Source organism: Labrenzia sp. THAF82, from assembly GCF_009363435.1.
Lineage (GTDB): Bacteria > Pseudomonadota > Alphaproteobacteria > Rhizobiales > Stappiaceae > Roseibium > Roseibium porphyridii.
Genome location: NZ_CP045354.1, coordinates 1,601,545 through 1,659,215, shown reverse-complemented (window position 1 = coordinate 1,659,215; position 57,671 = coordinate 1,601,545). Strand labels below are relative to the sequence as shown.

Below are 57,671 nucleotides of genomic sequence, written 5' to 3'. Positions count from 1 at the left end.
AAGCCACCTTTTTGAAGAACCTTGACTATGCGGTGACACGCACCAGCCGAACCATCCTGATCGAACCGTTAAACCGGCATGACGCACCGGGATACTTCTTGACGAACACCACGCAGGCAAGGGACATCATCACCAAGCTCGCCGCCCCGAACCTGAAACTCATGTTCGACTGCTATCATGTCGCACGCAACGAAGGCGACGTACTTTTCCGGTTGCAGGACCTCTTGCCTATTGTCGGTCATATTCAGATTGCATCGGTCCCTGATCGCCGAGCACCAGATCACGGCGAGCTGCACTATCCGACCGTATTTTCCAAGATTGCTGACCTCGGCTGGAAGAAACCAATCGGTGCTGAATACAAACCGGTGAGTGCCACAGAAGAGGGCCTCGACTGGATGAATAGCCATCTTTGTTAGGCACCGAAGCCGCTTTGGTCCACTTTCTCATTCGCAGCAGTGAAAGCGGAAGTCCGGTATTGGCCGATACTCGCACCAGGACCGTTCTGTCCCACGTATCCTCTTTGTCACCGTTTGCGTGACAGCTTCAAAAGATCAAGTGCTCGTCGAGGGAAACTCGACCCGTCCGACCATGGGAAGCTTCAAGGAGAAATCCTTGACGTCTATTCCGTAAGTCAGGCCAAAGAGATTTAACTCAATCCCCTCCTCCCAGGCGACCAAAAGCCCAAAAAGGCCCAGGACGGACAGTTGATATCCTGTGCCGCTTGGAGCTTTGTCCCAAAGTCCGCTCTGCAGGAAATCCTTGCCGACAGCCGTCGGAGGTAAATCCAGTCTCAGCTCCGGAACCACTCTGCCCAAATGAGCAATGAACGTGTTTGAGTTTGGACCGGGCCAGACGGTATAGCGGTCATCAAATTGGTAGCTGCGTATGGTCTTCAAAAGCCGAGGGATCGCAGCCTCGGCCTCTCCACCATGAAGTTCCGCGATCAGGCGCGGCGCTGATCCGAACCAGCGACTGTCCGGGGCACGGCTCGAAGAGGATACGGCTTTCCCGCCATAACGCACTCTCCAACCTGTCACCTCATAGGTGGTGAAGTGCGCCGCGTCCCGGTCCTTGATGGAGATCCAGCTATGAACGCCGAAATAACCGCGCCAGCTGAAAGCCCTGGCGGAATAAACCTGAATGATGGCTTGCCGTTCTGAAAGCGGATCGGGCGCAACGCCAAGCGGCGCCCTGCTCGCACTGCTCCAATGTGCGGAAGTTGTTTGCACACCCGAAAAAACAACAAAGAGGGCTAGACCAAGATTAAAAAGCAGAAAGCCTGAAATCCAGATGAAGATCCGACGCATCGATTGTCCAACAAATCCTGTTTGACCGGTCGAGAGGAAGATCTAGTCCCTTTGAGGCCGTTGTCCATAGAACCGGTCGAGCGAAGCTCTCATTCAATCTTGGCGGTTCGATTTTGTAAAATCACGAAGCCTAAAGGATGCGTCAGGTGAGCGCTCGAATATCAAGCTTTGGCATCAGCCGCATGGAATTTGGCTTTGTGAAGTTGCCCGAGTGTTTCTTCGACAGTCTTGCGCCTTGGGCTCATCAAAACGAACAGCGGACCGAACCTCGGTCACCGCCTGACAAAAGCAGTCGCCTCGATTTCTATGACAGCCTCGTCTTCAATGAGGTCTTTGACGACGAGCATCGACATGGCCGGAAAGTGCTTGCCGAACACACGACGGTAAACCTCGCCAACCTCTCTTTGTTTTGCCAGATATTCAGTCTTGTCCTTGATGAACCATGTCAGACGCCCAATGTCGGAAATCTCGCCGCCTGCTGCCTCGACGATGTCAGCAATGTTGGTGAGCGCCTGTTCCATCTGGGGCAAAAATCCACCGGGAGCAAAGCGCTTGTCCTTGTCCCAGCCAATCTGTCCGCCGATATGAAGCGTTCCGTCCGGCATCAGCATCCCGTTCGCATAACCGAGCGCTTTCGCCCAGCCTTCCGGATGAATGACTTCGGGTTTCATTGGCAGCTCTCCATGATGCATTGCTTGTGCTCGCCTTCAGGTGCATGCCCTCTGGCAACGCGTCCAGCTTGAAGCGCGCTCTTGTCACATCCGCGCGGCCAGCTGGATTTCGCACAGGTCCGCATGTATCCCTTTGCTTCAGTCATCAGGTTACACGTGATTTCGTCTGGTATTTCGGATCCCGCCAGAGCTCTCCGGCAATCACCTTTTCAAGAATTTTCGCGGCAGCAATGACATCTTCTTCGTCGAGATAGAGCGGCGTGAAGCCGAACCGCATGATGTCAGGAGCTCGAAAGTCACCGATCACGCCCTTGTCGATCAAGGCCTGCATCGCCGCATACCCATGCTCAAACGCAAAGGACACCTGACTGCCGCGCAATGCACCCTCGCGCGGAGACGCGAGTTTGAGCACCGGACAACGCCGCTCCACTTCGGCAATGAAGCATTCCGAGAGGTCCAGCGACGCCTTGCGGATATCGCTCATGTCGACGTCATTCCACGCGTCGAGTGCTGCATCGAGGATCGATAGCTGAACCACCGGCGGCGTTCCCACACGCAGCCGCTCCGTGGACATGGCCGGACGGTAGCCCGGTTCCATCGCAAACGGTGCTTCATGTCCCATCCAGCCTGCCAGAGCTGGTTCAACGCTTTCGATCAGATCCGGTCGAGCATAAATAAACGCCGGAGCACCCGGCCCGCCGTTGAGATATTTATAGGTGCATCCAACGGCAAACTCCGCCTTGGAACCGGAAAGATCCAGTGGCACCGCACCTGCACTATGCGCCAGATCCCAGATCATTACGGCACCTGCCGCATGAGCCCTTTCCGTGACCTCTTTCATGTCATGAAGACGACCTGAGCGGTAATCGACATGTGTCAGCATCACAGCAGCGACGTCTTCAGAAATATGATCCATCACGTCTTCCGGAGCCGGGGTGCGCAATTCATAGCCCTTGTCGACAGTGCTCATCAGACCCTGGGCCATATAGAGATCCGTTGGAAAGTTGCCCCGGTCCGAAAGGATTACACGCCGCTCAGGACGCATTTTGAAAGCGGCAGCCAACCCCTGGTAGACCTTGATCGACAAAGTGTCGCCGGTCGCGACAGAGCCTTCCGGAGCCCCAATCAAACGGGCAATCCGATCGCCAACGCGTTTGGGCAACGCAATCCAGTCGGCCGTATTCCAGGCCCGGATCAACTCCCTGCCCCACTCTTTCTCGATTACTTCACCCGCGCGTGTCGAGGCCCCTTTCGGCAAGGGACCGAGAGAGTTGCCGTCCAGATAAATGACATCGGCTGGAATATCGAAGAGCTCTTTCTTTGGCAGGCTCATAGCTCACCTCTCAAATGCCAAAGTTCGGGAAAGAGTTCCACTTCAAGCATCCGCCTCAAATAGGCAACCCCGGACGTGCCGCCCGTGCCACGCTTAAAGCCGATGACGCGCTCAACGGTCGTGACATGGTTGAAGCGCCAACGGCGGAAATAATCTTCCATATCGACCAGTTTTTCGCCCAGTTCATAGAGCGTCCAGTAGGTTTCAATGTTCTCGTAAACCTGCTTCCATCGTGCCTGAATTTCGGGATGTGCCTCATGCGGCTTTTCCAGCTGTGGAGCTGGAGCATTGTCCTCATGACCATCCAGTGTTCGGAAAAGCAAGCGAACAACCTCATCATAAAAACTCGGACGGGCAAGTTCTGCAGACAGCTCCTTGTGGATGTCCGGCAAATGCGCATGGGGCTTCAACATGTTCGGATTTCGGTTGCCGAGCACATATTCGATCATGCGGTACTGGTAGGACTGGAAACCCGATGACGGACCCAGTGCTTCGCGAAACAGCGTGTAATCAGCCGGTGTCATGGTGCGCAACACATCCCACTGATTGTTGAGCTGTTCGAATATCCGGCTGACCCGGGCCAGCATCTTGAACATCTTCGCCGTGTTGCCTGTTCTCAAGGCTTCGCGGGCAGCTGCCAATTCATGGATGATCAGCTTCATCCAGAGTTCTGACGTCTGATGCTGAACGATGAACAGCATCTCGTCATGGGCGTTGCTGAGGCAATGCTGCTGCGACAGGAGCGTGTCGATATGCAGATAGTCGCCATAGGACATGGCGTCGGAAAATCCCATCCTGGCGCCGTCTTTTTCCGGATCATAGGCTTTGCTGCTCATGACGCTGTCCTGAGCCGGAACCGCTGGATCTTGCCGCTTTCGGTTTTCGGCAGCGCATCGGCAAAAACAATACTGCGTGGGTATTTGAATGGAGCAATCGTTGCCTTCACGTGGTCCTGCAACGCTTTGATCATGAGATCGGACGCTTCGTGATCAGCTCCAAGGACGACATGTGCCTCTACAATGGCACCCCGGTCTTCGTCCGCGACGCCGATCACGGCACACTCGGCAACGGCTTCATGTGACAGCAAGGCCGCCTCGACCTCAGGTCCGGCAATGTTGTAACCACTGCTCAGGATGATGTCGTCATTGCGCGCGGCGAAATGAAAATACCCGTCCGCATCGCGGGTAAAGGCGTCGCCGGTAATGTTCCAGCCGTTCTGGACATATTCCGTTTGCCGCTCCCCTTTGAGGTACCGGCAACCAGTCGGCCCACGCACGGCAAGCCGCCCGACATCGCCTGCCGGCACCTCGTTACCATCGGGACCGACCACCTTGGCTTCATAGCCCGAGACAGGCCTGCCCGTGCAGGCCGGCCTGTGATCTTCAAACCGGTTGGTGATGAAGATATGCAAAAGTTCTGTCGAGCCAATTCCGTCCAGCATCGGCTTGCCCGTTTTTGCCTTCCATTCCTCATAGACCGGTGCCGGCAAGGTTTCACCGGCAGAAACGGCAGCACGCAACGAAGTCAGGTCCGCCCCTTCATCCATGGCACGCAGCATGGCGCGATAGGCGGTCGGCGCCGTAAAACAGACGGTCGCACGGTATTTTTCGATGATGTCGATCATGTTCGGCGGGGTTGCCGCTTCCAGAAGCGTTGCAGCAGCACCGAACCGCAAGGGGAAGATCGCCAACCCTCCCAGGCCGAACGTGAATGCAAGCGGCGGCGAACCGACAAAAACATCCTGCGGGCCGACATCCAACACTTCCCTAGCGTAGGCGTCCGCAATGATCAGCAGGTCCCGATGGAAATGCATCGTGCCCTTGGGCTCACCCGTTGATCCGGACGTAAATCCAATAAGCGCCACATCGTCCCGGCTGGTGGCGACAGCTTCAAACTGAACCGGTTTTTCCAGGGCCAGTCTGTCGAGCTCGGCATCGTGGTTGGAGGTGCCATCGAAACCGACCACCGTTTTCAAATGTTTGCTGTCCTTCGCGCAGGCTGTCATCTCATCCATCAGCCTTGTGTCGCAAAGCGCATGAGTGATCTCAGCCTTGTTGACATACTTTGTCAGCTCACCAGCCCGCAGCATCGGCATGGTGTTGACGACAACCGCACCGGCTTTGGTCGCCGCCAGCCAGCAGGCCACCATTGCCGGATTGTTGGCCGAACGGATCAGAACCCGGTTGCCGGGCTTGAGCTTCAGATCCTCGACAAGGGCATGCGCCAGGCGATTGGTCCAGTCGGAAAGCTCTTTATAGGTGCGCCGCCGGCCATTGCCGATCAGCGCCGTGTGATCACCAAAGCCCTTTTCGACCATCCTGTCAGTTAGTTCCACAGCCGCGTTGAGATGTTCTGGATAGTCAAAACCATCCAGAAGAAAGTCCGGCCAGGTGTTCATCTCAGGCAAATTGTCCCGCGAGAACGTGTCGATATGAGCAGAATGTTGGAGCATGATCACATTCCTTGTTGTTCGGCGAGGGTCTGTCTGGCGATAACCACCCGCTGGACGTCCGATGCGCCTTCGTAAATGCGCAGGGCCCGGATTTCGCGGTAGAGCCTTTCAACGGATTCGCCTGAGCGAACCCCGTCTCCGCCATGAAGCTGCACAGCCTTGTCGATGACCTGTTGCGCCTGATCGGTCGCAAAAAGCTTGGCCATCGCAGCTTCGCGGGACACGCGCGGGGCACCTGCATCCTTCGTCCACGCGGCACGGTAGGTCAAAAGCGCAGCGGCATCGATATCAAGCGCCATGTCGGCGATATGACCCTGCACCATCTGCAATTCCGCAAGCGGAGAGCCCTGAACATGCCGGCTGGAAACACGCTTGAGTGCCTCATCCAGCGCGCGGCGGGCAAAGCCCAGCGCGGCCGCGGCAACTGTTGACCGAAAAACATCCAGAACCGACATGGCGATCTTGAAACCCTGGCCGGGTTCGCCGATCAGCGCTGATGCAGGAAGTCGGCAATTTGAAAAACGCAGCCTGGCAAGCGGGTGCGGAGCCAGAACATCCAGCCGCTCCACTATCTCGAAGCCGGGCAGTCCGGCGGGGACGATGAAGGCGGAAAGTCCCCTCGCACCAGGAGCTTCACCAGTGCGGGCAAAAAGCGTGTAGACATCTGCAATTCCACCATTGGAAATCCAGGTCTTTTCACCCTCGAGGATAAAATGTTCTCCGTCCCGGGTCGCCGTCATGGTGGAATTCGCAACATCCGAACCCGATTGAGGTTCGGTGAGAGCAAACGCGGAGATCGCCTCGCCTGCACGCGTTTTTGAAAGCCATTCCGATTTCTGGTCAAGGGTACCGAACAGCGAAATCGCGCCGGTGCCGAGGCCCTGCATGGCAAAGGCAAAATCCGCCAGTCCGTCATGACGGGCCAGTGTCTCACGGATGAGACAGAGGCTTCTGACGTCTAGCTTGCCCGCATCCGATGAACTCAGCTTCAGGAAACCGGCATGTCCGAGATCACTGACGAGACGACGGCATGCCGCATCTGTATCGCCATGATCAACCTTTGAAAGATGCGCGCCGGCCCAGCCCTCGAGCTCCGCTGAAAGCGCGCGATGACGATCTTCAAAAAACGGCCAGTTCAGAAAGCTCTTGTCCGCCATCAGTCACCCTCAAACACCGGTTTTTCCTTGGCAACGAAGGCATGGTAAGCCCGGTGGAAGTCCTGTCCCTGCATGCAGATGGCCTGTGCCTGTGCTTCGGCTTCAATGGCCTGCTCAATCGACATGGACCATTCCTGGGCCAGCATCGTCTTTGTCATCATATTGGCAAAGCCAGGACCGGCAGCAATGCGCCGCGCAATGTCTCTTGCTGTCGCAAGCAGGTCGTCCCGCTCGACAACGCGGTTGAAGAAGCCCCAGGCATGCCCTTCCTCAGCACTCATCGACCGCCCGAGATATAGCAGCTCCGCAGCTCGCCCCTGCCCGATGATCCGGGGCAGGATTGCGCAGGCACCCATATCGCAGCCCGCAAGCCCGACACGGTTGAACAGGAAGGCCGTCTTTGCCTCAGGTGTCGCAATCCTGAGGTCCGACGCCATGGAAATGATTGCGCCAGCCCCGGCGCAGACCCCGTCGATTGCGGCGATGACGGGCTTGCCGCAATTGACCATTGCCTTGACCAGATCCCCCGTCATGCGGGTGAAGGCCAGCAGCTCTTTCATGTTCATTTTGGTCAGCGGGCCAATGATGTCGTGAACGTCACCGCCAGAGGAAAAATTACCTCCGTTCGGCCCGAAAACGACTGCCTTGACATCATCATTGTAGTGAAGCTCCCGAAACCAGTCGCGCAGCTCCGCATAGCTGTCGAATGTCAGCGGGTTCTTCCGGTCCGGACGATTGAGCGAGACTTCTGCGATCCCGTCCGCAACCGTGCAATTAAAGTGCTGAACGTCGCTGCGCATGGTCACTTCCCCTCCTCAAGCGCTTCGCTTAACCGGTCGAGGCGGCCGATCATGCCGTCAACGTCCTCAGCGTCGAGGCCACTCAGAATTTCGTCGATCCAGGCCTCATGCACTTCCGCATGCTGTGTGAAGACATCCTGTCCTTTCGGTGTGAGCCGAACAAGGTTGGCGCGCCGGTCTCCGGGCACTGCGACACGCAGGGCCAGACCTTCCTCTGACAGCTTGTCCACGATGCCGGTAATGTTGCCATTGGAGACCCGCAGCATTTGCGAGATCTCGCTCATCTTCAGCCCGTCCGGTGAGCGCGCCAGCGCGGACATCACATCAAAGCGCGGCAGCGTCCAGTTGAACTCATTGCGCAAGCGCCGCCTGATCTCATCCTCAATCAGGCTGGAGGCCTTGAGCAGTTTCAGCCAGAGCCGCAGGCGTGCCTTTGAAACAGATTGCTCTGCTCCATTAAGAGCCGGTTCGTTCATACTTCTCCTCCCGACAAGGAAATGGCCTGTCCGTTCACCGACCGCGCAGCATCAGAACACAGCCACAGCGCAGTTCCGGCAACTTCATCAGTTTCGATGAACCGTTGTTGCGGATTGCCGGCGATAAGAGATGCGCGCGCATCTTCCGCGCTCAGACCCGTCTTTCGAACGATTGTTTCAATCGACCGTTCAAGGAGCGGCGTTTCCACGAAGCTCGGGCAGATCGCGTTGACGGTCACGCCCGTCTGGCCAAACTCAATCGCCAGTGAGCGGGTCAAGCCAATGACACCGTGCTTGGCCGCACTATAGACCGCCACATAGGGATACCCCTTCAGCCCGGCGGTGGAGGCAACGGCAATCATGCGCCCCCAACCGGACGCCTTCATATCGCCAAGCGCGGCCTGCCAAAGATTGGCGACACCAATCAGGTTCACTGCCAGCATTGACTGCATCTGGTCTTGAGACAGTTTTGCGAAAGGCACGCTTTCAACAGCGCCTGCATTGGCAACAGCAACGGAAATCGGGCCGTTTTGCTGCCGGGCTGCGTCCAGTGCCTTCGCAACAGCCTCCGCATCGGTGACATCGCACAGTTGGTAGGAAAGACCCTGCGCCTTCAAAGGTTCCTCACGTCGCCCCAATATCGTAACGCGCGCGCCTTGCCGGTTGAATGCCTGCGCCGTTTCGGCACCAACACCGGAGCCGCCGCCGGTCACGACCACATGTTTGCCTTCCAGTGTCATACCCGGATTGCCTCTGCTTCACGGTCCGCAAGCCGCCAGGCCTGATCGCGCCCGGCAAGATAAGGTGGCTGCCAGACGGCCTGCCGGTCACCGATCTTCGCGCCTTCATGCAAGGTCCAATAGGGATCGGCCAGATGCGGTCTGCCGATGGCGATCAAATCAGCACGTCCCGCCATCAGGATCGAGTTTGCATGATCGGCCTCATAAATGTTGCCGACCGCCATCGTGGTAATGCCCGCCTCATTGCGGATTCGGTCGGAAAACGGCGTCTGGAACATGCGCCCGTAAACCGGCTTTGCCTCCGTGCTGGTCTGACCTGCGGAGACGTCGATCAGATCTGCGCCTGCTTGCTGAAAAGCGCGTGCAATCTCGACGGCTTCTTCCGGTGTTACCCCGTCCTCGCCGGCCCAGTCACTTGCGGAAATGCGCACGGACATCGGCTTGTGTTCAGGCCAGACGCGGCGCATTGCGTGGAAGACCTCAAGCGGATAACGCAGCCGGTTTTCCAGGCTGCCGCCATAGTCATCCGTCCGAATGTTGGAGAGCGGCGATATGAACGAAGACAGCAGATAGCCATGGGCGGCATGCAGCTCAATCATGTCGAACCCTGCCCGCTCCGCCATCTCGGCTGCGGCAACAAATTCTGACTTGATCGCCTCCATATCGGCTTCGGTCGCTTCGCGCGGCACAGCATTTTCTTCAGACCAGGCGAGCGCCGATGCCGATACAAGATCCCAGTTGCCGGACGCCAAGGGCTTGTCCATGCCCTCCCAGCCGATATTGGTGGAGCCCTTGCGGCCTGAATGACCGATCTGGCAACAGATCCTGGCCTCGGTCTCGCCATGCACGAAATCCACCAGACGCTTCCAGGCAGCCTCGTGTTCCGGCGCATAAAGACCTGGACAGCCCGGCGTAATCCGGCCCGTTTCTGAAACACAGGTCATTTCGGTGTAGACGAGACCGGCGCCGCCTTTCGCGCGCTCGCCATAATGGATCAGGTGCCAGTCTGTCGGGCTGCCGTCGACGGCCTTATACTGCGCCATGGGCGACACAACGATCCGGTTCTTCAGCTCCATCTGGCGCAGACGGAACGGCGCAAACATCGGTGCGCGCACCGGCGCATTGTCCGGAACACCGGATGCATGCTGAAACCACTTCTCAGCCGAACGCAACCAGTCCGGATCACGCAGGCGCAGGTTCTCGTGCGAGATACGCTGCGAGCGCGTCAAAAGCGAATAATTGAACTGCACCGGGTCAAGATCGAGATAGCGCTCGACATCCTCAAACCATTCAAGCGAATTGCGCGCTGCGGACTGAAGCCGCAGCACTTCCAGCCGCCGCTCTTCCTGATAGCGTTCGAAGGCTTTTTCAAGGGTCGGTTCGCTGTGAATGAGATCGGCCAGCGCAATGGCGCTGTCAAAGGCAAGCCGTGACCCGGACCCGATGGAAAAATGCGCCGTTGCGGACGCATCACCCAATAGAACGACATTGCCGTGGTGCCACTTTTCGCAAAGCACCCTCGGGAAGTTGATCCAGACCGCCGACCCGCGCAGATGGTCGGCATTCGACATCAGCTTATGCCCGCCAAGATGCGCCTCGAAGGTCTTCCGGCAAGTTTCGACGATCTCTTCTTTCGACATCCCGTCAAAGCCGAAATTGGCGTAGGTTTCCTCGGTACACTCGACAATGAAAGTCGCCGTCTCATCATCGAACTGGTAGGCATGCGCCCAGATCCAGCCGTGCTCGGTCTTCTCGAAGATAAAGGTAAAGGCGTCGTCGAATTTTTGGTGCGTGCCAAGCCAGACGAACTTGCACTTTCTGGTATCGATTTCCGGCTTGAAATGCTCCGCATAGGCGCTGCGCACACTGGAATTGATGCCGTCGCAGCCGACGACCAGATCATAGTCGCGGCGATAGCTTTCAATATCGTCAAACGGCGTCTCAAAGAGCAGTTTGACACCCAGTTCACGCGCCCGCTCCTGAAGCAGAAGCAGCATCTGCATGCGGCCGATCCCGGCAAAACCGTGACCGCCGGAGACTGTGCGCACGCCGTCATGGACCACGGCGATATCGTCCCAATAGGCAAAGTGATCGCGTATGGCTTCAGCGCTTTTCGGGTCATTCGTTGCCAGGTTTTCCAGCGCATCGTCCGACAGCACGACACCCCAGCCAAACGTGTCGCTCGCCCGGTTGCGCTCAACGACTACGATCTCGTGCGAAGGATCGCGAAGCTTCATCGAAATGGCAAAATAGAGCCCGGCAGGCCCACCGCCCAAACACGCCACCCGCATTGATCGCACCTCCCGAGTTTCGAGCGCTCCCGCGCCACGGATCGATACGAGTTAACGTAGCTCAGCTCACAGTTATTTCAAGCTTGAAATTTATAAGATTGAATTATTTTAATCCACTGCTCAACCACAGACATGGTCTTGACCACCGAATGTTTTGGACAAGGGGTATCCGTGGAAACGGAGCACCATGGAAAGTTGGGCCAGAACAAGCGAGGGCAGCGCCTGACAAAGCTCTCAATCAAACCTAGAAGAAAGAAAAGTGAATTATGAGGGATGAGCCAACCTCTTAACGACGCTACGTAAGGTTGAAAAATTCAACTCTTGAAAACTCCGGAAATTCGCCAATTTTGATAATCATGACCGTCCAACAACAATCATAAAGTGCGTATATTTTAATATTTACAACCCGCTCAACAAGTGCAACCGTGCACTCAGAAACACAACTTATTGACGAACATCCGGAAACAGCGGGGGCTGTTTTGATAGAGATTTCTTCTTCGGCTCTTCGCTATTCTCTGAGGCAATTTTAGAGGCGACTGTGGCATTTCTAGTTCGAAAACTGGGTCTTGACTGGCCCGTTACCAACTGCTGGTACGTCGAAAAGACTTGGAAGAACAGCAAGACTGTCGTGGACTGTCCTTTTCGCAATACACAAGTTAAGTCTAAGAGATACACTGAGGAGGTATTTCATGTTTCTTTCATGTAAAATTGGTAAAATTATACTTCTTCCTCACAATAAACCTCCCTTTACTTCAATTTTGACGGTGATTTTATTGGCAATAAATATCAATATTACTTTTGCCCGAAGCAGTAATGAAATACATACCTTAGAAGACGTCGTCAAAAATCATTCAGCAGAATTACTTGGAATGATTGGCGGCCAGGACACTAACGGAATAGATGAAATTTATCCCCCGCTGGAAAACTCAGAGAATTTGTTCGTTGTGTCCGAAATACTCTATGCTGCTGAAGTAAAATTTCCAGGTATTTGTAGATTCAAAAGTCAAAAAGAAAGGAAAGAATTTTTAAATGCTGTTGCAATGGGTCTTTTCTCACCCGAAATGCTTAACGAATTAATGGAAGAAACATGCTTTTCTAAAGTATTTTACTTAAAAAATGAACAAAATTTACTTTTTATCCAATGGGATAATGGCGACACATGGGTTCCAAACCCGGCAAACGGTGAATTTCTATTTGTGAAAATAACCAACGCAACTGATTTCGCAGACTTTGTTAAGCAAGCAAATTCTTATGCCTTGAAAGTAAGTGCTGGAGACTAACATGCCCGCGACAACAGACACCCAAAATCCATCAAGCAAAGCTCTTCTTTTACCAATTAAAGGAAATACTCTTTGGAAAGGCACCATCGAAATTAATTTTTTGGAAAGTAGCAATGTCGCGGAGGTCAATAGATTTCTAAATTCATTGCCAGGATTCTTCTTTCCAAGTAGCAATAGTGTTTCCGCCACTTGGCAATCTGAGATTGAAGAAGCAGCCGATATACTTTCACTCTATGCGGAGAAAATTAGCTTCGATTTCAATAACAACATTGATGCCAACTACATAGTTGGTGACATAGGTTATGGTTTTGGCGTAGCGCAATTGCCTACGTCTGGTGTTTCCGAAGGCGTCATCGGTTTCAACACGAATGATCCCTTTATGGGTAAAACGGCTGAGATAGGTGGCGGAAGCTTGCGTTTGTTCACGTACATTCACGAGCTTGGACACGCACTCGGGCTGGATCATCCCCATCAATCCCACAACGGAACTATCAGTCTTGGTGGAAACGGGCGCAGTCTTCCTGAACCGTACACTATGAAACAAACCGTGACGAGTTACACACTTCCGCCCGGAGTGGGTTGGGATACGGATCATGGTCTGCCGGTTACCCCCATGGCCCTGGATATTGCGGCTTTGCAGGAGCTCTATGACGAAGACACAGACACACACAAAGGATCAACAACTTACAATCTTTTTGCTCCTGCAGATGGCAGCGTACCAATTTTGGATCGCGACGGGAACGACGGCAGCGTTTCAATTGGCCGCGCCTACTACTCCATTTGGGACGTCAACAATGATGAAGTTAGCGATGAGATCGTTTATTCCGGTGCAAATTCAGTACTAATCAACCTAAACGACGCGACTCTTGACACGACTCTGGACCAAACCGGTCAAGACGTTATTGATGATCTAAAGCAATCTGCTGTTTGGGCTCAACTGCATTCAACCCTTACACGCGAGATAGAGGACCCGAATGTTCATTCCGGTGGTTACTTTAGTCAGGTCCTAGATGGGCAAGGGCTTGGTAACGAAGCAATTAAAGGTGGTTATTCTATTGCGAACGGTGTCATTATTGAAAACGCTTCGGGTGGTAGTGGTGCCGACTTGCTCATTGGAAATGAGTTTGACAATGAGCTTAGTGGCGGCGCTGAAGACGATTTCATTTTTGGAATCGGCGGTAATGACACGCTTGTTGGTGGTGAGGGCTCAGACACCCTCGACGGTGGAAAAGGCTACGACGTTGTTAAGTCAGAAAATCAACTCGGCGTGGCGACGGCGATAGGCGTCATTGGAGCTTCGCAATCGGGCGCGGGGGGCTCAGAAAAAGGGGTTGAACTCACCTCCGCAGACAGTGAATTTGGCGGCGATAAACTCTTTAGTGTCAACCTTGTGGAATTGTCGGAATTCGATGATCAGATTTATGTTTGGGACCTGCCCGCTGACGAATTGCAGCGTCTCACGTTCGACATGGGGAAAGGAACTGATAGCGTAAGTTTCTTCAAACCTGATGGCGTCGAACTCTTTAACAATACGCTCGGAGATGATCGCGCACCTTGGGTGGACGGATTGGACCAATCCGAACTTTTCTTCAGCGACGGAAACCGCCTGTTGAAATACGCTGAAGACGCGCTTGCAGCAGCAGGTGAAGATGAGCAAATTCAAACGCAAATAGACAATCACCTACAAAATAATAATGAGTTTGAGGACACCAGGAAGGGGGTGGCATTTTCAAACGTAGAAATCGTCAATTTGACAGATGCTAACGATCGAATAATCAACATTCTTCAACCCGACCAAGTGTCTTTTGAAGTCAATGCGGGCGACGGCGATGATGAAATAGGTATCGTTGGAAGTATTGAAAACACTGACATTAAGGTAAACGGGGGCGAAGGCGAAGATCTTATTCTTGCTATCGCAGGAGGCACTATTGAAGTTTCGGGTGGAGCCGGAAACGATTTTATACTCGTAAACAACCTTAGCGACCCAGCAAACCCCATTACCTTCGAAGCTGAGCGTAACCAGGCGATTGTTGATGCCGGCGCGGGCAATGACGAAGTGCATGGTCAAGGTGCGGCGGAGATCCATCTAGGCGCCGGGAACGACAAATTGAGCGCCGCAGGGGTGGGATCGGTCATTTACACTGGCCCAGGCGGTGCAGACGACATTGATTCAATTAATTTGACGAACGCACGCGGCTCACTAGTTGCGGATGCCGATGGCTACGATCGCATTTACGCGTATGGCTTTTACAATGCTGCAGGTTCCTACCTAAAGCATGTCGATTCCGAGAGCCCTTACCACTACGGTTTGTTTGGATTCTTGAAGTTCGGTGTAAACTCTGCTGGTGAACTTCTCATTGGAGATAAAGACTCAAAGCATGGTGATGAACAGAGTTTCCTCTATGCGGCGAACTTCAACAACTCCATCTCAGGTAACCCTGCTGAGCTGACAGCTGGTATACGCCTTGCCGAGTACTCAACAAAAATGTGGCGGCTTGCAGATGGCGAAGACAGTGCCATTGGTTCCGTACAAGGCTCCAGCATGTGGAGTTTCATCGTCACGTCGGTGAAAGATATCCTGTTCCGCGCAACGGTCGGCGGCGTCGATCCACTTGTCTTTGACCTCGACGGCGACGGACTGGAACTGACCTCCATGGTGACGGGCGTCAGCCCCATGTTCGACATGGATGGCGACGGCTTTGCCGAGCATAGCGGCTGGGTAGCGCCGGATGATGGCCTGTTGACGCTGGATCTGAATGCCAACGGTACCATCGACGATATCAACGAGCTGTTCGGCGGCGTCGGGCAGTCCGGCTTTGAAGCACTGTCCGCCTATGACCTCAACGGCGACGGCAAGATCGACGCACAGGACGCGGTCTATTCAGATCTTCGGATCTGGCGCGATCTGGACAGAGACGCTGAAACCGATGCCGGTGAACTCTTCTCGCTATCTGAACTTGATATTGCATCCATCGATCTGACAGCGACCGATGACGGCAGCCAGAACGCTCTGAATGTGGTGGCCCGCACTGGAAGCTTTACGCGCGGCGACGGCAGCACCGGCACCGTCGGCGACATTGAATTCCGCATCAACAATTACGACACAGTCTATACCGGCGATACGACCATTGCGGCTGATGTTGCGGCCAATATGCCTGCGCTGAAAGGCCATGGTGTCCTGACCGACCTTCAGGTGGCACTCACCCTGGAGGGCCCGGGCGGTCCGCTGGCGCAAACGATCAATGCCGTTCTGCCAACGCTGAATGTCATTGACCGCGACGTGTTGTCCGAGCGTGCCTTCGACATTCTAGACGCCTGGGCGAAAGCACCACCTGCAGCAGAAGGTTTCGGCAGCAATCCGGACGTGCCGGTCCTGATCAGCCGTGCTAGCGGCGAGCTGGAAGTCCTGGATTTTGCTGTCCAGGTGACCGAACAAATCACATTGGAGGACGGGTCGGAAGACACAGTCACCTATTGGAAACTGGCAGGTGGCACCACGATCACCGACGCTGACGGCAACACAATCGACTACCCGAGCTATGACGAGGTTCTGGCAGATCCGGTGAACGGTGCAAATGTGGCCTGGGAAGTCGTCACATCGGCTGAACTTGACTTCGTCGAGCGCTATTTCGGCGAGAATATCCCGGTCGATGATCCGGGAGCATTGACCGGTTCAGCTATCGCTGGCCTCGGCGCGCTTCTGGGCCGAACCGAATTGCTGGTTGAACAGCTGGCGCTGCGCCTTGCGATGCAAGGTGGTCTGGAACAGTATTTTGACGGTGTCGAATACTCTGTTGAAACCGACCGTTTCTCACCGACGACCGACTTTGAACTGATCCCGTTCTTCAAGAAGATCTTCGAAGCGGCACCTCAAGACGCAACCGGCGCTGCAAACTGGCTGGATGCCTGGAAACCGCTGATCGACATACTGCTCTCGGACTATGACCGGCCTGGCGGCAACCGCATTACCGAGCCTTTCATCTTCACCAATGTGGTGGCTGCCTATGAAACCGTTGGACTGCCGGTCAGCCTGGCGGTGGCCGCCGAGAGCCTCGGAGTCTCGCAGGATATCGTTGACTATGGATCGGGTACACGCACCGGCACGGACGAGAACGAAATCTTTTATATGTCCACCGGCGACGACGTGGTGGAGAGCAAAACCGGAAGCGACGTCTTTGTCTTCGGCCAGAATTTCGGCAATGACGTCATCAACGATCTTGAGCAGAGCGCCGACAATTTCGACACAATCCGCTTTGCCCACCTGACATCCGATCAAATTACCGCCGCACGTGATGGCAAGGACCTCATCCTGACCGTCACGGATACTGGAGACAGCGTGCGTGTCGTTGGCCAGTTCCATGACATGCAGTATTCACTCTTCGGTGGCGTTGTTGGGCCGTTTCAGGGGATTGAGGAAATCGTCTTCGCCAATGGCGAAGTCTGGGGCATGGGCGAAATCGCAACAGCCATCTCAAACCCCCTCGACAGCGATGACACCCTGATCGGAACCGATCATGCCGATCTGATGGATGGCGGTGCCGGCAACGACTTTTTGCAGGGTGGTGACAACACGGATATCTATCTGTTCAACGTCGGATATGGCCACGATACAATCCATGACGCACAGGTTGATGTACTCTCACGCGGAGAAGACATTGTTATCTTCGGTGCCGATCTGTCATACGCAGATCTCTCCTTTTACCGTGATGGCGACAGCAACACCCTTGTCATCAACACGACCAGTGGCGACAGCCTGACGATCAACGGTCAGTTCTTCGGTGTCACCGCGCTTGGCGGAGAATTCTGGTTCGACCGGATTGAGTATTTCCAGTTCGAGAACGGCAATGGCGAAAGCCAAGGCTTCGACAACGAACATATCATGGCCAAACTGATCGCCGACGCAAAGACCGACGGCGACGACACGATCTATGGCTTCACCCGTGATGATATTCTCGATGGTGGGGCTGGCGACGACTACCTCTCCGGCGGCAACAAGAATGACACCTATGTCTTTGGCTTCGGATACGGTTCAGACGTATTCGATGAGGGAACCAGCCTCGACCTAAATTTTGAAACCATCGATAAAGTGAAATTCGGAGAAGGCGTCACCGAGAGCGATGTGACGCTGGAACGTGAAGGCGACAGTGCCGATCTGACCGTGAAACTGTCAGACGGCAGCCAGTTCAAAATCCTGCGCCAATTCCTTGGCGACAATATCGCGGGGAATCACTATTTCGCCATCGAGACTTTCGAGTTTGAAGATGGAACAGTCTGGGATCAGGAGTACATCTACAATCACTTCCTACAATCGACCAACGGCGATGACACCATCAATGGTTTCTGGCGGAATGATGTCTTGGATGGCGGAGCCGGCAACGACTATTTGAATGGCGGTGATGGAGACGATACCTACCACTTCGGCTTTGGCTATGGACAAGACGTCGTCTACGACAAGTTTCTTTCGGTCTTCAGCAACGAAAATGACAAGCTGCTTTTCGGTGCGGGTGTTACTGCGAATGACGTCACCTGGTCGCGAAATGGGACTTCAAATGACCTGATCGCAACTCTGTCTGACGGCAGCCAACTGACGATCCAAAGCCAGTTCCTCTATAACAATTTTGGTCACCGCTATTTCGATATCGAGCATTTCGAATTTGCAGACGGGTCAACGATTTCAATCGGTGAAATTCAACAGCAGCTGATCGCAGGCACAGACGGAGACGACACACTTTACGGGTTCGCGTCCGAAGACGTATTTGACGGCGGATTGGGCAACGACACCTACTATGGCGGCGAATACAGCGACACCTACCACTTCGGCATAGGCTACGGCCACGACCGGATCTTCGATGAACAGGTTTCGATCTTTATAGACAACACGGACAAGATTGTTTTTGGCGCGGGGATCTCGACATCGGACGTCTCAATTTCCTGGACTGACGATCACTACCTTGATCTAACACTGTCGCTAAATGCGAACGACAGCATCACGGTTGTTGGCTACAGAGGCTTGGCACCGTTCGATTTCAATGTGGTTGAAGAGTTCCATTTCCAAGATGGCACGGTCTGGGAGACAGACGATCTCATCGCACACTATCTGCAAGGTGTATCGACCAGCGGTGATGATCTGATTTCCGGCTTTACTCTCGATGACACCATTGATGCCGGCGCTGGAGACGACACTGTCTACGGTCGTTATGGCTCTGATACGATCAGAGGAGGTTTAGGTGACGACAACCTTAACGGTGGCAAGCATTCCGATACTTATATCTACGAGTTGGGAGATGGCGCTGATACTATCGCTGAAACCACAAACAACGGTGCTTCCGACAAGCTTCTTCTTGGTGCCGGAATTCTGACATCAGAGGTGACTGTTTCGCGCAGCCCTCAGGTTCTAAATGAGGTTATTCTCACATTTATAGATGGAGGCTCGGTAACGCTCAAACACCAATCCGTTGATTGGTTCGACAGCGGTGTTGAGCTGATAGAATTTGCAGATGGTACAATCTGGACCAGTGAAGACCTTGCTCGAATCTTGGCGGAGAATGCCTGGACAGATGGCGATGATACGATCGACGGCTACACCAACTCAAACGACTATCTCTTCGCAGGCGCTGGAAACGACACTGTCTTTGGCTATTCCGGTGAAGATATACTCACTGGCGGGTTGGGCAATGATACGCTCGACGGTGGCAAAGATTCCGACGTCTACCGTTACGATCTTGGTGATGGCGCGGACACCATCATAGAGACCTATAACAACGGCACTGCCGATCGGCTGGTTCTTGGTCAAGGCATCCTTCCAGGAGAAGTCACTCTCGTTCGCGGAACGAGTGATTTGAACGAAGTCACACTATCGTTCACCGACGGCGGCTCGGTTCTGTTGAAGCACCAGCTGGGCGAATTCTTTAACAGCGGTGTCGAAGAGGTTCAATTTGCCGACGGCACGATCTGGACCCGTGCCGACCTGCGCTCGATGATCCTGGCACAAGAGACTACAAATGGAGACGATGTCATCAATGGCTTCGGTGTTGTCGACACTATCAATGCCGGTGCTGGCAATGACACTGTCGATGCCGGCGGTGCGGACGACATCCTCACCGGAGGATTAGGCAACGACGTTCTGAATGGCGGAGATGGCTCAGACACGTTTGTCTACAATCTCGGTGATGGCGACGATATCATCCATGAGCTTTTCAACAATGGTGCCACCGACAAGCTGGTTCTCGGAGATGGAATTGTTGCTGGCGAGGTCACGCTGACGCGCGGTGTAAGTGAGCTGAATGACGTCATACTAGGTTTCGTCGATGGTGGATCGGTCCATTTGAAGGACCAGCTGGACGACTATTTCGACACTGGTGTTGAGCAAATCGAGTTTTCCGATGGCACGATCTGGACACGTAGTGACCTGCGTCTGCAGCTTCTGGCACAGGCAGAAACATCTGGTGACGACATCATTCACGGCTTTAATGTCGATGATGTGATTGATGCTGGTGCAGGGAATGACAGCATAAAGGGCGCTTCAGGCGAAGACATAATCACTGGAGGCCTTGGTGATGACCTTCTAGAAGGCGGCAAAGGTAGTGACGTTTACCACTACAGTCTGGGCGATGGCTCGGACACGATCACTGAAGGCTATAATCAGGGCTCTGCCGACAGGCTGGTCTTTGGTGCTGGGATTACGCTGCAATCCGTCAAGATCGTACGACCCGGTGCGGGCGCTCAAGATGCTTTGCTACTGCTGTCTGACGGATCGATAATCACACTGACAGAACAATTCCTTGCCTCCTCCGAAAAAGGCATCGAGGCGATCGAATTCCAGGATGGGACCGTTTGGTCACAAACGGACATCGAGACGACCGCAATCATTAATGCAAAACCTCAGGCAGAAGCCGATACATTCGATCTTCTCCACGACGGATCGTCTGCCATTGAATTGCAGGCGGCCGACATTCTTGCAAATGACATTGATGATGGCGTGCTCACAATTATTTCTGCCACGATTGACGGAAATGGCACAGTCGAACTATTGCCCTCAGGCAATCTGAGCCTCCTCCCCGATGAAGGCTTTGAGGGAGATATAGTAATCTCCTATGTCGTCAGCGACGGTGACTTCACCTCAAGCAATACGATCACTGTTTCGTTGTCTTCCTTCGATGATCCGGCAACAGATGATACTGTTACGGGCACCAGTGGGTCTGACACCCTTGAAGGCTTTAGAGGCGACGACACGCTCAGCGGGGGTGGCGGCAACGACACTCTGATTGGCGGTTTGGACAACGACACTCTGCACGGCAATGCAGACAGCGACACCTATGTCTTCACCAGAGGCGATGGCGTCGATACGATCGACGACAATGGCTATCGTTCAACAGACAAGCTCGTTCTGCACGGTTATACACCAGGAGAAGTGATCGTCTCTCGCGATGGCATCTCCGACACGGCCATTTTGACCTTTGTCGGGACCAGTGACCAAATCACTTTGATCGATACCCTTGATGGCAGTTATCAGGATGAAATCGAGCAGATCGTCTTCGACGATGGAACGGTTTGGACCATGGACGATTTGCGGGCGAGTGTTCTGACTCCTGTACAAACCGACGGTGATGACTTTGTCCATGGCTTCGGTAGCACAGATGAAGTGATCGACGGTGGTCTTGGCGACGATGTAATCGAAGCCGACGGTGGCAATGACACGCTTATTGGCGGTCTTGGAAACGACACGCTGAGGGGTGAAGGAGGTTCGGATACCTATGTCTTCACCAGAGGCGATGGCGTCGATACGATCGACGACAATGGCTATCGTTCAACAGACAAGCTCGTTCTGCACGGTTATACACCAGGAGAAGTGATCGTCTCTCGCGATGGCATCTCCGACACGGCCATTTTGACCTTTGTCGGGACCAGTGACCAAATCACTTTGATCGATACCCTTGATGGCAGCTATCAGGATGAAATCGAGCAGATCGTCTTCGACGATGGAACGGTTTGGACCATGGACGATTTGCGGGCGAGTGTTCTGACTCCTGTACAAACCGACGGTGATGACTTTGTCCATGGCTTCGGTAGCACAGGTGAAGTGATCGACGGTGGTCTTGGCGACGATGTAATCGAGGCCGATGGTGGCAATGACACGCTTATTGGCGGTCTTGGAAACGACACGCTGAGGGGTGAAGGAGGTTCGGATACCTATATCTTCACCAGAGGCGATGGCGTCGATACGATCGAAGACAATGGCTATCTCTCAACAGATCGCCTCCTTATTCACGGGTACAGCCCCGACGAAGTCACGATAACAGTCGAAAGCAGCACAGATTCAGCCATTCTAACTTTTGAAGGTACCAGCGACAGGATCACGATTGTCAATACACTTGGAGGAAGCGGCCAAGATCAAATTGAAGAAATCGTGTTCGATGACGGCACCATCTGGACACCGGCATACTTGAACGGAAACGCAGCTCCTGATCCGATTCAGGGAACTCACGGCGCGGACATTCTGCAAGGATCCAATGAAGCCGACACATTCATTGGTGGACTAGGTGACGACAGCCTTTACGGCAAACAAGGGAGCGACACCTATCGTTATGGCTTGGGTGATGGGTCAGACTTTATTGATGATGAGGATGGGTCGACTCAGTCAATTGACACACTTGTTTTGGAAGGCATCGATTCAACCGAAGTAGAACTAAGCAGGTCTGGTGTAGATGCAGTACTAACAGTACTCGCCAATGGCGAAACAATTACTTTCGACGAACAGTTTTATGACAACCGTCACTTCGGTATAGATCGTATCATTTTTGCAGACTCAGTAGTTTGGGACCGTGCTGATATTCAGTCTAACATTTGGTACCGAGGAACTGGCGGGGCAGATTCATTGCATGGAACAAGTGCGGGCGAGCATATCGCAGGCGGACTTGGCAATGACAATTTGTTCGGCCGCGAAGGTGGTGACACTTATCACTATGCGTTAGGTGATGGCACCGATTACATTGATGATGAAGATGGATCAACAGATGCCGTCGATATACTGAGACTGAAAGATATTAACTCATTCGATGTTGAACTAAGCCGTTCTGGTGTACACGCTGTTCTTACAATTCTTCCGACTGGCGACACCATCACTTTCGACGAACAATTCTACGACAGTCGCCACTTCGGCATAGACCAAGTTGTGTTTGCCGATAATGTGATCTGGGATCGTGCGGATATTCAAAGCAAATCATGGATTCGCGGCACTGATGGGGATGACACGGTGCAAGGCACCGGTAGTGCAGATCAGATTTCTGGAGGACTTGGTAGCGACAGTCTGTTCGGCAATAGTGGAAGCGACATTTACCATTATTTCCTGGGAGATGGATCCGATTTCATCGACGACGAAGATGGATCAACAGCTTCTGTCGATGTTTTACAGCTCTGGGATATCAACTCATTTGATGTTGAAATGACCAGATCGGGAGTCGACGCAATTCTGACAATTTTGGCGACTGGTGACACCATCACCTTTGACGAACAATTCTACGACAGTCGCCATTTCGGAATTGAACAGATTTCGTTTGCCGATGCAGTCACGTGGAATAGATCCGAAATTCAGTCAAACTCCTGGTTTCGTGGAACTGCGAACGCAGAAGCTTTGAATGGTACTGCAGCAGACGAATACTTTCACGGTGGCAGTGGTTCCGACATACTCAATGGCGGGGCTGGATTTGATACTTTTGTCTTCCGGTTCGGTGAAACCGGGATAGATACCATAGTCGACTTCGTGGCGGGCACAGGAACTGACGATGTGGTTCAGTTTGAATTTGCGTTGTTTTCCGATCTGGCAGGAGTGTTAGCAGCCTCCACCGATGACGGTGTAGACACCACAATTCAAGTTGACGCCAATGCCAGTATCATCCTGAACAATGTTTTGGTGTCCGAATTGCATCAAGATGACTTTCAGTTCGTGTGAAAACGACTACTGAGACTAACCCGACTTTGGACTTGAAATACGTCGACCGGCATCAGATCAACCATGTCAGTCGAGACATAGATATCGCAATAAATTAGCATCAATGGATTGTGTGTCTAATCTTAACGCTCAGCTAGTAGCCTGAATACCCCTACCACCCGAAACCGACCCAGATGACGCAATTGAGCTATTTTGCTCCGGGATCTGTCGCGAGCCGAAGTGCGATAAATCGGAAAACTGTTTTGAGAAAAAAGGTTGGTTGACCGGGAACGGTCCACCCGGCCTTGATATGGCTTGAATGCGCCAGGCAGAAGCGGGCAATCGGTGCGACGCATCCAATGGCGGCATGACGGCGGGAAGCAAAGAGGAATGAGACATGTCAGCTTTTCCTGACAAGGCACAAATCGTCATCGTCGGTCTGGGCGGCATTGTCGGCGCGTCGGTGGCGCATCACCTCATCGAGCGTGGCTGGACGAATGTTGTCGGTATCGACAAGTCCGGCATTCCGACCGACATCGGCTCGACCGCACATGCCTCTGATTTCTGCTACACCACAAGCCACGACTATCTGTCGGTCTGGACCACGCAGTATTCCATCGATTTCTTTGAAAAGATGGGCCACTACGCGAGGGTCGGCGGTCTTGAGGTGGCGCGCACCGGTGACGACACCTGGATGGAGGAAATCAAGCGCAAGGTCACATCCGGCAAGGCGTTTGGCACCAATGTCAGCCTTGTCACTCCGGCAGAGATCAAGGAAAAATTCCCGCTGATCGAAGAGGATATGGTTCAGGGCGGCATGTGGGACCCGGATGCCGGTCTGGTCATTCCGCGCTCGCAGACCGTTGCCGGCAAGTTGGTCGACCAGTGCGAAAAATCCGGCAATCTGAAAGTCTTCGCCAACACGCCAGCGCAATCGCTTATTGTCGAGAATGGCCGCATTTCCGGCGTCAAAACCCATCGCGGCACGATCCACGCCGATCACGTGATTGTTTGCGCCGGTCTTTGGGGTCGCCAGATCGCCGAGATGGTCGGCGAGGACCTGCCGGTCATGCCCGTCGACCACCCGCTGACTTTCTTCGGCCCCTATAACGAGTTTGAAGGCACCGGCAAGGATATCGGTTACCCTCTTTTGCGTGACCAGGGCAACTCGGCCTATATGCGCGACACGGGCGACCCGAAAACTGCCGAAGGCGGGCAGATAGAATGGGGCTATTACGAGACCGACGCACCGCGTCTCTGTCATCCGCGTGACTTGCTTGAAAAGGATCAAGCTCGTCTGTCGCCCTCACAGCGCGATCTTGAGATGGAACAGGTCATCGAGCCACTGGAGCGCGCCATGGAGCTGACGCCGATCCTGGGTGAGATCGGTTATAATGAAAGCCATTCCTTCAACGGTTTGTTGCAGGTCTCCGCTGCCGGTGGCCCCTCCTGCGGCGAAAGCCAGAAAGTACGCGGGCTCTGGTACTGTGTTGCCATCTGGGTGAAGGACGGCCCGGGCTATGGCAAGTTGATTGCAGACTGGATCACCGACGGACGCACTGAAATCGATCACGCTTCCATCGACTATTCCCGCTTCTACGCCCATCAGATGACCGAGGAATTCATCGAAGGCCGCTGCTATGAGGCAGCCCAGAAGATCTATTTCCCCGCAATCCATCCACGCGAGCCTTACGCCTCCGGCCGCGGCGTCAAGCGCTCCCCTTTCCATGAGCGCGAAGTCGAACTTGGCGGTCACTTCATGGAACTTGGCGGCTGGGAACGCGCGCATGGATACGCCGCCAACGACCACCTGCTGGAAAAATACGGCAACCGCGTGCCCGTTCGGGAAAATGAATGGGACAACCGTCACTTCTGGCGTGTTTCCAATGCAGAGCAACTGGCGCTGAGCGAAGATTGCGGCATCATCAACCTGTCGCATTTCTATATGTTCGACGTTGAAGGCCCTGACCATGTTGCCCTGATGGAATGGCTATGCGCTGCCAAGATTGGCGGCGACACCATGGTCGGCAAAGGCATCTACACGCATTTCCTGGATGACGAAGGCAATGTACGGGCCGACCTGACGGTGTTCCGGATGGACGACCGCTGCCGCATCGTCGATGGCGCTGATGCCGGACCGCGCGATCTGCGCTACGTTCAACGCGTCGCCGAAGACAAGGGCTTCAACGTCACCGTAACCGATGTCAGCGAAGCCTATACCACCATCGGCATCTGGGGTCCGAACGCCCGGGAAAGCCTGAAGAAGGTCGTCTCAGATCCGGCGGCGCTCGATCCGGAGAACTTCCCCTTCGCGGCCATCCGCAAGCTTGAAATCGCCGGAAAGGAAGTGTCAGCACTCAGGCTTTCCTATGTGGGCGAACAGGGCTGGGAACTTCATATGAAATATGAAGACGGTCTTGCTGTGTGGGACGCGCTCAGAGCAATCGGCGTTATGGCCGTTGGCGTTGAAACCTATGCCAACTCGCGCCGCATGGAGAAGAGCCTGCGCCTGCAGAACGCCGATCTCCTGACCCAATACAACCTCTATGAGGCCGACCTTGCCCGACCCAAGGTGAAGGAGGCGGACTTCCGCGGCAAGGCAAAGCATCTGGAGTACCGGTCACGCGACAAACAACCGGCCATGCTGTGCACACTGGTCATGACAGACAACACCGATGGAAAGGGCGTCAAGCGCTATCCGGTTGGCGCCATGCCGGTTCAGGACCCTGAAACAGGCAAGACGCTGGTCGATAGTCTCGGGCGGATTTCCTATACAACATCAGTTGCCTACGGCCCGACCATCGGCAAGAACATTGCACTGGCCTATCTGCCGCAGGACTACTGCCAGGTCGGCCGTAAGCTGAATGTCGAATACTTCTCGGAAACCTATCCGGTCGAAGTGGCAGGTGTCGGTTACCAACCGCTTTATGATCCTGAAAACCTGAAACCTCGGTCATAATGCCGTATTCTGCGAGGTATCAAAAAGACCTCGCGGCAAGCTCTGGTTATTGAAATTCAGCTTGTTAAACCCTAAATTGAATGCGTGATTGTAAGCTTTCAGGAGGGTGTCGATGCCATTCTTTTCTCCCCGCGGCCCGGTTTCGCACGGAGCGGCAGAAGCCTTTGCAAAGGGTGTAAAAAGAGGATTGGCACCTGAGACCCGAATCCCGTCTTCAGAACGGAAAGCTGAGGCTCAGACACGGCTTGCAGAAGAGCCGCCGACAAGCGCCACCCGTATCACTCCAAGCCGGAAAAAGACCGACTTTTTATCTCGCTTGAAGGCTTTCTTTTTGCGCTAGGACAGCTCAGGACGGGCCGACCGTCCTGAGAACCTTTTTGGTCGTCTCCCGCATGGCCGGCATGACCGAGCGCAGGATTTCATTGCGATCAAAAACATTCGGATCGTCAGCCAGCGCCTGACGGAGTGAGCGGCCGAATGTTTGCCGCAACTCGGTTCCGAAATTGAACTTGCAAACCCGCGTCTCGCGCGCAAGGCGAATGCGAACATCCTGCGGAATGCCGCTGCCGCCATGCAAAACGAGCGGCTTCGTCGTCACGTGCTCAACAGCGGCAAGTGCCTCAAAGTCGATGCCGTCTGTCGCCTCCGTCTGCAAATGAACATTGCCAACCGACACGGCGATTGCATCTGCCCCGCTTTCCTTGTCGAAGCGTGCGACCTCAGTCGGATCAGTAAAGGCGGATGACGCCCCTTCGGCATAGCCGACATAACCGACTTCGCCTTCCACGGAGACATCGGCTTTATGGGCGGTTTCAACCAGTCTCGCAGTCAGGTCGATATTCTCAGATATCGGACGCTTCGATCCGTCGAACATCAGCGAAGTGAACCCGTGATCGATCCCCTGCAAACACTCTTCAACGCTGTAACCGTGGTCCAGATGACAGACCACCGGAACGCTCGCCTGATCCGCCAGATGGCGCAGCATCTTGCCGATCACGGGCACAGGTGTATGTGCGCGGCATCCGGGTCCGGCCTGCAGGATCACGGGCAAGCCTGTTTCCTCAGCGGCTTCCACAAAGGCAACGGCGTCTTCCCAGCCGAGCACGACCAATCCTGCAAGCGCATACCCGCCACGGGCAGCACCTGCCAGTACGTCATTCAAGGGAACTGCGGTCATTTGAACTTGGCAATCATGTCCTTGATTCCGGGGATCGTCTCGATCTGCCAGGCATGATCAGGTTGGAAAAATTGAACCAGCGAGCGTTGAGACAGGCCACCCAGGATCGTGAAATAGTACATTTCATAACCCGGTGCGACGACGCAAGGATGGTAGCCTTTGTCGAGCACGATCGTTGACCCGTCGACGATGTGATAGGCATCTCCGACTTTGCCGTCTTCCCGCTGAACCAGTTGCATCCCAAAGCCGTTGTTCGGGCGGAAGCGGAAATTATAGGTCTCGTCGTGACGCGATTCTTCCGGCAAACGATCCGTATCGTGTTTGTGCGGCGGAAAACCGGACCAGCCGCCCTGTCCAACCGTGAAAAGTTCGGACACCAAAAGGCGGCCAACCTTGTCGTGGTATTTCGTTCCCAGAATGTGTTTGATCTTGCGGTGCGTTTTTGTGTCGTCGGAGCCGTATTGCACCAGGTCGATATCTGCTTTTCTGACATCGAATGGTTCCAGCACCTTGTCGTATTTGGCCCCAGCAATGAAGACTTCGGCAGCATCGCTGACACAGACCATCTGCGCCCTGGCACCGGTCGGCACATAGACCCCTTCCGGCTCTCCGTCCCATACATCGTCACCGCGATTGCCGAGCTTGTCGAAAGACACGCCTTCAACAGTTACGTCCACACTGCCGGTCGCCGGGACAATGGCCGTCTCGTAACCGGGAACCGAGTACTCAAATGCCTGCCCGCGTGTCAGCTTGACGATGTTGAAATAGTTGAGCGGAACACGCGTATCGTCGGTATCGATGATGGCCTTGTTCGCGTTTTCGAACGGCGGGATATGCATAACGATCTCCTCAGCTCTGTGGAGCGGTGTTTTGCTCAAGAAAAGCCGCAAGCTCTGCAGGCGTCGGCATGGCTGGGGCACAGCCAAAGCGCGACACCACCATTGCCGCAGCGGCTGAGCCGCGTAGCACGGCCTCTCTCAGCGTTGTTCCTTTGACAAGGGCGGCGATCAGAAGGGCCATGAAGGCATCGCCAGCTCCCATCGGCTTTATGGCCTCAACCGAAAAGATACCGGTCTGAAAGCTCACTTCCGGTGCGAAGACGATCGAACCCTTTTCGCCCATTTTGTAAATGGCAGTCTTCCCGTCCTCAGCCAGGTCGCTTGCCAGACGGCGACCTGCCTCAGTGTCCCCTCCGGCCACGACGGCAAATTCTTCATCATTGCCGACAACAAGGTCCGTCAGTTCAATGGCCGCACCATAAGTCTCGGCAGCTTCCACACTCCCGGGCCAACTATACGGCCGATAGTCAAGATCAATGACGACCATCATCCCGGCGGCACGCGCCTTTTCCATGGCCACGAAGCAGGCTTTGCGCGAAGGATTTGCCGCCAGCGCGGTACCGGTCATGATCAGCGCATCGAACTTGCTGAAGTCGACCGTCCTGACATGTGCTTCATCAAGCAGAAGGTCCGCAGCATTGTTTCTGTAGAGCGTGTTCTGTGTGTTTTCGATGCGTGTTTCCGTAACGGCCAGCGAGGTTCGGCATTCGCCTTCAAGCTCAACAACATGCGCCGTATCCACACCGTAGTTGCGCAGTTCCCTACGGACAAAGCGGCCAATTGAATCCTTTGATACGCAGGTCAAAAGACTGGTTGCCACCCCTTGCCTTGCCAGACCGGCGGCAATGTTGCCGGAAGACCCGCCAAGAGCTGTCGCAAACCCGGTCGCACTTTCTGCTTCTGCACCTGGAGGGTCGGCATAAAGATCCATACCGGCCCGGCCAAGGACCAACATTCTGGACGCAGGCGAGAAGGCCTTCACCATCTCAGATGCCTTTTCTTTGCGCACTGCGACCGGCTTCCCAATCAGCATGCGCCTTACGCACACGTTCGCTTTCCGAAACCTCCGGGGTGCCAACTTCCCACCACGTGTGGCCTTCCTGTGTCCATCCGTCGAAGGCGTCCACCTGAAGGGAAATCACATAGGTCTTGTCCGATTGCTTGGCGCGCCCGAAGGCTTCTTTCAGCTCTGCAATGGAGGAAACGGATTCCGCATTCGCCCCCATCGCCCGTGCATGCGCCTCGAAATCGACAGCAAAGGGCTCAACTGCCAGCCTGCAATCGCTGATCAGATTGTTGAAGGACTCGTTGCCGGTGTTGTTCTGCAATTTGTTGATTACGGCAAAACCGCCATTGTCGCAGACGATGACAATGAGTTTGGCTCCAGACAAAACCGAAGAATAGATGTCGGAGTTCATGAGCATATAAGAACCGTCGCCGGTAAAGACGATCGTGTCGCGGTCGGCATGGCGCTCCTGGTGTCCAAGGCGAGCCCCCCAGCCGCCTGCAATTTCATAGCCCATGCAGGAAAAACCGAATTCGACATCCACACTGCCTAAAGAGCGCGTGCGCCAGTTGGCTGTCACCTCGGCAGGCAAACCACCTGCCGCGGCAACAACCCTGTCATCATCGGCGCACACTTCGTTGACCGCACCGATCACCTGGGCATAGGACATCGGCCGGTTGCTACCGTCTTGCGCTGTCGGCGAGATATTATCGTCGACATAAGCGTTCCAGGCAGCCCGTTCCTTGGCGGCTTTCTGCCTCCAGTCAGCTGGTGCCTCGTAAGTCCCAAGCGCGTCTGCAAGAAGCGGCAGCGTCAACTTGGCATCTCCGACAACCGGCAGAGCCATATGCTTGCCGGCATCAACGCGTCCGACATTCAGGGAAACGATTTTCGCATCGCCCGCAAATGCCGTCCACGACCCGGTGGTGAAATCCTGCAGGCGGGTGCCGACTGCAAGCACGACATCTGCTTCACCGGCAAGCGCATTGGCCGAATTGGAGCCGGTCACACCGATCGGCCCGCAATTCAGTTCATCCGAGTGGACCAGGTTGGCACGTCCTGCGATCGTTTCAACAACCGGGATCTTGTGCCGGCGTGCGAAGTCCTGCAGCTCCTGAGTAGCAAGCGAGTACTGGACACCGCCGCCAGCGATGATCAGCGGGCGTTCGGCAGCTTTCAGGCACTCGGCAGCCGCCGCAAGTTCGCGCGCATCAGCGGTCTGGCGACGCAGATAGTGGGTTTTTGGTTCAAAGAAGGCGTCAGGATAGTCATAGGCCCACCCCTGAACGTCCTGCGGAAGCCCCAGGAACGCCGGCCCGCAGTCTGCAGGGTCAATCAGCGTGTTGATCGCAGCCGGCAACGATTGCAACAGTTGCGCCGGATGTGTGAGCCGATCCCAATATCTGGTGACGCTCTTGAAGGCATCGTTGACCGACAGGCTCGGATTACCGGTATGTTCAACCTGTTGCAAAACCGGATCCGGCAAGCGGGTGACGAAGGCATCGCCGGAGAGCATGAGCAGCGGCAGTCTGTTGGTGTGCGCGATCCCTGCGGATGTCAGCATGTTGGTCGTGCCCGGACCGGCTGACGACGTTGCGAACATGAAGCGTTGCCGCAGCTGCTGTTTGGCGTAGGCAACCGCGGCCATTGCCATGGATTGCTCGTTCTGACCACGCCAAAGCGGCAGTTCTTCGCGATGCTCGTAAAGCGCTTCGCCAAGGCAGGTGACATTGCCATGGCCGAAAATGCCGAAACCGCCGGCACAAAGCCTGACTGACTTGCCGTCCACTTCGACGAATTGCGCAGCAAGATAGCGGACAAGTGCCTGAGCCATGGTCAGGCGAAGGGTTTTCTGGGCCATGCGCCTCAATTCCTCCCGGACAGCTTTTTCTATCGGCTCTTGGAGCCCTTGACGGCGAAAGCTAATCGGTGTTTACGTATTTTGCAAGCGGTTGCAAAAAAGATCGGATGAAACGGGATGGAAACGCGCAAACTTGGTGTCGGCATCGTCGGCGGCGGGTATATGGGAAAGGCGCATTCAGTGGCGATGCACGCCGTTGGTGCCGTGTTTGACACAGCCTTGCGCCCTGCCCTTGAAATGGTATGCACGACAACGCCGGAGGGAGCTGCGCGAAAAGCCAGCGAACTCGGCTTTTCAAACTCGACGTCCGACTGGCGAGAGCTTGTCAACAATCCTGCCGTCGAAGCTATCGTGATCGCTTCACCGCAGGAAACGCATTTGGAGATTTCCAGCGCTGCTTTTGAGCTGGGAAAGCCCGTCTTTTGTGAAAAACCTCTGGGGCGAAATCTGGCGGACAGTCGTGCCATGACTGCTGCGGCCAAGGCGTCGAACTGCATCAACATGGTTGGCTTCAACTATATCAGGACACCTGCCTCGCAGCTGGCTCGAGAGATAATAGGTTCAGGCGAAATCGGCGACGTTACCTATATTCGCGGCGAGCACACCGAAGACTTCTTTGCCGACCCGGAAAGCCCTGCAACATGGCGTACCGAAGGTCGGTCAAATGGCACCATGGGCGACCTGGCTCCGCACATCATCAATGCCTCGCAGGCTCTCGGCGGTCCGATGGAACGCGTTCTGGCAGAGATCGAGACGGTGGTGAAGGAACGGCCGGGAAAGGCGGGCATGCAGAAGGTCACAAATGACGATCATGCCCAGATCATGTGCCGGTTCACGTCCGGAGCGCTTGGCGCATTCTACGTCAGCCGCACGGCCTTTGGACGGAAAATGGGTTATGCCTACGACATCTTCGGAACAAAGGGTTCCATCCGATTTGATCAGGAAGACCAGAATGCACTCTGGCTTTATGAAGGTAGCCAGAACCCGTCACGGGAAGGCTTCAAGAAAGTCCTGACCGGCCCACACCACCCGGACTACGTCAACTTTTGCCTCGGAGCCGGACACGGAACAGGTTACCAGGATCAGATCATTATCGAAGCCCGGGATTTCCTGAAGGCTATTGAAACGGGAACAAACATTTGGCCAACTTTCGAGGACGGCCTTTATGTGAACCAGGTTGTTGAAGCGTCCTGGCAGTCCAACGAATCCAGAAGCTGGATCAATCTCGACCAAGTTTAGGCCAAGGGCACCCTGCCCGGCCTCTATTCCGGAAACATCACATGACTATCAAGATTGGAAACGCCCCCTGCTCCTGGGGTGTCGAATTCGCAGATGACCCGCGCAACCCGGCCTGGAAGAAGGTGCTCGATGAGTGCCGCGATGCGGGTTATCGTGGCATCGAACTTGGTCCTGTCGGCTTCATGCCCGAAGATCCGGCAGAGCTTGGAGACGCGCTCGCGGAACGGGGTTTGGAGCTGATCGGCGGCGTCGTGTTTCGCCCCTTTCACGATCCGGCGCAATGGGACGATGTCAAGGATGGCTCCATCCGAACCTGCGCGGCCTTGAAGGCACACGGCGCGGAACATCTGGTTATGATCGATTCCATTTCACCGCGCCGCGCGCCGACCGCAGGTCGCCCGGCTGAAGCGGAAAAAATGTCTTCTGAGGAATGGACCATCTATCGCGGCAGGATCCAGGAAATTGCCAAGATGGCAAGCGAGGAATACGGGCTGACACCGTCCATTCACCCGCATGCCGGCGGCTTCATGGACTTTGAGGACGAGGTTGAGCAACTCCTGGAAGAAGTCGACGAAAAGCACATGAAGATCTGTCTTGATACGGGTCACAGCGTCTATGCCGGTTTCGATCCCGTCGCTTTCATGACGCGGCATATGGATCGCATTTCCTATATGCATTTCAAGGATATCGACCCAGTCGTCATGAAGAATGTCATCGCAAACCAGACAGATTTTTATGAAGCCTGCGGCGACGGCATCTTCTGCAATCTCGGCAAGGGCAGTGTCGACTTCGCCGCCGTCAGGCAACTGCTGCTGGACAAAGGCTTTACTGGCTGGTGTACGGTTGAACAGGACTGTGATCCCGCCAAGGCGCAATCACCACTCGACGACGCGCGCGAGAACCGTGCCTTTCTCAAATCCATCGGCTTCGAGGTAACCGCATGACAAAGCTCAATTGGGGAATGATCGGCGGCGGCGCAGGCTCGCAAATCGGTCCGACCCACCGTATCAGCGCTGGCCTCGATGGCCACTTTCTTCTGTGTGCCGGTGCCTTTGACATTGACCCGGACCGCGGCAAGGCTTTCGCAGGTTCACTCGGCGTTTCAGCTGATCGTGCCTATGGCGACTGGCGCGAAATGCTCGCAGCCGAAAGTGCGCGCGACGACAGACTGGACCTTGTCACAATTGCAACTCCCAACGCCACACACTATGAAATCTCGCGCGCTTTTCTCGAAGCGGGCTTCAACGTCTTGTGTGAAAAGCCGCTGACAATGACGGCAAATGAGGCGCGAGAAATCGTTGAAATTACGAAGGAGTCCGGCAAGGTCTGCGCCGTGAATTATGGCTATAGCGGTTACCCGCTGGTCCGCCAGATGCGTGCCATGATTGCCAATGGCGACCTTGGAAAAATCAGGCTCATCAAGGCGGAGTTCGCGCATGGCTTTCATGCCGATGCCGAAGAAGCGGACAATCCGCGCGTACGCTGGCGCTATGACCCGGCTCAGGCCGGAACATCGGCTGTGTTCGCAGATGCCGGCATTCATGCGTTTCACATGGCCTGTTTCGTCTCGGGTCAGACCCCGACGGAATTGTCAGCGGATTTCGCCTCGCTAGTCGGAGATCGCCAGTTGGAAGATGATGCCATGATCAACTTCCACTTCAACGGCGGTGCGGTCTGCAGGCTCTGGACAAGTGCAGTCGCCGTTGGCCGGATGCACGGATTGACGCTTCAGGTTTTCGGAGAAAAGGGCGGACTTTCCTGGCAGCAGCAGCATCCCGAGCAACTGCATTGGACGCCGCTGAACGGAAGGACCCAGATCCTTGAACGTGGTGACTCGGATTTGTCGGAACAGGCCGTCCGCGCTTCACGCATTCCGATTGGTCATGCCGAAGGCATGCCTGTAGCCTTTGCAAACATCTACATGGACCTGGCGGATGTCTTGAATGCCCAAAGGACGGGTGCAAAGCCCGACCCGATGGCACTCGACTTCCCACAGGCCGAAGACGGGTACTGGTCGATGCGGGCAATCGAAGCCGCCGCTTCATCTGCCAAGGCAAACGGCGCCTGGACCAAACTTTAACAAGACACGGCCGGGCGCTCGCCAAAGAATCGCTCGGCCTTGCGAACACAATCGAGGCTTTCTTGGATCAGACAGGTTTCAGGGAACCACGCTCAATGATGGTGCAGGGAAACAAGCGAATCTCGGCACTGCGCGTCGGGTTTTCCACCATACCGACCACCAGTTCCACAGAACTCAGGATGATGTCTCGAATGGGTTGGCGGATGGTTGTCAGCGAATAGGCATCCCATCCTGCCATCGCAATGTCGTTGAAACCCATGAAGCCGATTTCCTCAGGGATCGAAAGACCGGCAGCACGCGCTGCATCCATGGCGCCCATGCAGATCAGATCGTCACCGCAAAAAACGGCTTCAATCCCGTCTTCACGCAAGACCTGCTGCATGGCATCCCGCCCGGCCTGATAGGTGTAGTTTTCCGCAAAGCAGGTGGCTGCCACCTCAAGACCTTTGTCATGCGCAGCCTTCAAAAACCCTGCTGCGCGGTCCTGCGTCGATGTTGCTGCTTCCGGTCCGCCCAACAACGCAACTTTCCGGTATCCGCGCTCTGAGAACAGGTCAGCTGCCATAGCGCCGCAATAGACATTGTCGATCCCGACAACATGTACATTGGCATTCGCTTCATATTTGCCGAAAGTGTGAATCACCGGGATGCCGGCAGCCTGAAAGGACGTCGCAAAGCTTGTTGGGAGCGTCGATGTCGCAACGATGACCCCATCAACGCTGTATTGCCTCAGCAGCTCAACGAATTTCTTCGGCGAGGTCTCAGCAGACAAATTGACGAGCAAAGGGCGGAAGCCGCGTTTCTGCAATTCGCTGGTGAAGAGGTCAAAGACGTCGAGAAAGGCCGGGTTCTGAAAATTATTCGCGACCAGACCGATCAGCTTGGTGCGATTTGTCGCCAGACTGCGCGCAATCAGGGAAGGCTTGTAGCCAAGGGACTTCGCCGCCTTCTCGACTTTTTCCCGTGTGCGGGCGGAAACGCTTGCACCATCGGTGAAAGTCCGGGAGACCGCCGAACGCGATACGCCCGCCAATTCCGCAACCTCCTTTAATGTAACCGCCAAATTCCAGCCCCAGCCCAGTTGGTCCTCATCCTTCGGAAAACCTACACGAATGCCAGACCGCGTCAATTTTTTTGCAACCGGTTGCAATTTCTCTGGTGCTGTGCTTGTCTACCAGCAGGCACGGTCTCGAGGATAAATTCCGGGATTGTAGAAAGCCTGAAAATTGGGAGGAACTAATGAAGAAGACATTGATTGCGCTTGCGACGGCCGCCATTGCGTTTACGGGTGTGAGCGGATCGGCAGTTGCGGACGGCGAGCGTTTTGTTCTTGTGAGCCATGCGCCTGACAGCGACAGCTGGTGGAACACGATCAAGAACGGCCTTGCACTTGCTGGCGAGCAGGTTGGAGCAGAGGTTGAGTATCGCAATCCGCCGACAGGCGACATTGCCGACATGGCACGCATCATCGAGCAGACGGCTGCGTCCAACCCGGATGGCATCATCACCACGCTTGCCGATCCTGACGTTCTGTCCGGACCGATCCAGAATGCGGTTGCCAAGGGTGTTCCCGTGATCATCATCAACTCCGGCACGCCTGAGCAGGCAGCCGATGTCGGTGCGCTGATGTATGTCGGCCAGCCTGAGTATGATGCCGGTCTTGCGGCCGGTCAGCGCGCCAAGCGTGATGGCGTTGGCTCGTTCCTGTGTGTCAACCACGTTGTCTCCAACCCTGTGGTTGGCGAGCGCTGCCGCGGCTTTGCCGACGGTCTGGGTGTGGATCTGGGCACCAGCATGATCGACAGTGGCCAGGATCCGGCCGAGATCAAGAACAAGGTCAAGGCGTATCTTCTGGCCAACCCGGACACGGAAGCTGTCCTGACGCTCGGCCCGACCTCCGCGGACCCGACCATCCAGGCGCTTCAGGAAATGGGCAAGGCCGGCGACATCTACTTCGGCACCTTTGATCTGGGCACCGAGATCGTCAAGGCGATCAAGGACGGCACCATTCAGTGGGGCATTGACCAGCAGCCGTTCCTGCAGGCTTACCTGCCGGTGATCGTTCTGGCCAACTACCAGCGCTATGGTGTGCTTCCGGGCAACAACATCAACTCCGGCCCGGGCTTCATCACCAAGGACGCTCTGGCGAAGGTTGAAGAATTCGCCGGCGAGTACCGCTAAGGCAGTGGCCGCCCGAGCGGTCGACTGGAGAGGCGGTCCTGCCGCCTCTCCCTTCTCAAGAACGTAACCCAGGCGCTCCTTTGTCGAAGTCGAGCGCGCTTCATCCAGAACATTGTTCTGCGGCCGGGCCGCATGGGAGCGGGCCTTTCCTGCTTCTCAAGGCGGCCGGCCACACCGGCACGCAGGAGGACACCATGGCTGAGACCCAAACGGCAGCCCCACCAGAACCAGAGAAAGACGAACGCGTCCGCGAGATGTCTCGCATGCGCAAGGCGTTGATCCGCCCAGAGCTCGGCGCCATTTGCGGCACCATTCTCGTATTCATGTTCTTCCTCGGCATAGCCAGCGACAGCGGCATGTTCGCCGCCGAAGGCATCATCAACTGGGGCACCGTTTCTGCCCAGTTCGCCATCATCGCTGTCGGCGCCTGCCTGTTGATGATCGCCGGCGAGTTCGACCTGTCCGTCGGCTCCATGATCGGGTTTTCCGGCATCATCATCGCTCTCATGAGCGTGCAATGGGGCTTTCCCGTCTGGTTCGCCATTCTGGTTGCCTTCGCCCTGTCCCTTTGCATTGGCGCCCTCAACGGCTATCTGGTCATCAAGACCGGCCTGCCCTCCTTCATCGTCACGCTCGCCTTCCTCTATATCCTGCGCGGGCTGACGATCTTCATTGCCATTGCCACCACCCGCAAGACCATCATCGGCGGCGTCAAGGATGTTGCCGAGGGCGACCCGATCGCCTGGCTGTTCGGCGGCAAGGTCTTTTCCGGAGTGTTCGTCTGGCTGGCGGATCTGGGCCTTGTCGGCACCTTCGTGGCCGGTCCCAAGGCCGGCCTGCCCGTGGTCGAGGGCATTCCCATGCTGATGATCTGGGCCATTGCCCTCATCATCTTCGGCCACATTCTTCTGACCCGCACCCGCTTCGGCAACTGGATCTTTGCTTCCGGCGGGGATGCCCAGGCCGCCCGCTATGTCGGTGTGCCGGTCAGCCGGGTGAAGATCTCCATGTTCATGTTCACCGCCTTCTGCGCCACCGTCTTTGCCACCTGTCAGGTGATGGAGTTCGGCTCGGCGGCTGCCGACCGCGGTCTGTTGAAGGAGTTCGAGGCGATCATCTCCGTGGTGATCGGCGGTGCGCTTCTGACCGGCGGCTACGGCTCGGTCATCGGGGCCGCCCTTGGCGCGCTGATCTTCGGCGTCGTCCAGCAGGGCTTGTTCTTTGCCGGCGTGGAGAGTTCGCTCTTCAGAGTGTTCCTCGGGGTGATCCTGCTGCTTGCGGTGATCCTCAACACCTATATCCGCCGCATGATCACAGGAGAACGTTGAGATGCCCGATGCAAACACAGCTCCCCTGATCGAACTGGTCGACATCGAGAAGCATTTCGGGCCGGTGATTGCTCTCAACGGCGTCTCCGTCTCCGTCAAGGCCGGCGAGTGTCATTGCCTGCTCGGCGACAACGGCGCCGGCAAGTCCACCTTCATCAAGACCATGTCCGGTGTGCACAAGCCCACCCGCGGCAAGATCCTGATCGACGGCAAGGAGATGACCTTCTCAACACCCCGCGATGCCATGGAGGCCGGCATTGCCACGGTCTACCAGGATCTGGCGATGATCCCGCTGATGTCGGTGACCCGGAACTTCTGGATGGGCCGCGAGCCCAGAAAGAGCGTCGGCCCGTTCAAGTTCTTCGACTTTGCCGAGGCCAACGAGGTCACCATGGCCGAGATGGCCAAGATGGGCATTCACCTGCGCTCGCCCGACCAGGCTGTTGGCACCCTGTCGGGCGGGGAACGCCAGACGGTCGCCATTTCCAGGGCGGTTTATTTCGGGGCAAAGGTGCTCATTCTCGATGAACCGACATCCGCCCTCGGTGTGCGACAGACCTCCAATGTGCTCGCCACAATCGACAAGGTCCGCAAAAAGGGCATCGGCGTTGTCTTCATCACTCACAATGTCCGCCATGCCATGGCCGTCGGAGACCGGTTTACCGTGCTCAACCGCGGGAAAACCCTCGGAACAGCCGAGCGCGGAGACATCAAGGCAGAAGAACTCCAGGAATTGATGGCTGGCGGACAGGAACTCGCTCAACTCGAAGGATCCCTCGGAGGAACCGTGTAAAAAACTGGTCTCACAACGGACAAAAGAATGCGGGCGCCTTGGGCGCCCGCTTTTTTGTTTTAACGGCATCAAAGATCCTCTCATGGAGTGTCCCCGCCATCTTGAGTCGAACGTTAACTCGGTCAAGCAGGTGCCTGCCGATCAGGACCTCAGCAGCCTCTTGGTTGAGCCAACTGCCGTTGCGATCTGAGCGTAGTGGGTCTTCCGCTTTTCCGAGTTCCCAGCTGAACGCAGTAGTTTGGTGACCGTCTCGTCGATCGCAGCTGCCGCTTCACGGTTCGCCTGCGCCAGGTTTGCTTTTGAAACAGCCCGATAGGTGCGCCGCTTCTTTGTGACTTTCGGAGCTGCCGGGTCCGCATATTTCGTCCGGATCGCCTTCAGTTTCCGCGACAGTCTTCTAAGCTCCTGCCCGGCTTGCTGGTAATTGGGACGCCGCTCAATGGTTGATGCAATTCGGCCGAAGTTCACGGCCAGGCAGTCGAGACGGTATTCAGGGCGAGTATCGTTCTCACACTCCTTGCCGCCATCGACAATCAGCCTGGCAACACCTCGCGTAACTGTGTCGCTATAGCCGCCTGTTGCGGCAAGCCTCGGGTCCCGCTCATTGTCGCCGGTGTAACTGGTTCGATCTTCCGGTGAAGAATCGGAATAGGAATCATTATACTGAGCAAGCAGGATGTAGTTACCCAGACGCTCAGTCTTGACCTTTTCATGGTTTGCGTCGCGTGGAGAAACAGCAGCACCTGCCGGGAGAACCGACATTGCTGCCAACTGTCCTGCCAAAAGACAGGCAATCACGCCATTCAGGCATTGTTTATCAATCATTTTCACCCCCTGAGAATTGTCTTAACAAACTTCCAAATACTGTGACTTGTTTAATCTCAAGTCATAAATACGGAGAACAAGTCAGTTAACTGGACACGCCGAAGCACACAAAACAAATGACGATAGGCGAAACACCTTCAGGCTGAAATATTGCCTTCCGCCAGAGACTGCATTGAGCGTCATCAAAAAGAGTATTCAATTTTTATTAGATCGGAAAACCCTAATACACGATATCAAAAAGATTACTCGGCGGCAATTTTCACCGCCTGGCCAAAGCCGTTTGATCGCCGCGAGTTATTCTGACAATCCGTAAGCCTTGCGCAGGCTACGCTTGGTTTGCGGCCCAAATTGACCATCTATCGATCCACTGTAGAAAGCGCGCTCCGACAGCTTGCGCTGCAGAGACCGTCGTGTCGCAGCCTTGAACATTTTCGGATTTTCCGAAAGCTGGTTGAGCACTTCTTCATTGCCGGATCTAAGCGCTCTATAGAGAAACTCAGCCGCGTCATCTGGCTGTTTGCCGTCCACAACTCCGTCATCGATCAGGGCGGCATAGTTGAACATCGCTTCAGGGTGCCGCCGGTCTGCTGCCCGCCCGAACATTTCAATGGCCTTCTTCGGGTCTCGCGTTACACCCAGCCCGCCCTGATAGTAGAGAAAGCCAAGGTCATTGATCGCATCTGCAAAGTCTTCGTCGGCAGACTTGCGGAACAATTCCAATGCCTTGTCGACATCCTGCTCAACACCAATTCCACGTTCATACATGCGTGCGAGCTCAAACATCGCTTCGGGGTCACCGGCTTCTGCAGCCGTCTCCAACAAGGCTGCTGCACGGCTCGGATCATAGCGATCTTCGTTCGGATTCAAACGCATATAGGCAAGACCTTTGAGCGCTCTGCTGTCGCCCTCGCGCGCAGCCGCCTGCAACTGATCTTCCTGGTCCACTTCCAGCCGTCCCCAGGCATCCCGCCGTGCTGAGGCTGCAAGCGCATTCACTTCCTGGCTACCGCCCGCCAGAAAATAGGGTTTGCCGGAAAGGGACCCGTATGTGTGTGGCTCTTGCGCGTTTGCGGTTGCCTTGAGAACGCTGTCGCGGACCTGCCGAAATGCGAGACCTATTTCCAGATCCTGAACCTTCAGGGTCTGTGCGAGAGCCAGCGCAAAAGGACTGTTGTCGCCAGCACCATCCAACGCAACCTTCCCGGCTTCAGCTGCATAGGCGACAAGTGTACCGCGTTCGGGCGAGGCCGGCGCAAGCCCCTGTCTTGCGCTTGTGTTGACCGTCAGTGTTTCCGTGGCGTCTCCTTCGGCAAAGGGATCGTTGCGGCAGGAATCCAGGATTACAATCCGGAGTTGGCGCGCCTTGTCGACCGCCTGCAAAATTTCATCCAGTGAGACAGAAGTATCGGCAACCCGTTGTCGATTAGCCGAATCTGCGTCCGAGGGCACAAGAAAATTGCGCCCACCGACCTCAACTCCGTGGCCGGCAAAATAAACAAGCGCGACATCCGCGGTTTCCGCTTCAAACGAAAACCTCTCTAGCAGCTCCTTGAATTCGGCCAGTCCGATATCGAAGTGTTCCGCCACCCTGAAGTTCAGCTCATTCAGCGTATCGGCGATCAGCCGGCCGTCTCTGGTCGTGTTGTATAGATCCGGCGCATTCTGATAGCTGGAAATGCCGACCACCAAGGCCATGCGGCGTTCCGCGAACGGATCTGTCGAGGCATAGACAAAGGTGGCCGTACACAGCGCCAGTATCAACAGGACGCAATGCCCGAAGGATGTCCGCAGCCGCAAAAGCAGCCGGAACCTGTCTGGGACTTGCCGCAAACGCATGAGTATTATGTTCCGCTTCAAGGTTCAGCTTGAATGACACCTGGGAACATCATTGGTGGAAAGGCCGACCAAGACAAGTGCTTTTCGCGACGTAAGGTCTTTTGCGGAAACGCGCCGCCCCCGCTCGCACGCTCCAGACCGGCTCAATTCATCGCCTTTGGCAGGAAAAGCGCAAGATCCGGAAGTGCGATCAAGGCGATAACCATGGCCAGCATGGCCAGTACATAGGGGACTGCGCCGATCATGACCTCGGCAATTGAGCCACCACGACGCGCGCCTTGAACTACGAAGAGATTGAGACCAACCGGTGGTGTGATCAGAGCCATTTCGATCAGCACGATCATCAGAATTCCGAACCAGACCGGATCATAGCCAAGCGCGGTGACGATCGGCACGACAATCGGGATGGTGATCACCATCAATGACAAGGTTTCGATGAAAAACCCAAGCACGACATACATCAGCACGATCACAAGCAGCGTCCAGAGCGGATTGAAGCCGAGACCTTCCAGAAATCCACGAAGCTCTTGCGACAGGCCAGCCGCTGACAGGGTGAAATTCAGGAAAGAAGCTCCGATCACCACCAGCATGATCATTGCCGTCACCTTCACGGTGCCAATCAGTGCGGCCCCGATCATGCGGATATTGAGGCCGCCAAAGAGCAAGGCAATTGCCAGTGCCCCGGCGACACCGACAGAGGCTGCTTCCGTCGGGGTTGCCCAGCCCTGGTAGATGGATCCGATGATGGCCGAAAACAGCAGGATGATCGGCAGAAGGTCGGCAAGCCCTTTCAGCATCTCGATCAGGGGAAAGGTCCTGCGCGCACCCCCGAGTTCCGGCTTGACCATGCACACAAATGCAGTGACAACGATGAAGCCGAGCGCCAGCAAAATGCCGGGCAAAAGCCCAGCAAGGAAAAGCTGCGGGATCGAAGTCTGTGTCAGGAACCCATAGACAATCAGATTGATCGACGGTGGGATCATGATGCCGAGAGTGCCACCGGCTGCAATCGCGCCGGAAAACAGTTTCGGATCATAGCCAAGACGGTCCGCCTGCGGCATGGCAACCGTTGCCACGGTCGCGGCGGTTGCGACGGACGATCCGGACGTTGCGGAAAACATGGTCGCGGTCGCCACATTGGCATGTACCAGACCTCCCGGAAGCCAGGACACCCAGCGGTCAAGCGCTGAATAAGTCCGTGCGGCAATTCCGGTTCTGACCAGGATCTCCCCTAGAAGCACAAAAAACGGAATGGCGATCAGAGCCGCATTTTCCGATGTTGACCAGACCATCGAGCCTAGTCCGCGCATCAGCGGAAAGGGCGTAAAGAACTGGTCTATGCCGAAACCCAGAAGAAACAGGACAATTCCGACCGGTATGGACAGGGACAAGAGTGCCAGAAGCCCGACTGAGACAAACGCAAGCATCAGACCGCCTCACTTTCCGGAAAGACACCAATAACTTGCTCGGATCTTGAAAAATTGCCCTGATAGACAAGCGCAAGTGCGCAGAGAAAGGTCAGCCAGGCGGTTAACGCAAACCATATCCAACCGGCAAACCACGGCACCTGAACAAGCGCCAATGGCGTTTCAAGCGGTGTGTTGGCTCGAGACCCGTTGCGCAGCGTGGTTTCCACCACCGGCCAGCACTGTAATGCCACGATCGTGATCGTTCCGGCCAGAGCCAGCAACGACACCAGGTCCAGTATCATTCGCCATTTCGGAATGCCGATGGCGCGCCTTAGAAAGTCGATCCTGACATGTGACAGTTCAACCAGTCCAAAGGCCATGCCCCAGGCTGTGCCTATCGCCATGACATAGCCTGAGATTTCATCGGTTCCGCCCAGGGAAGCGCCAAGGCGGCGGAGCAGGATATCGGCAAGGACGAGCCCTGCGCACAGGAGAAACAGAACACCAACCAAAATCGCAACCAGTCGGTTCGCCCGTTTCAACAAATTGAATGCCGTCTCCGCCACCTGTTCACTCCGGCCTTAGTTGGTTTTGATCGTCACGCCGACAACAGCGCCAACACTTTCGTTCCAGCGTGCAGCCCAGTCACCACCCGCCCGTTCAGCCCATTCCGGCAATACTTCTGATTGGAGGATTTCACGCGCTTTTTCTATGTCCCCGTCACTAGCCTCAACCAGCACCAGATTGCGGCTGTCGCCTGACGCGCATTTGCCTTTGCCCGTCAGGCAGGCGATGTCGTTGGCAAGCGCACCTTCTGCAGTCGACCATGCAGGTGCTTCAAATTTCTCGGCAATTTCCTTTTCGATCAGTGCTTGGGTGTCGGCGTCAAGCGACTGCCATTTGTCCATGTTCATCGCCGTCACCACCGGATCCCAGCCTCCAAGGGGTATCGGCAACAGATGCGTCGTGACTTCCCACCAGCCTGCGCTATAGCCCGAACCGGCTCCGGTCACGGCACAGTCGACCACACCCTTTTGCAGCGCTCCTGGCACCTCGGAAAAGGAAACCGTGATACCCTCCGCTCCCAGAGCCTCCAGGAACTTGGCCGTCATGCGCCCTGAGGCACGGACCTTCAATCCTTTCAGATCATCGAGTGACCCGACTTCAGCATTGCAGAAAACGACCTGTGGCGGATAAGGCGCAATAGCCAGAACCTTGGAATTGAAGCGTTTGGCAAATATTTCGTCGACCATCGGCCGCGCGGCTTTCACAGCCGCTTCGGCCTTGTCGGCGGACATGGCGACCAGCGGCACATCAAGACCCTCAAGTTCCGGGGCATCAGCGACAGCGTAGTCGCCAACGGTCATACCGACATCAAAAACACCCTGGCCCAACAGACGAAAGACTTCACCGACACCAAGGTTCATCTGGTTGTGAGTGGTCACCGTTGTCTGGAGGTTGCCACCAGATGCTTCGGGCAATGTCGCCTGCCAGAACGGAGCTTCATACTCCTTGTGCAACGGCAGGCTGGACCAGCTGCCGACAACAGACAGGCTTTCTGCCACGACCGGCGATGCAATGGCGGCGCTCGCCATGAGGGAAATCAGAAGTCTTTTCATGGGTCCTCTCCGTGAAGGTTGGAAGTCTACATTGTTGTTGTTGCTATGATTGGATTTTCAGCGTCGTTCGGAATATCGGTGATCAGCATGTGACCGGGCTTGTGGGTGATGCAGATCGGCAGCGCGGCGTCTTGAATAACGGCTTGCGGAGTGACGCCGCAGGCCCAGAAAACGGGAGTATGTCCAGCCTGGATCGGCACTGGATCGCCCCAGTCGGGAGCATTAATATCGTCGATGCCGATCATCGCCGGATCGCCGATATGAACTGGTGAACCATGCGCCAGGGGATAACGGGCCGAAATATCAGCCGCATTCGTGACCCTATGATCGGGGATCATCCGCATCGACACGACCATCGGCCCCTGAAAGCATCCCGCGGGTACGGTGTTCAGGGATGTTCGGAACATGGGAACCGTGGTGTTGTTGGAAATGTGCCAGAGATCGATGCCCGCTTCGATCAAGGCATGCTCAAACGTGAAAGAACAGCCGATCGCAAAAGCAACCAGGGTGTCGCTCCAAAGCGATGTCAGATCGGCGACCGTGCTCGACAACAATCCATTTCGGTAGATGTTGTAGGCCGGCACGTCGGTCCGAATGTCGATGTGATGGCCAAGCGTGAACATCAACGGATTGCCGGTGTCAGAGACGCCGATCAGCGGACACGGCTTGGGATTGCGTTGACAGAACCGCATGAAGTCGAGCGCAAATTCTTCCGGCATGATCGCAAGGTTGGCCTGCAGCAAATCCTTGCCAAGTCCAGCCGTGTGGGAGGCATAGCCGCCGCTCCGGATGTACCGGCGCACGGTTTCAGCTGGCTCTTTCCGCAGGATTTCGTAACTCGACACCATGGGCCTCCCTTCGCAATGGAGGCTCCCGCAGTTGATCTATTAATTCAAATTCAAATTTTTTAGCAATTTTTATAAAGTATTTTTATAGCCATCATAGGCAAGCGCGACCTGCAGTGCCTTTTGGGCAGCGGCCGCCACCAGATGACTTCTTGGATCGCCAAGATAGCTTGCCGAAAACGACAGGGCCTCGGGCACCCAGCCGGGATCGAATTCCGCGATCCGCCCCTGGTCGACATAAGGCTGCCCCATCACCCTGGGCAGGGCCGCAACCCCGAGCCCGGCCTCCACCAGCCTGAAACAGGCAGACAATGACGATGACGGAAACATACGAACGTCAGGCGCTATCCGCTCGAAGAGTGCCGTTTTGAGTTCCCGATAAGGACGAGTATGACGCGCGTAGGTGATCACCGGCTTCTCCCGGATCAAGGCCTCTCCCGCCTTTCCATCAGCGGTCATCCCGACAGGAGCATACCAGGCCAGATCAAAACCCGGCAATTCGACATTGTCGACGGAGTACTCCGAAACCGGACCAAGCAGCAGCGCAAGGTCAATTTCACGATCAAGAAGCCCGGAACGCAGGTTCACCGAGATGTCGACATTGATCTCAACGACAAGGTTTGGAAATTCCGCATGCAGCTCCGCAACGAGATCCGGTAACCAGCACTGAGCAATTGTTTCTGACGCACCGATGCGCAAATGCCGGTCGATGCCATCTTTTGCGACGACAGTCTCTTCCACCTTGTCGGACAGCCTTTCAAACTGTTCAGCATAGGTTTGAAGCATCTCGCCCCGTTTGGTCAGTTTCAGTCGGCCCAGTGAGCGCTCAAAGAGATCTGTTCCAAGCGCTTCTTCCAGTCGCTTGAGCCGGGTAGTGACAGCCGGTTGTGTCAGGCTCAGCGTCTGCGCCGCCTTATTGACACCGCCGTGCCGGACAACCGCCAGGAACGCTCTCAATTGGTCCAGGTTGAGGGGATGCATACTGGCGAACCCTGTCTTGTTTTGAGCGCGAGCGTGCGCCAAGGGAAGCTGAGCCTCGTGACCCGGCAATCCAAAGTAATACCCCTGCGCGCTCGCCAAGCAAGCACAGTGATGCGGCAACGCCGAAACGTGTCGGGCCAAATTGCGGTCGAAAAACGCACCAGTGCCTTGTCAGGCAAGACCAAGGAGACGGGCGGCATTGCCTTTGATGATGTCAGGACGCAGCTCGTCCTTGATGGCAATCTTTTCGAAATCGGACAACCAGCGTTCAGGGGTGATCATCGGCCAATCCGAGCCGAACAAAACCTTCTTTTTCAGGATCGAATTACAATATTTGACCAGGATTTCCGGGAAATACTTCGGCGACCATCCGGACAGATCAATATAGACATTGGGTTTGTGCTGCGCGACCGCCAATGCTTCTTCCTGCCAGGGAAAGGACGGGTGTGCGAGAATGATCTTCATGTCCGGAAAATCAACCGCGACGTCGTCCATATACATCGGATTGGAGTATTTCAGACGCATGCCGTTGCCCCCCCGCATACCACTGCCGACGCCCGTCTGGCCGGTGTGGAACAAGGCGATACCGCCGGCTTCCGCTATGGCCTCATAGAGCTCATAAGCCATCCTGTCATTCGGGAAAAACCCTTGCATGGTCGGGTGAAACTTGAAGCCCTTGATACCGAAATCGCGGATCAGTCGGCGTGCTTCCCGCGCACCAATACGGCCCTTGTGCGGATCGATGGAAGCAAACGGGATCAGGACGTCATCATTGTCCGCAGCGATCTCGGCAACTTCTTCATTCTTGTAGCGTCGATATCCGGTCTCGCGTTCCGCATCGACGGGAAAAATGACAGCTGCGATGTTTTGCGCGCGATAATGCGCCGCCGTTTCCGGCACGGTGGGCGGATGCTTCCAAGGTGCCCGGAAATACTCAGCCATGGTTGCCTGAAGGTCGTCATAGCCGTCATCGGTATGGCAACCACAGGGTTCTTCTGCATGTGTGTGAATATCGATTGCGCGAACCTTGCTGATATCGACCATCTCGTGCCTTCCCTAAATCCTGACCGTCGCAGGGTCATCGTCGGAATAAAGCCGCTCAAACAATGGTGCGCGGCGTGTCAGAACCTTGCGGATATTCAAGTTGCCCTTGGCTGTCATTTCACCTTCCGCCGTAGAAGGCGGTTCGGATAATACGATTGCGCGCGACACCTTGGCTGAACTGCCACTGACAGTCCTCGCGCGCTCCGTGAGCCGCCGGTGAATTTCTCTCTGCAGCCGATCACACTGAAAGGCGCCGCTTTCGTCCGACGTTTGAAAACCCGCCCGGCTCAACGCGCTCATATTCGGAAAGATCATCACGCCAATCTCGGTACGATCCGCACCGGTCACGACCAGGTCGGCCGCCAAGGGTGCAAGAGCCGACAGCATGTCGAGTTTCAGTTGCGCCGCGCGCACCCAGGTTCCCGACTGCAATTTGAAATCCTCGGAAATACGGCCATCGAAACGCATTCCTTTGTTGGGATCTTCAGCGTCCAGAAAGACCATCGCATCACCGGTGATGAAATATCCTTCTTCGTCGAAAGCAGCCTTGGTCTTGTCCGGGTCCTCGAAATACCCGGGCATGACGCTTGGCCCTTTGATCCGGACTTCGCAGCGCATGTCCTCATCAGGCAGAAGCTTCAAGGTAACGCCATTGACAGGCACTCCGACAATCCCTGAACGTGGCGCAGGTTCCTGCTGCATCATCGCCGATGGCGCTGTTTCGGTCAGTCCCCAGGACGACGTCATCAGCGGCACCTCGCCCTTTTCGCTCAGAGCCATCTGCTCCAGGCCGGACCACACATCCTGCGGCAGTGAAGCACCGGCGTAGAAGATCAAATCCAGGTCCTGAAAAAAACGGCGCCGGAAGCCCTCGTCCGTCTTCAGTGCATCGAGCAGCATGCCAAAGCCAAGCGGAACATTGAAGGCAAGCGTGCCTGTTGTCAGATGCAGGTTCTCCAGTGTCCTCTCAAAGAGCCCTTTCACGGGCTTACCATCATCGATGTAAAAACTGCCGCCATTGGCCAACATCATATTGAAGTTGTGGGATCCGCCGAAAACGTGGTTCCAGGGCAGCCAATCCACGATAATCGGAGGGCGCTTGCGCAAAAACGGCAAAGCATCTGCCAGTTGCGCCTGGTTGACGCACATCATGCGATGGGTGGTCAGCACCCCTTTCGGGCTCGAGGTCGACCCGCTGGTCATCAGGATTTTTCCAACCGTGTCGGCTGTAACCTCGGCAAAAGCCGCATCGACACCAACAGCCCCATCCTCCTTGAGAAGGTCAGCGAATTTCGTGACCTTGCCCGCCCCAGCACGGGTCGACAGCCGGCTCGCAACAATTTCGACATCGCAGAGTTCCTCAAGGTTCAGCGCCTCTTGGAACTGATCCTGATCGATCACATAAGCAAGTTTAGGCTTGATCAGATGAATGACATCGCGCAAGCGGCCGTGTGCCCCATGGACCAGTGAATACTGTTCAGCCACAGGCACCAGCGGCACACCGACATACTGCGCAGCGAGTGCCAGGATGCCATGATCGACACTGTTTCCGGACATGACAAGAATTGGCGTTTTCTGGTTCATGCCACGTGCAAGAAGCGCAGCGCCGACCGCGCGCACCTTTGCCAGTGTCGTTTCATAAGTCTCTTCCCGCCAACCGGCTCCACTGCGTTCCGCCAGGAACACACGCCCGGGAGCGTCTTCTGCCCATTGATGCAGCCAGTCACCCGTCCGCTCAACACTCGGGCTGAGCTGATGGTTGGAGCGCAGCAGAATGGACCCGTCCGGACGATTTTCCCTGCTGACCGAATGTGACTGGAAGTCTGTCGTGCGTTTCATGACTTTTCCCGATAGCCAAACGCGTCAACGGTCGCGTTGACGGTTTGCCTCGATCGCCTGAAGGACCTTGAGGGCAACGGCCTTTTCATCCGGGCTCACCCCTTTCAAAAGCGCAGCTTCATGCGCCGTGACGACCGAAAGCGCTTGCTTGCACAAGTCCTGCCCGGCAGCGGTTGCCTTGAGTGCATAAGCACGCCGGTCGTTGGGCAATCGATCTCTCAGGACCAGACCACGGCGTTCCAGCTCGTCGACAATCACCACCAGATTGGGCCGCTCGATATCCATGGCTTCCGCCAGTTGTGACTGGCGAAGCCCTGGATTATCGACAATCAGAACCAACGCCGTATAGGTGAGCATTCTCAATTCAAGCGGTTTCAGGGTTCGACTGAGGTCCGATTGGATGACATTGAATGTTCGCTTCATCTGATACCCATGAAACGATCTCAACGTCCTGTCATTGACACTGACAACGGTGTCTTCTGTTTCGATATCGGCAGCTGGTTTTTTCATGACATCACCTGAATTTCGGACTGCGTTTTTCGATAAAGGCGGCCAGACCCTCTAGTGCATCCGGGCTTGTTTGCGTGAGTGCGGCACAAAGGCTTTCGGTAAAAAGGCCATCGGCCTTCGACATGTCGGAAATGCGCGACAACGCCTGGATCATGATGTAATTCGACAATGGCGCATTCGACGCGATCTTGCGGGCAAGCTCCTGCGCTTTCGCCAGCGCCTCACCCGGGTCGACGACGTAGTGGGTCAGACCCAGAGACAATCCCTCGTCAGCGCCATATTTCCGGCCCGTGAGCATCATTTCGGTCATGCGATCGGCGCCCAGTATCCGCCCGACGCGAACCGAAGCCCCGCCTCCAACGAAAATACCGCGACGACCTTCTGGAAGCTGAAAGAAGGTGGAGGTTTCCGCAACACGGACATGCGTCGCGCTTGCCAGTTCCAGACCACCTCCGATAACGGCCCCGAACATCGCGGACACAACTGGCAGGCCCCCGAACTGGATCCTGTCCATCACCGAGTGCCATCCGCGTGAATGATGCAGGGTGCCTTCCGCGTCTCGGGCAACATGTTCACTCAAGTCAAGTCCGGAGCAGAAGTGACCGGCGGTCCCTGTAATGACCACCGCCTTCACGGTCTTCGGCGCGCTTGCAAAAAACCTGTCAATTGCTTCAAGCAGGTCATCGCACATGGCGTTGCGCTTGTCGGGACGGTTCATCATCAAGGTGGCGATGTCGCCGCTTACCTCAATGTTCAAGATCGGTTCGTTCATCAGAATATCCTCAACGCGGTGGCAGGCGCACCGCGCCATCTAGTCGGATGGTCGTTCCATTGAGAAACGGGTTGGTGACGATCTGTTCGGCCAACAGAGCAAATTCTTCCGGCTCTCCGAGACGCGGTGGAAAGGGAATATTCTCCGCAATTTTCGCCGAGACCTCTTCCGGAAGGCCTTCCATCATCGGCGTTTTGAAGAGGCCAGGAGCGATCGTCATCACGCGGATGCCGTGCTGAGCGAATTCCCGCGCGGCCGGTAGGCACATGGAAGCAATTCCACCCTTTGATGCCGCATAGGCAGCCTGCCCGAGCTGACCGTCCTCAAATGCGACGGAAGCGGTGTTGATGACAACGCCACGCTCCCCACCTTCTAGAGTGCCCGCTTCGCAAAGCCGCTTGGCTGCATGACTCATGACGTTGAAGGTGCCGAACAGGTTCACCTTAAGCGTTCGCTCAAAGACATCGAATGAAAGCTTGCCTTCCTTGCCGACGATGCGAGCCGCGAACCCGACACCAGCGCAATTGACAATGATGCGGGGCACGCCAAAATGGCGAACGGCTTCGTCGAGCGCGCGGCCGACATCCGCCTCGTCGCTGACATCAGCATGGACAGCAAAGCCACCAACCTCTGCGGCAAGCGAGCCTGACCGTTTCTTGTCCAGATCGAGCACCGCAACCTTTGCACCCTGATCGGCAAAGCGACGGACGGTTGCAGCGCCAAGTCCGCTGCCGCCACCGGTCACAAGCACGACCGTTTGCGCTATTCGCATCTCGCCGGCTCCAATTCAGTGTGAACTATCATTGTTATATTCCATATCTATTTTCACACACCAAAACCCTCAACAGCTGGGCGGCTAACCGCCCAGAAGGAACAGGGTGATGGAGGGGAACAGCACCAGAATAATGACCCGGACGATGTCCGATGTGACAAACCACAAGACAGCCTTGTAGGTTTCCTTCATCGGCGTGGATCGATCCATGGCATTGATAATGAAGAGGTTCATACCGACAGGTGGTGTAATCAGACCCACCTCGACGACGATCAGCACAATGATACCGAACCAGATCGCGACATGTTCCGGGCTCATTCCGAAATCAAGCGCGCTAATCACGGGGAAGAAAATCGGAATGGTCAACAGGATCATAGACAAGCTGTCCATCAGGCAACCAAAGGCCAGATAGAACAACAGCACCAGCGTCAACACCATCCACGGACTGAAGCCCTGACCGACAACCCAGCCGCTGAGTTCTTGCGGCAATTGACTGAGCGCCAGGAAACCATTGTAAAAACCGGCCCCGAGGATGATGAAGAATATCATCGCCGTGCTCATGGCGGTCTGGATCATGCTGTCGATAAACATCTTCCAGGTCAGATTGCCGGACAAAAGCGCCAGAACACCAGTACCGGCCGCGCCGACGGCCGCCCCTTCTGTCGGGGTGAACCAACCGAGATAAATGCCTCCGACAACCAGTCCGAAGACGAGGAGGACTGGCCAGACTTCGAGCATGGCGCGCATTCGTTCCGCATAAGGAACTGGCTCGCGGGTCCCGGCGGCTGCCGGATAGAGCCGCACGTAGATGGAAATGGTGATCATATAGCCGATGGCCGCCAGTATGCCGGGGACGAAAGCGGCCAGAAACAGCTTGGCAATGTTCTGCTCTGTCAGGATCGCATAGATCACCAGGATCACTGACGGCGGAATCAAAATGCCAAGTGTGCCGCCTGCAGCCAAGGTTGCAGTAGAGAAGCCCCCGGAATAGCCGTAACGACGCAATTCAGGTAGGGCCACCCGGCTCATGGTCGCTGCGGTGGCAAGCGACGAGCCACAAATGGCGCCAAAGCCCGCGCAGGCACCAACCGCCGCCATTGCGACACCGCCCTTGCGATGTCCCAGCCAGCTTTCGGCTGCCTTGAACAGCGACGACGACATTCCAGAATGTGTTGCGAATTGCCCCATGAGCAGAAACATCGGAATGATCGTCAGCGAATAACTGGAAAAGGTCGAGTAGGTTTCGCTCTTCAGCTTGGACATAAAGATATTCGGCGTACCGGTGGCAAGCCAGAGACCACCGAGCCCGCAGATCATCATCGCAAGACCAATAGGCGCGCGCAGGAAAATCAGCACCAAGAGGACGGGAAAGGACAGATAACCGAGTTCCAGGAGGCTCAATGGACTTCCCCCTCAGCATCTGACGTGAGCCTGCGGCCAGTAACGAGCTCAATCGTCCGCGCAACGGCGCAATAAACGGCCACCACCGAGGCGACCAGAGCAGCGCCAAAGCTGAAGGCAAATGCCCACCAGACCGGAAATTGCAAAATGAAGGTAGTTTCTTCGTAACGCATCTTGTCATGCATGCCGACAAAAAGCCGCCAGGTGATCAACAGGATCAACGCACTCAACAGAACTTCCCAGAACGTCTCCAGAAACCTGTTCAGCCAATGCGGAAAGCCAGTTGAGAACACATCCACGGTCGCGTGGCCACGCCGTAACTGGCAAATCGGCAGAAAGGCAAAAATCGTAAAACTGATACCTGCTTCCAAAAGTTCGAAATCACCTTGAACAGGTCCAACGCCAGTTGCAATCAAGGCTTTTGCGCCACTCTCCGAGAGCGAAGTCAAAAAGCCGGAGTGTCCTAGCGTGTTCAGACCTCTGCCGAGAACGCTGACACACGTCAGGGCAATGAGCCCGGTCAGCACCAGCCCGCCAAGGATCGCCATGAAGCGCGCCAGACGCTCCACCAGATGAGACAGCATGTATCCGTTTCCTGTGGGAAAAGAGCCCCCGGACTTAAGGCGTCCGGGAGCGTTTGCGAGGCTTTCGTCAGTTGGCCATCAGTTCAGCCGCACGATCCTTCAGTGCTTTGCCATCTATGCCTTTGGCATCCATCTCGGCAATCCACTCGTCGATGGTACCTTGCGCGGCTGTGCGCCACTCGGCAATCTGTTCGGGTGTTTGCGTTATGATGTTGTTGCCACGCTCCACGGCAGCTGCACGCGGTCCGGCATCATCTGTCTGCATCTGCTTGCCGGCAAAAGCCGAGAAGTCTTCACCCGAATTGGCATCGATTATCGCCTTCAGGTCATCCGGCAGCGCGTCGTACTTGTCCTTGTTCATCGCAAAAATGAAGGATGTGGTGTAGAGCGCGTCACCCGGGAATTCAGTGTGATTGCCGACAAGCTCATTTACCTTGAGCGCACCGACAACTTCCCAGGGAATAACCGACGCATCGATCACGCCTTTGCTGAGTGCTTCCGGTATTGCCGGAACAGGCATGCCGACCGGTGTCGCTCCAAGATTGGAAAACAGCTTGTTCGTCACGCGGGTCGGTGCGCGCAGCTTGACCCCGTTCAGATCGTCAAGTGTGGTGATTGGCTTGCTGGAATGGATGACACCCGGGCCATGGACCCAAAGACCAAGCGGTTTGAACAGCTTGAAGTCTTCATCCATCATGGTTTCTTCAGCCAGCTTCCAGTAGGCCCTGGACATTGACTCAGCGTCGGTCATCGTGAAGGGAAGCTCGAACACTTCCGCGCGCGGAAAACGGCCCGGCGTGTATCCGGCCACCGTCCAGACAATGTCGACGGCACCGTCGATTACCTGGTTGATCAACTCCGGCGGTTTGCCGCCCAACTGCATGGCCGGATAGCGCTCGATCTTGATGCGACCGTCGGATTCCGCTTCAATCTTGTCCGCCCAAGGGTCCAGCACGTTCTTGGGAACATTTGCCTGAGCCGGCAGAAACTGATGCAGACGAAGCGTAACTTCCTGCGCAACCGTGCTGGACGCCGTGCCCGCAAGTGCAATCGCAGAAACAGTGGCCGCTACGGCCAGTCTTGCAACCTTCTTATGCAAGTTGATCATTATGTCCTCCCTGTTCGATCAACTTCAAAACAAGACCGGATTCCTCCTACCCGATCAAGTGATGAACTATAATAGTTATACGTTATAACTTTTATCAAGCCCAAAACGCCAAATGCCCCACGCCCAGGCACAGGTCTGGAAATGCGGACGCTTTGCAGGATCATGGATTTTATCGATATGCCTCATGAAACATCACAGCTGCCTGATAAATTTGCCGAAGTTTGTGATGAATTGAGTGCGATGGCAAGACCTAGATTGGCTTAAGCCGACAACGGACTGAATTGCTCGGGTCGACACAGATCTGCCGAGGCGGACACGCAAAAAAGGTTGGCGATCGCTTAGGCCCTGGAACAGGAAGACAAAAAAGTCCGGCCGGAAACCGTTGCCAGCACCGGCCGGAAGGGGTCGGACATCAAGCCGACTGGGAAGTCAAAGCCGGTGCTTCAGCCAACTGCTCAAGCAGGCGCGCAACGGCTTCAGCGCCGGGGTCATTGTGACCTGAGAGGTTCGCCTCAGACACATAAGACGCCCGCCCTGCCCGTGCTCGGGTAATTCGAGCTGTCGCGTCAGCGCCCTGACGTGCCTCCGCGGCGGCAGCCCCGATGCCGTTCTCAAGGGCATTCAGGGCCGGCATCAAAGCGTCGATCATTGTGCGGTCACCCGGCTCAGCTCCGCCAACTTGCATGATACGGTCGAGCCCCGCCTTCAAAGCGCCGATTGCACCATGCCCGCTGGAAGAGGCATCGCCAGCGGCCGCAAAGAAAATCGCGAGCAACACCCCGGACGACCCACCCATGGTCTGGCTAAGCTCCAGTCCCACGGCACGGTAAAGCTGGGTCAGGTCAGCCAGCGGGAGCCGGTCAAGGGCCTGGATCAGCGCGCGAGCGGCCGTTGCCAGTGTGCTTCCGGTGTCGCCGTCACCCGACTTTGCATCGAGTGCATTCAGGTCAGCTTCGGCGTCAATCAGGATATTGCAGCACCGCTCGATGAACGCGCGGGTTTCCGGGTTTTTCGACGGCAACGGCAGGATCGGGGACAACCCGTCCGGCAGCGGTCGCACGGAAACAGGGCCGAGCGCCAGACATCCCGGCCATGCCCATGGGGCTACGGGAGCCTGCAACAACGCCTCTTCGGCCTTGCCCACCGGCAACATCGAGACGGAAAATCCATGCATATCGAGAGACGTCATCATCGCCGCCGGGCCAATGACCCAGCGGATTTGGCTGCCGATCCGAGAGGCTGTCATCTCCTCAAGAAGAACCGACATTTCGAGAGGCGTCGTGCTGCCGAGGTTGTTCAGGATCGCAACATGTGGCCCGGGAGCCAGGTTTGGAGCCAGGCGTTCGACCACCATGGCCATCGCTGCCTTGGCGTTGGAATACTCAACCTGTTCGATGCCGGCTTCTCCGTGGATGCCCAGTCCGAGTTCGGCTTTGCCAACGGCAATCCTGTCTTCCTTCGGCGAGCCAGGAATTGTGCAGGTGTCCAGTGACATTCCGATGGAAATCGCCCCCTTGATCGCCTGCTCCGCTGCAGCAGTGATTGTATCGAGGTCGGCACCCTGATCGGCCAGGGCCCCGGCAATCTTGTGCACGAACAGCGTACCGGCAACGCCCCTTGCCTGAGGCAAGTCCGGCAAGGCAACGTCATCATCGACAATGACCATATTGACCTTCAGACCGAAGGCACGGGCGCGTTCGACGGCCAGACCGAAGTTGAGGCGATCTCCCGTATAGTTTTTCACGATGAGCAAGCAACCGGCTTTGCCCGTGACGGCCAGAATTCCTGCCAGCACCGCGTCGACCGAAGGAGACGCGAAGACCTCGCCGCAGACAGCTGCAGTCAACATGCCCTGACCGACAAACCCGGCATGGCTCGGTTCGTGACCGGATCCCCCGCCTGAGACCAGCGCCACTTTCGACTTGTCCCAGTCCGTGCGTACGACAACCTTGATATGAGGATAGCCATCCAGTCGGGCCAGCCGTCCGCCTGCGGTTCTGAGCGTCCCGTCAATCGCTTCAGTGACGAGCGTTTCCTTGGTGTTGATAAACTGCTTCATGTCCCGTCTCCTCAGGCAATTCTGGCGCCGCTGGCGTCAAAAAACAGTGGATTGCGTGGCTGAATGGCAAGCGTGTCGCCAGGTTCATATGTTGTGCGACTTTCCGACAAGGTGACGATCTCATGCCCATCTAGCGACAAATGCAGGCGAGTCTGGTCTCCAAGATGCTCAACGCGCCTGATCTGCGATGGCTTTCCCTCACCTTGAGCAATGTGCTCAGGTCGAAGCCCGATTGTTTTGGCACCGGACGGCGCCCCGGCGAACATGTCGGCAGGCAACACATTTATCCGCGGTTGTCCCAACCGTCCGGCGACATAAAGATTGACCGGATCTTCATAGATCTCTCGCGGCGTTCCGAATTGGACGAGACGTCCTTCGTCAAGCACTCCGACATGGGTTGCCATGGTCATTGCCTCGATCTGGTCGTGCGTTACGTAGAGCATCGTCGCCCCCAGACTTTCCTGAATGCGCTTCAGCTCAATCCTGAGGTCGGACCGCAGCTTGGCATCGAGCGAACTCAGCGGTTCATCCATGAGGTAGATGGACGGCGAGCGCACAAGGGCGCGCCCGATCGAGACACGCTGCATTTCACCACCGGACAGATTGGTCGCCTTGTTGTTCAGTTTGTGGGAAATCTTCAGGACATCGGCCACTTCCGCAACTTTTCTGTCGATTTCCTGTTTGGGCGTCTTCAACAACGGCGAACGCAGCGGAAAGGCCAGGTTGTCGCGAACGCTGAGATGCGGATACAGCGAATACTGCTGAAAAACCATGGCGACATTGCGCTGTGCCGGCGTGTCGTTGGCCACGGAACGACCACCGATCATGACATCGCCCTGATCGGGCTGCTCAAGACCTGCAATCAGACGCAGGATCGTGGTTTTGCCGGCCCCAGTCGGTCCAAGCAAGGTCACAAAGGCACCGTTTGCAATGGTCATCGTGACATCGTCAACGGCCTGCGTGTCACCGAATGCCTTTGACAGATTGGCAAGTTTGACCTCAGCCATGGGCCAGCACTCCTTCATTCAGAGAGGACCTCAATGCGCGACCCGACTGGTTGTCGAACAGGGTTACCGTAGACCCGTTGAATTCCAGCCCGACATGTTCGCCTGCACGCACTTTGTTGTCGGAGGGTATTCGGGCTTTCAGCTCTCCACTCGTTGATTTCAG

At 55.7% G+C, this 57,671-nt stretch carries 44 protein-coding genes (2 of these 44 only partly in view); 10 read left to right on the top strand and 34 right to left on the bottom strand.

Annotation, left to right across the window (positions count from 1 at the left end):
- Nucleotides 1-416, top strand: the 3' portion of a protein-coding gene (locus tag FIV00_RS07880; protein WP_152500229.1) for a hydroxypyruvate isomerase family protein. 343 nt of this gene lie to the left of the window's left edge; 416 of the gene's 759 nt are visible here — the last part of the coding sequence; the start codon falls outside the window, past its left edge; the stop codon is at nt 414-416.
- A 135-nt stretch (nt 417-551) separates the two neighbouring features.
- Here the strand turns inward: FIV00_RS07880 and FIV00_RS07875 are convergent, their stop codons facing one another.
- From FIV00_RS07875 to FIV00_RS07830, 10 genes are all read right to left on the bottom strand, one after another.
- The gene (locus FIV00_RS07875; RefSeq protein ID WP_152500228.1) at nt 552-1,307 is read right to left on the bottom strand and encodes a DUF3750 domain-containing protein; all 756 of its coding nucleotides are present in this window, start codon (nt 1,305-1,307) and stop codon (nt 552-554) included.
- A 272-nt stretch (nt 1,308-1,579) separates the two neighbouring features.
- Nucleotides 1,580-1,978, bottom strand: a complete 399-nt coding sequence (locus FIV00_RS07870; protein WP_152500227.1) for a RidA family protein — start codon at nt 1,976-1,978, stop codon at nt 1,580-1,582.
- Nucleotides 1,979-2,123: 145 nt separating this feature from the next.
- The gene (gene kynU, locus FIV00_RS07865; protein ID WP_152500226.1) at nt 2,124-3,311 is read right to left on the bottom strand and encodes a kynureninase; all 1,188 of its coding nucleotides are present in this window, start codon (nt 3,309-3,311) and stop codon (nt 2,124-2,126) included.
- Nucleotides 3,308-4,147, bottom strand: a complete 840-nt coding sequence (gene kynA / locus FIV00_RS07860; protein ID WP_152500225.1) for a tryptophan 2,3-dioxygenase — start codon at nt 4,145-4,147, stop codon at nt 3,308-3,310. The genes kynU and kynA overlap by 4 nt, the downstream gene beginning before the upstream one ends.
- Nucleotides 4,144-5,763, bottom strand: a complete 1,620-nt coding sequence (locus tag FIV00_RS07855) for a benzoate-CoA ligase family protein (RefSeq protein WP_152500224.1) — start codon at nt 5,761-5,763, stop codon at nt 4,144-4,146. Before FIV00_RS07855 ends, kynA begins: the two co-directional genes overlap by 4 nt.
- 2 nt (nt 5,764-5,765) lie before the next feature.
- Nucleotides 5,766-6,920, bottom strand: a complete 1,155-nt coding sequence (locus tag FIV00_RS07850; RefSeq protein WP_152500223.1) for an acyl-CoA dehydrogenase family protein — start codon at nt 6,918-6,920, stop codon at nt 5,766-5,768.
- Nucleotides 6,920-7,720, bottom strand: coding sequence for an enoyl-CoA hydratase family protein (locus FIV00_RS07845; RefSeq protein ID WP_152500222.1), 801 nt, complete (start codon nt 7,718-7,720; stop codon nt 6,920-6,922). The genes FIV00_RS07850 and FIV00_RS07845 overlap by 1 nt, the downstream gene beginning before the upstream one ends.
- A 2-nt stretch (nt 7,721-7,722) precedes the next feature.
- Nucleotides 7,723-8,196 carry a MarR family winged helix-turn-helix transcriptional regulator gene (locus tag FIV00_RS07840; protein WP_152500221.1) on the bottom strand — a complete coding sequence of 158 codons (474 nt, stop codon included), beginning with the start codon at nt 8,194-8,196 and terminating at the stop codon, nt 7,723-7,725.
- The gene (locus FIV00_RS07835) at nt 8,193-8,936 is read right to left on the bottom strand and encodes an SDR family NAD(P)-dependent oxidoreductase (protein WP_152500220.1); all 744 of its coding nucleotides are present in this window, start codon (nt 8,934-8,936) and stop codon (nt 8,193-8,195) included. Before FIV00_RS07835 ends, FIV00_RS07840 begins: the two co-directional genes overlap by 4 nt.
- A complete protein-coding gene (locus FIV00_RS07830) occupies nt 8,933-11,227 on the bottom strand; it encodes a bifunctional salicylyl-CoA 5-hydroxylase/oxidoreductase (RefSeq protein WP_152500219.1) in 2,295 nt (764 codons plus the stop codon). The genes FIV00_RS07835 and FIV00_RS07830 overlap by 4 nt, the downstream gene beginning before the upstream one ends.
- 689 nt (nt 11,228-11,916) lie before the next feature.
- Between FIV00_RS07830 and FIV00_RS07825 the strand changes: the two genes are divergently transcribed.
- Entirely contained in the window at nt 11,917-12,507 is a 591-nt protein-coding gene (locus tag FIV00_RS07825) for a hypothetical protein (RefSeq protein WP_152500218.1), read from the top strand.
- Nucleotides 12,508-12,733: 226 nt separating this feature from the next.
- Here the strand turns inward: FIV00_RS07825 and FIV00_RS07820 are convergent, their stop codons facing one another.
- Nucleotides 12,734-12,973, bottom strand: a complete 240-nt coding sequence (locus tag FIV00_RS07820; protein WP_152500217.1) for a hypothetical protein — start codon at nt 12,971-12,973, stop codon at nt 12,734-12,736.
- A gap of 69 nt (nt 12,974-13,042) precedes the next feature.
- Between FIV00_RS07820 and FIV00_RS30070 the strand changes: the two genes are divergently transcribed.
- Together FIV00_RS30070 and FIV00_RS07810 are read left to right on the top strand one after the other, a co-directional pair.
- Nucleotides 13,043-23,455: a calcium-binding protein gene (locus FIV00_RS30070; RefSeq protein ID WP_209006855.1), complete on the top strand. Its 10,413-nt coding sequence runs from the start codon at nt 13,043-13,045 to the stop codon at nt 23,453-23,455.
- Between the two features lie 376 nt (nt 23,456-23,831).
- On the top strand, nt 23,832-26,393 hold the full coding sequence (locus FIV00_RS07810) for an FAD-dependent oxidoreductase (protein ID WP_152500215.1): 2,562 nt from the start codon (nt 23,832-23,834) through the stop codon (nt 26,391-26,393).
- A gap of 346 nt (nt 26,394-26,739) precedes the next feature.
- Here FIV00_RS07810 and FIV00_RS07805 read toward each other — a convergent pair whose 3' ends face one another.
- Genes FIV00_RS07805 through iolD form a run of 4 tightly spaced genes read right to left on the bottom strand, consistent with a single transcriptional unit; the run spans nt 26,740 to nt 31,276 of the window.
- Complete coding sequence (locus FIV00_RS07805) at nt 26,740-27,570, bottom strand: class II fructose-bisphosphate aldolase (RefSeq protein ID WP_152500214.1); 831 nt, start codon at nt 27,568-27,570, stop codon at nt 26,740-26,742.
- Nucleotides 27,567-28,409: a 5-deoxy-glucuronate isomerase gene (locus FIV00_RS07800; RefSeq protein WP_152500213.1), complete on the bottom strand. Its 843-nt coding sequence runs from the start codon at nt 28,407-28,409 to the stop codon at nt 27,567-27,569. Before FIV00_RS07800 ends, FIV00_RS07805 begins: the two co-directional genes overlap by 4 nt.
- Nucleotides 28,410-28,419: 10 nt before the next feature.
- Nucleotides 28,420-29,418: a 5-dehydro-2-deoxygluconokinase gene (iolC, locus tag FIV00_RS07795; protein ID WP_247649355.1), complete on the bottom strand. Its 999-nt coding sequence runs from the start codon at nt 29,416-29,418 to the stop codon at nt 28,420-28,422.
- Nucleotides 29,396-31,276, bottom strand: coding sequence for a 3D-(3,5/4)-trihydroxycyclohexane-1,2-dione acylhydrolase (decyclizing) (gene iolD, locus FIV00_RS07790; RefSeq protein ID WP_152500212.1), 1,881 nt, complete (start codon nt 31,274-31,276; stop codon nt 29,396-29,398). Before iolD ends, iolC begins: the two co-directional genes overlap by 23 nt.
- A 117-nt stretch (nt 31,277-31,393) precedes the next feature.
- On the opposite strand from iolD, the gene FIV00_RS07785 reads away from it, so the two are divergent.
- Genes FIV00_RS07785 through FIV00_RS07775 form a run of 3 tightly spaced genes read left to right on the top strand, consistent with a single transcriptional unit; the run spans nt 31,394 to nt 34,595 of the window.
- The gene (locus FIV00_RS07785; RefSeq protein WP_152500211.1) at nt 31,394-32,515 is read left to right on the top strand and encodes a Gfo/Idh/MocA family protein; all 1,122 of its coding nucleotides are present in this window, start codon (nt 31,394-31,396) and stop codon (nt 32,513-32,515) included.
- Between the two features lie 41 nt (nt 32,516-32,556).
- Entirely contained in the window at nt 32,557-33,459 is a 903-nt protein-coding gene (locus FIV00_RS07780; RefSeq protein WP_152500210.1) for a sugar phosphate isomerase/epimerase, read from the top strand.
- Entirely contained in the window at nt 33,456-34,595 is a 1,140-nt protein-coding gene (locus tag FIV00_RS07775; RefSeq protein ID WP_152500209.1) for a Gfo/Idh/MocA family protein, read from the top strand. The genes FIV00_RS07780 and FIV00_RS07775 overlap by 4 nt, the downstream gene beginning before the upstream one ends.
- A gap of 67 nt (nt 34,596-34,662) precedes the next feature.
- On the opposite strand, the gene FIV00_RS07770 is transcribed toward FIV00_RS07775, so the two are convergent.
- Complete coding sequence (locus tag FIV00_RS07770) at nt 34,663-35,628, bottom strand: LacI family DNA-binding transcriptional regulator (RefSeq protein ID WP_247649354.1); 966 nt, start codon at nt 35,626-35,628, stop codon at nt 34,663-34,665.
- Nucleotides 35,629-35,834: 206 nt separating this feature from the next.
- Between FIV00_RS07770 and FIV00_RS07765 the strand changes: the two genes are divergently transcribed.
- The 3 genes from FIV00_RS07765 (at nt 35,835) to FIV00_RS07755 (ending at nt 38,897) form a co-directional block, all read left to right on the top strand.
- Nucleotides 35,835-36,776 carry a sugar ABC transporter substrate-binding protein gene (locus tag FIV00_RS07765; protein ID WP_152500027.1) on the top strand — a complete coding sequence of 314 codons (942 nt, stop codon included), beginning with the start codon at nt 35,835-35,837 and terminating at the stop codon, nt 36,774-36,776.
- A gap of 194 nt (nt 36,777-36,970) precedes the next feature.
- Nucleotides 36,971-38,104, top strand: coding sequence for an ABC transporter permease (locus FIV00_RS07760; RefSeq protein ID WP_152500026.1), 1,134 nt, complete (start codon nt 36,971-36,973; stop codon nt 38,102-38,104).
- A gap of 1 nt (nt 38,105) precedes the next feature.
- Nucleotides 38,106-38,897, top strand: a complete 792-nt coding sequence (locus FIV00_RS07755) for an ATP-binding cassette domain-containing protein (protein WP_152500207.1) — start codon at nt 38,106-38,108, stop codon at nt 38,895-38,897.
- Nucleotides 38,898-39,038: 141 nt separating this feature from the next.
- Here FIV00_RS07755 and FIV00_RS07750 read toward each other — a convergent pair whose 3' ends face one another.
- The 18 genes from FIV00_RS07750 to FIV00_RS07660 form a co-directional block, all read right to left on the bottom strand.
- The gene (locus tag FIV00_RS07750; RefSeq protein ID WP_173005910.1) at nt 39,039-39,722 is read right to left on the bottom strand and encodes a hypothetical protein; all 684 of its coding nucleotides are present in this window, start codon (nt 39,720-39,722) and stop codon (nt 39,039-39,041) included.
- A 294-nt stretch (nt 39,723-40,016) separates the two neighbouring features.
- Complete coding sequence (locus FIV00_RS07740) at nt 40,017-41,558, bottom strand: caspase family protein (RefSeq protein ID WP_152500204.1); 1,542 nt, start codon at nt 41,556-41,558, stop codon at nt 40,017-40,019.
- A 143-nt stretch (nt 41,559-41,701) separates the two neighbouring features.
- Nucleotides 41,702-42,985 (bottom strand): TRAP transporter large permease, encoded by a 1,284-nt coding sequence (locus FIV00_RS07735; RefSeq protein ID WP_152500203.1) that lies wholly within the window; start codon nt 42,983-42,985, stop codon nt 41,702-41,704.
- A complete protein-coding gene (locus FIV00_RS07730) occupies nt 42,985-43,533 on the bottom strand; it encodes a TRAP transporter small permease subunit (protein ID WP_152500202.1) in 549 nt (182 codons plus the stop codon). Before FIV00_RS07730 ends, FIV00_RS07735 begins: the two co-directional genes overlap by 1 nt.
- 15 nt (nt 43,534-43,548) lie before the next feature.
- Nucleotides 43,549-44,586, bottom strand: a complete 1,038-nt coding sequence (locus FIV00_RS07725; RefSeq protein ID WP_152500201.1) for a TRAP transporter substrate-binding protein — start codon at nt 44,584-44,586, stop codon at nt 43,549-43,551.
- Nucleotides 44,587-44,612: 26 nt separating this feature from the next.
- The gene (locus tag FIV00_RS07720; protein WP_152500200.1) at nt 44,613-45,434 is read right to left on the bottom strand and encodes a putative hydro-lyase; all 822 of its coding nucleotides are present in this window, start codon (nt 45,432-45,434) and stop codon (nt 44,613-44,615) included.
- Between the two features lie 69 nt (nt 45,435-45,503).
- The gene (locus tag FIV00_RS07715; RefSeq protein ID WP_152500199.1) at nt 45,504-46,412 is read right to left on the bottom strand and encodes a LysR family transcriptional regulator; all 909 of its coding nucleotides are present in this window, start codon (nt 46,410-46,412) and stop codon (nt 45,504-45,506) included.
- A gap of 171 nt (nt 46,413-46,583) precedes the next feature.
- The gene (locus FIV00_RS07710; protein WP_152500198.1) at nt 46,584-47,456 is read right to left on the bottom strand and encodes an amidohydrolase family protein; all 873 of its coding nucleotides are present in this window, start codon (nt 47,454-47,456) and stop codon (nt 46,584-46,586) included.
- A 12-nt stretch (nt 47,457-47,468) separates the two neighbouring features.
- The gene (locus FIV00_RS07705; protein WP_152500197.1) at nt 47,469-49,295 is read right to left on the bottom strand and encodes a feruloyl-CoA synthase; all 1,827 of its coding nucleotides are present in this window, start codon (nt 49,293-49,295) and stop codon (nt 47,469-47,471) included.
- Between the two features lie 24 nt (nt 49,296-49,319).
- The gene (locus FIV00_RS07700; RefSeq protein ID WP_152500196.1) at nt 49,320-49,805 is read right to left on the bottom strand and encodes a MarR family winged helix-turn-helix transcriptional regulator; all 486 of its coding nucleotides are present in this window, start codon (nt 49,803-49,805) and stop codon (nt 49,320-49,322) included.
- Between the two features lie 4 nt (nt 49,806-49,809).
- The gene (locus tag FIV00_RS07695; RefSeq protein ID WP_209006854.1) at nt 49,810-50,577 is read right to left on the bottom strand and encodes a crotonase/enoyl-CoA hydratase family protein; all 768 of its coding nucleotides are present in this window, start codon (nt 50,575-50,577) and stop codon (nt 49,810-49,812) included.
- A 10-nt stretch (nt 50,578-50,587) separates the two neighbouring features.
- On the bottom strand, nt 50,588-51,349 hold the full coding sequence (locus FIV00_RS07690) for an SDR family NAD(P)-dependent oxidoreductase (protein WP_152500194.1): 762 nt from the start codon (nt 51,347-51,349) through the stop codon (nt 50,588-50,590).
- Between the two features lie 84 nt (nt 51,350-51,433).
- The gene (locus tag FIV00_RS07685) at nt 51,434-52,750 is read right to left on the bottom strand and encodes a TRAP transporter large permease (protein WP_152500193.1); all 1,317 of its coding nucleotides are present in this window, start codon (nt 52,748-52,750) and stop codon (nt 51,434-51,436) included.
- Nucleotides 52,747-53,334, bottom strand: coding sequence for a TRAP transporter small permease (locus FIV00_RS07680; protein ID WP_152500192.1), 588 nt, complete (start codon nt 53,332-53,334; stop codon nt 52,747-52,749). The genes FIV00_RS07685 and FIV00_RS07680 overlap by 4 nt, the downstream gene beginning before the upstream one ends.
- A gap of 67 nt (nt 53,335-53,401) precedes the next feature.
- Nucleotides 53,402-54,442, bottom strand: a complete 1,041-nt coding sequence (locus FIV00_RS07675; RefSeq protein WP_152500191.1) for a TRAP transporter substrate-binding protein — start codon at nt 54,440-54,442, stop codon at nt 53,402-53,404.
- A gap of 412 nt (nt 54,443-54,854) precedes the next feature.
- Entirely contained in the window at nt 54,855-56,501 is a 1,647-nt protein-coding gene (locus FIV00_RS07670; RefSeq protein ID WP_152500190.1) for a dihydroxyacetone kinase subunit DhaK, read from the bottom strand.
- An 11-nt stretch (nt 56,502-56,512) separates the two neighbouring features.
- A complete protein-coding gene (locus FIV00_RS07665) occupies nt 56,513-57,508 on the bottom strand; it encodes an ABC transporter ATP-binding protein (RefSeq protein ID WP_152500189.1) in 996 nt (331 codons plus the stop codon).
- Nucleotides 57,501-57,671 carry the final stretch of an ABC transporter ATP-binding protein gene (locus tag FIV00_RS07660; protein ID WP_152500188.1) on the bottom strand. The gene runs 927 nt beyond the window's last position, so 171 of the gene's 1,098 nt are visible here — the last part of the coding sequence; its start codon lies off the right edge, out of view; its stop codon occupies nt 57,501-57,503. Before FIV00_RS07660 ends, FIV00_RS07665 begins: the two co-directional genes overlap by 8 nt.

What these genes read in the sequence shown, in the direction of transcription:
- FIV00_RS07875 (WP_152500228.1), bottom strand. Translation starts at nt 1,307, where the DNA reads ATGCGTCGGATCTTCATCTGGATTTCAGGCTTTCTGCTTTTTAATCTT.
- FIV00_RS07870 (WP_152500227.1), bottom strand. Translation starts at nt 1,978, where the DNA reads ATGAAACCCGAAGTCATTCATCCGGAAGGCTGGGCGAAAGCGCTCGGT.
- kynU (WP_152500226.1), bottom strand. Translation starts at nt 3,311, where the DNA reads ATGAGCCTGCCAAAGAAAGAGCTCTTCGATATTCCAGCCGATGTCATT.
- kynA (WP_152500225.1), bottom strand. Translation starts at nt 4,147, where the DNA reads ATGAGCAGCAAAGCCTATGATCCGGAAAAAGACGGCGCCAGGATGGGA.
- FIV00_RS07855 (WP_152500224.1), bottom strand. Translation starts at nt 5,763, where the DNA reads ATGCTCCAACATTCTGCTCATATCGACACGTTCTCGCGGGACAATTTG.
- FIV00_RS07850 (WP_152500223.1), bottom strand. Translation starts at nt 6,920, where the DNA reads ATGGCGGACAAGAGCTTTCTGAACTGGCCGTTTTTTGAAGATCGTCAT.
- FIV00_RS07845 (WP_152500222.1), bottom strand. Translation starts at nt 7,720, where the DNA reads ATGCGCAGCGACGTTCAGCACTTTAATTGCACGGTTGCGGACGGGATC.
- FIV00_RS07840 (WP_152500221.1), bottom strand. Translation starts at nt 8,196, where the DNA reads ATGAACGAACCGGCTCTTAATGGAGCAGAGCAATCTGTTTCAAAGGCA.
- FIV00_RS07835 (WP_152500220.1), bottom strand. Translation starts at nt 8,936, where the DNA reads ATGACACTGGAAGGCAAACATGTGGTCGTGACCGGCGGCGGCTCCGGT.
- FIV00_RS07830 (WP_152500219.1), bottom strand. Translation starts at nt 11,227, where the DNA reads ATGCGGGTGGCGTGTTTGGGCGGTGGGCCTGCCGGGCTCTATTTTGCC.
- FIV00_RS07825 (WP_152500218.1), top strand. Translation starts at nt 11,917, where the DNA reads ATGTTTCTTTCATGTAAAATTGGTAAAATTATACTTCTTCCTCACAAT.
- FIV00_RS07820 (WP_152500217.1), bottom strand. Translation starts at nt 12,973, where the DNA reads ATGATCCAGCCCGAGTGCGTGTCCAAGCTCGTGAATGTACGTGAACAA.
- FIV00_RS30070 (WP_209006855.1), top strand. Translation starts at nt 13,043, where the DNA reads ATGAAACAAACCGTGACGAGTTACACACTTCCGCCCGGAGTGGGTTGG.
- FIV00_RS07810 (WP_152500215.1), top strand. Translation starts at nt 23,832, where the DNA reads ATGTCAGCTTTTCCTGACAAGGCACAAATCGTCATCGTCGGTCTGGGC.
- FIV00_RS07805 (WP_152500214.1), bottom strand. Translation starts at nt 27,570, where the DNA reads ATGACCGCAGTTCCCTTGAATGACGTACTGGCAGGTGCTGCCCGTGGC.
- FIV00_RS07800 (WP_152500213.1), bottom strand. Translation starts at nt 28,409, where the DNA reads ATGCATATCCCGCCGTTCGAAAACGCGAACAAGGCCATCATCGATACC.
- iolD (WP_152500212.1), bottom strand. Translation starts at nt 31,276, where the DNA reads ATGGCCCAGAAAACCCTTCGCCTGACCATGGCTCAGGCACTTGTCCGC.
- FIV00_RS07785 (WP_152500211.1), top strand. Translation starts at nt 31,394, where the DNA reads ATGGAAACGCGCAAACTTGGTGTCGGCATCGTCGGCGGCGGGTATATG.
- FIV00_RS07780 (WP_152500210.1), top strand. Translation starts at nt 32,557, where the DNA reads ATGACTATCAAGATTGGAAACGCCCCCTGCTCCTGGGGTGTCGAATTC.
- FIV00_RS07775 (WP_152500209.1), top strand. Translation starts at nt 33,456, where the DNA reads ATGACAAAGCTCAATTGGGGAATGATCGGCGGCGGCGCAGGCTCGCAA.
- FIV00_RS07765 (WP_152500027.1), top strand. Translation starts at nt 35,835, where the DNA reads ATGAAGAAGACATTGATTGCGCTTGCGACGGCCGCCATTGCGTTTACG.
- FIV00_RS07760 (WP_152500026.1), top strand. Translation starts at nt 36,971, where the DNA reads ATGGCTGAGACCCAAACGGCAGCCCCACCAGAACCAGAGAAAGACGAA.
- FIV00_RS07755 (WP_152500207.1), top strand. Translation starts at nt 38,106, where the DNA reads ATGCCCGATGCAAACACAGCTCCCCTGATCGAACTGGTCGACATCGAG.
- FIV00_RS07750 (WP_173005910.1), bottom strand. Translation starts at nt 39,722, where the DNA reads ATGATTGATAAACAATGCCTGAATGGCGTGATTGCCTGTCTTTTGGCA.
- FIV00_RS07740 (WP_152500204.1), bottom strand. Translation starts at nt 41,558, where the DNA reads ATGCGTTTGCGGCAAGTCCCAGACAGGTTCCGGCTGCTTTTGCGGCTG.
- FIV00_RS07735 (WP_152500203.1), bottom strand. Translation starts at nt 42,985, where the DNA reads ATGCTTGCGTTTGTCTCAGTCGGGCTTCTGGCACTCTTGTCCCTGTCC.
- FIV00_RS07725 (WP_152500201.1), bottom strand. Translation starts at nt 44,586, where the DNA reads ATGAAAAGACTTCTGATTTCCCTCATGGCGAGCGCCGCCATTGCATCG.
- FIV00_RS07720 (WP_152500200.1), bottom strand. Translation starts at nt 45,434, where the DNA reads ATGGTGTCGAGTTACGAAATCCTGCGGAAAGAGCCAGCTGAAACCGTG.
- FIV00_RS07715 (WP_152500199.1), bottom strand. Translation starts at nt 46,412, where the DNA reads ATGCATCCCCTCAACCTGGACCAATTGAGAGCGTTCCTGGCGGTTGTC.
- FIV00_RS07710 (WP_152500198.1), bottom strand. Translation starts at nt 47,456, where the DNA reads ATGGTCGATATCAGCAAGGTTCGCGCAATCGATATTCACACACATGCA.
- FIV00_RS07705 (WP_152500197.1), bottom strand. Translation starts at nt 49,295, where the DNA reads ATGAAACGCACGACAGACTTCCAGTCACATTCGGTCAGCAGGGAAAAT.
- FIV00_RS07700 (WP_152500196.1), bottom strand. Translation starts at nt 49,805, where the DNA reads ATGAAAAAACCAGCTGCCGATATCGAAACAGAAGACACCGTTGTCAGT.
- FIV00_RS07695 (WP_209006854.1), bottom strand. Translation starts at nt 50,577, where the DNA reads ATGAACGAACCGATCTTGAACATTGAGGTAAGCGGCGACATCGCCACC.
- FIV00_RS07690 (WP_152500194.1), bottom strand. Translation starts at nt 51,349, where the DNA reads ATGCGAATAGCGCAAACGGTCGTGCTTGTGACCGGTGGCGGCAGCGGA.
- FIV00_RS07680 (WP_152500192.1), bottom strand. Translation starts at nt 53,334, where the DNA reads ATGCTGTCTCATCTGGTGGAGCGTCTGGCGCGCTTCATGGCGATCCTT.
- FIV00_RS07675 (WP_152500191.1), bottom strand. Translation starts at nt 54,442, where the DNA reads ATGATCAACTTGCATAAGAAGGTTGCAAGACTGGCCGTAGCGGCCACT.
- FIV00_RS07670 (WP_152500190.1), bottom strand. Translation starts at nt 56,501, where the DNA reads ATGAAGCAGTTTATCAACACCAAGGAAACGCTCGTCACTGAAGCGATT.
- FIV00_RS07665 (WP_152500189.1), bottom strand. Translation starts at nt 57,508, where the DNA reads ATGGCTGAGGTCAAACTTGCCAATCTGTCAAAGGCATTCGGTGACACG.